58 protein-coding genes and 1 tRNA gene are annotated in these 57086 nt (G+C 53.7%); 41 read left to right on the plus strand and 18 right to left on the minus strand.

Features of this window, described 5'->3' with window-relative positions; all coding sequences use genetic code 11:
- The coding region (locus tag RHK62_RS08840) for a DUF2887 domain-containing protein (RefSeq protein WP_310438655.1) at positions 1-120 on the minus strand (120 nt) is incomplete at its 3' end.
- 36 nt (positions 121-156) lie between these two features.
- Positions 157-1458 (minus strand): valine--pyruvate transaminase, encoded by a 1302-nt coding sequence (locus RHK62_RS08845; protein ID WP_206200242.1) that lies wholly within the window; start codon positions 1456-1458, stop codon positions 157-159.
- A 145-nt stretch (positions 1459-1603) separates the two neighbouring features.
- Here RHK62_RS08845 and RHK62_RS08850 point away from each other — a divergent pair, with 145 nt between their 5' ends.
- The 11 genes from RHK62_RS08850 (at position 1604) to uvrC (ending at position 14131) form a co-directional block, all read left to right on the plus strand.
- A complete protein-coding gene (locus tag RHK62_RS08850; protein WP_310453598.1) occupies positions 1604-2890 on the plus strand; it encodes an efflux RND transporter periplasmic adaptor subunit in 1287 nt (428 codons plus the stop codon).
- Between the two features lie 9 nt (positions 2891-2899).
- A complete protein-coding gene (locus tag RHK62_RS08855) occupies positions 2900-3319 on the plus strand; it encodes a VOC family protein (RefSeq protein WP_399378083.1) in 420 nt (139 codons plus the stop codon).
- Positions 3320-3374: 55 nt separating this feature from the next.
- Positions 3375-4865, plus strand: coding sequence for a leucyl aminopeptidase (locus tag RHK62_RS08860; protein WP_302678337.1), 1491 nt, complete (start codon positions 3375-3377; stop codon positions 4863-4865).
- Between the two features lie 11 nt (positions 4866-4876).
- Positions 4877-5611, plus strand: coding sequence for a 16S rRNA (uracil(1498)-N(3))-methyltransferase (locus tag RHK62_RS08865; protein ID WP_310453600.1), 735 nt, complete (start codon positions 4877-4879; stop codon positions 5609-5611).
- 56 nt (positions 5612-5667) lie between these two features.
- Positions 5668-6072, plus strand: a complete 405-nt coding sequence (rpsL, locus tag RHK62_RS08870) for a 30S ribosomal protein S12 (protein WP_149819523.1) — start codon at positions 5668-5670, stop codon at positions 6070-6072.
- Positions 6073-6143: 71 nt separating this feature from the next.
- On the plus strand, positions 6144-6614 hold the full coding sequence (rpsG, locus tag RHK62_RS08875; protein ID WP_310453601.1) for a 30S ribosomal protein S7: 471 nt from the start codon (positions 6144-6146) through the stop codon (positions 6612-6614).
- A gap of 74 nt (positions 6615-6688) precedes the next feature.
- Positions 6689-8764, plus strand: coding sequence for an elongation factor G (gene fusA, locus RHK62_RS08880; protein WP_310453602.1), 2076 nt, complete (start codon positions 6689-6691; stop codon positions 8762-8764).
- A gap of 17 nt (positions 8765-8781) precedes the next feature.
- Complete coding sequence (gene tuf / locus RHK62_RS08885; RefSeq protein ID WP_149819529.1) at positions 8782-10011, plus strand: elongation factor Tu; 1230 nt, start codon at positions 8782-8784, stop codon at positions 10009-10011.
- 99 nt (positions 10012-10110) lie between these two features.
- A complete protein-coding gene (rpsJ, locus tag RHK62_RS08890; protein ID WP_149819531.1) occupies positions 10111-10425 on the plus strand; it encodes a 30S ribosomal protein S10 in 315 nt (104 codons plus the stop codon).
- A 30-nt stretch (positions 10426-10455) separates the two neighbouring features.
- The gene (locus RHK62_RS08895; protein ID WP_310453603.1) at positions 10456-12231 is read left to right on the plus strand and encodes a PDZ domain-containing protein; all 1776 of its coding nucleotides are present in this window, start codon (positions 10456-10458) and stop codon (positions 12229-12231) included.
- Positions 12232-12244: 13 nt separating this feature from the next.
- Complete coding sequence (uvrC, locus tag RHK62_RS08900; protein ID WP_310453604.1) at positions 12245-14131, plus strand: excinuclease ABC subunit UvrC; 1887 nt, start codon at positions 12245-12247, stop codon at positions 14129-14131.
- Between the two features lie 52 nt (positions 14132-14183).
- Here uvrC and RHK62_RS08905 read toward each other — a convergent pair.
- From RHK62_RS08905 to RHK62_RS08920, 5 genes are all read right to left on the minus strand, one after another.
- Positions 14184-14255: transfer RNA gene (locus RHK62_RS08905), tRNA-Gly, on the minus strand.
- A gap of 53 nt (positions 14256-14308) precedes the next feature.
- Entirely contained in the window at positions 14309-14641 is a 333-nt protein-coding gene (locus RHK62_RS08910) for a P-II family nitrogen regulator (RefSeq protein WP_206200250.1), read from the minus strand.
- A gap of 40 nt (positions 14642-14681) precedes the next feature.
- Positions 14682-15455: a sodium-dependent bicarbonate transport family permease gene (locus RHK62_RS08915; protein ID WP_399378070.1), complete on the minus strand. Its 774-nt coding sequence runs from the start codon at positions 15453-15455 to the stop codon at positions 14682-14684.
- 11 nt (positions 15456-15466) lie between these two features.
- Positions 15467-15820 (minus strand): sodium-dependent bicarbonate transport family permease, encoded by a 354-nt coding sequence (locus RHK62_RS13105; RefSeq protein ID WP_399364130.1) that lies wholly within the window; start codon positions 15818-15820, stop codon positions 15467-15469.
- Positions 15821-16081: 261 nt separating this feature from the next.
- Positions 16082-16414 carry a YnfA family protein gene (locus tag RHK62_RS08920; RefSeq protein ID WP_206201697.1) on the minus strand — a complete coding sequence of 111 codons (333 nt, stop codon included), beginning with the start codon at positions 16412-16414 and terminating at the stop codon, positions 16082-16084.
- A 54-nt stretch (positions 16415-16468) separates the two neighbouring features.
- On the opposite strand from RHK62_RS08920, the gene RHK62_RS08925 reads away from it, so the two are divergent.
- The 5 genes from RHK62_RS08925 (at position 16469) to RHK62_RS08945 (ending at position 21369) form a co-directional block, all read left to right on the plus strand.
- On the plus strand, positions 16469-17458 hold the full coding sequence (locus RHK62_RS08925; protein ID WP_310453605.1) for a succinate dehydrogenase/fumarate reductase iron-sulfur subunit: 990 nt from the start codon (positions 16469-16471) through the stop codon (positions 17456-17458).
- 57 nt (positions 17459-17515) lie between these two features.
- Positions 17516-17674 (plus strand): chlorophyll a/b-binding protein, encoded by a 159-nt coding sequence (locus RHK62_RS08930; RefSeq protein WP_206200252.1) that lies wholly within the window; start codon positions 17516-17518, stop codon positions 17672-17674.
- 3 nt (positions 17675-17677) lie between these two features.
- Complete coding sequence (locus RHK62_RS08935) at positions 17678-18751, plus strand: ABC transporter ATP-binding protein (RefSeq protein WP_206200253.1); 1074 nt, start codon at positions 17678-17680, stop codon at positions 18749-18751.
- A 94-nt stretch (positions 18752-18845) separates the two neighbouring features.
- Positions 18846-19817 carry a solanesyl diphosphate synthase gene (gene sds / locus RHK62_RS08940; protein ID WP_011057594.1) on the plus strand — a complete coding sequence of 324 codons (972 nt, stop codon included), beginning with the start codon at positions 18846-18848 and terminating at the stop codon, positions 19815-19817.
- A 190-nt stretch (positions 19818-20007) separates the two neighbouring features.
- Positions 20008-21369: an LCP family protein gene (locus tag RHK62_RS08945; RefSeq protein WP_206200255.1), complete on the plus strand. Its 1362-nt coding sequence runs from the start codon at positions 20008-20010 to the stop codon at positions 21367-21369.
- Here the strand turns inward: RHK62_RS08945 and RHK62_RS08950 are convergent.
- Positions 21366-22022, minus strand: coding sequence for an ATP-dependent Clp protease proteolytic subunit (locus tag RHK62_RS08950; protein ID WP_310438546.1), 657 nt, complete (start codon positions 22020-22022; stop codon positions 21366-21368). The genes RHK62_RS08945 and RHK62_RS08950 overlap by 4 nt on opposite strands.
- 106 nt (positions 22023-22128) lie before the next feature.
- Here RHK62_RS08950 and RHK62_RS08955 point away from each other — a divergent pair, with 106 nt between their 5' ends.
- The 7 genes from RHK62_RS08955 (at position 22129) to RHK62_RS08985 (ending at position 28878) form a co-directional block, all read left to right on the plus strand.
- Positions 22129-22968 (plus strand): prohibitin family protein, encoded by an 840-nt coding sequence (locus RHK62_RS08955; RefSeq protein ID WP_206200257.1) that lies wholly within the window; start codon positions 22129-22131, stop codon positions 22966-22968.
- 133 nt (positions 22969-23101) lie between these two features.
- Positions 23102-24454: a diaminopimelate decarboxylase gene (gene lysA, locus RHK62_RS08960; RefSeq protein WP_310453606.1), complete on the plus strand. Its 1353-nt coding sequence runs from the start codon at positions 23102-23104 to the stop codon at positions 24452-24454.
- Positions 24455-24474: 20 nt separating this feature from the next.
- The gene (gene cdaA / locus RHK62_RS08965; RefSeq protein ID WP_310453607.1) at positions 24475-25353 is read left to right on the plus strand and encodes a diadenylate cyclase CdaA; all 879 of its coding nucleotides are present in this window, start codon (positions 24475-24477) and stop codon (positions 25351-25353) included.
- 22 nt (positions 25354-25375) lie between these two features.
- Entirely contained in the window at positions 25376-26125 is a 750-nt protein-coding gene (gene uppS / locus RHK62_RS08970; protein ID WP_310453608.1) for a polyprenyl diphosphate synthase, read from the plus strand.
- Between the two features lie 58 nt (positions 26126-26183).
- A complete protein-coding gene (gene upp, locus RHK62_RS08975; protein WP_310438548.1) occupies positions 26184-26846 on the plus strand; it encodes a uracil phosphoribosyltransferase in 663 nt (220 codons plus the stop codon).
- A gap of 3 nt (positions 26847-26849) precedes the next feature.
- Positions 26850-27755, plus strand: coding sequence for a homoserine kinase (gene thrB / locus RHK62_RS08980; RefSeq protein WP_286625156.1), 906 nt, complete (start codon positions 26850-26852; stop codon positions 27753-27755).
- 52 nt (positions 27756-27807) lie between these two features.
- Positions 27808-28878, plus strand: a complete 1071-nt coding sequence (locus RHK62_RS08985; protein ID WP_310453609.1) for a RuBisCO accumulation factor 1 — start codon at positions 27808-27810, stop codon at positions 28876-28878.
- Positions 28879-28885: 7 nt separating this feature from the next.
- Here the strand turns inward: RHK62_RS08985 and RHK62_RS08990 are convergent, their stop codons facing one another.
- Both RHK62_RS08990 and RHK62_RS08995 read right to left on the minus strand, forming a co-directional pair.
- Positions 28886-31081: a polysaccharide biosynthesis tyrosine autokinase gene (locus tag RHK62_RS08990; protein ID WP_206200263.1), complete on the minus strand. Its 2196-nt coding sequence runs from the start codon at positions 31079-31081 to the stop codon at positions 28886-28888.
- Between the two features lie 14 nt (positions 31082-31095).
- Positions 31096-32217, minus strand: coding sequence for a polysaccharide biosynthesis/export family protein (locus tag RHK62_RS08995; RefSeq protein ID WP_310453610.1), 1122 nt, complete (start codon positions 32215-32217; stop codon positions 31096-31098).
- Between the two features lie 111 nt (positions 32218-32328).
- On the opposite strand from RHK62_RS08995, the gene RHK62_RS09000 reads away from it, so the two are divergent.
- Together RHK62_RS09000 and RHK62_RS09005 are read left to right on the plus strand one after the other, a co-directional pair.
- A complete protein-coding gene (locus RHK62_RS09000; protein WP_206200265.1) occupies positions 32329-33051 on the plus strand; it encodes an ABC transporter ATP-binding protein in 723 nt (240 codons plus the stop codon).
- Positions 33052-33078: 27 nt separating this feature from the next.
- The gene (locus RHK62_RS09005) at positions 33079-33363 is read left to right on the plus strand and encodes a DUF427 domain-containing protein (RefSeq protein WP_310438552.1); all 285 of its coding nucleotides are present in this window, start codon (positions 33079-33081) and stop codon (positions 33361-33363) included.
- On the opposite strand, the gene RHK62_RS09010 is transcribed toward RHK62_RS09005, so the two are convergent.
- Both RHK62_RS09010 and glmM read right to left on the minus strand, forming a co-directional pair.
- Positions 33317-34249 carry a methylenetetrahydrofolate reductase gene (locus RHK62_RS09010; RefSeq protein WP_302678348.1) on the minus strand — a complete coding sequence of 311 codons (933 nt, stop codon included), beginning with the start codon at positions 34247-34249 and terminating at the stop codon, positions 33317-33319. The two genes, RHK62_RS09005 and RHK62_RS09010, sit on opposite strands and share 47 nt — an antisense overlap.
- A 55-nt stretch (positions 34250-34304) precedes the next feature.
- Positions 34305-35675: a phosphoglucosamine mutase gene (gene glmM / locus RHK62_RS09015; protein WP_206200268.1), complete on the minus strand. Its 1371-nt coding sequence runs from the start codon at positions 35673-35675 to the stop codon at positions 34305-34307.
- Between the two features lie 183 nt (positions 35676-35858).
- Between glmM and rfaE1 the strand changes: the two genes are divergently transcribed.
- Positions 35859-36881 carry a D-glycero-beta-D-manno-heptose-7-phosphate kinase gene (gene rfaE1 / locus RHK62_RS09020; protein WP_302677510.1) on the plus strand — a complete coding sequence of 341 codons (1023 nt, stop codon included), beginning with the start codon at positions 35859-35861 and terminating at the stop codon, positions 36879-36881.
- Here the strand turns inward: rfaE1 and RHK62_RS09025 are convergent.
- Complete coding sequence (locus tag RHK62_RS09025; RefSeq protein ID WP_310453611.1) at positions 36878-38563, minus strand: N-acetylmuramoyl-L-alanine amidase; 1686 nt, start codon at positions 38561-38563, stop codon at positions 36878-36880. The genes rfaE1 and RHK62_RS09025 overlap by 4 nt on opposite strands.
- 553 nt (positions 38564-39116) lie before the next feature.
- Between RHK62_RS09025 and RHK62_RS09030 the strand changes: the two genes are divergently transcribed.
- Both RHK62_RS09030 and RHK62_RS09035 read left to right on the plus strand, forming a co-directional pair.
- Positions 39117-39341, plus strand: a complete 225-nt coding sequence (locus tag RHK62_RS09030; RefSeq protein WP_149819579.1) for a replication restart DNA helicase PriA — start codon at positions 39117-39119, stop codon at positions 39339-39341.
- Between the two features lie 68 nt (positions 39342-39409).
- Positions 39410-39688, plus strand: coding sequence for a hypothetical protein (locus RHK62_RS09035; RefSeq protein ID WP_206200271.1), 279 nt, complete (start codon positions 39410-39412; stop codon positions 39686-39688).
- Here RHK62_RS09035 and RHK62_RS09040 read toward each other — a convergent pair.
- Both RHK62_RS09040 and RHK62_RS09045 read right to left on the minus strand, forming a co-directional pair.
- Positions 39685-40887: an anion transporter gene (locus tag RHK62_RS09040; protein ID WP_206200272.1), complete on the minus strand. Its 1203-nt coding sequence runs from the start codon at positions 40885-40887 to the stop codon at positions 39685-39687. The two genes, RHK62_RS09035 and RHK62_RS09040, sit on opposite strands and share 4 nt — an antisense overlap.
- Positions 40888-41061, minus strand: a complete 174-nt coding sequence (locus tag RHK62_RS09045; protein WP_206200273.1) for a hypothetical protein — start codon at positions 41059-41061, stop codon at positions 40888-40890.
- A gap of 273 nt (positions 41062-41334) precedes the next feature.
- On the opposite strand from RHK62_RS09045, the gene RHK62_RS09050 reads away from it, so the two are divergent.
- Together RHK62_RS09050 and RHK62_RS09055 are read left to right on the plus strand one after the other, a co-directional pair.
- Positions 41335-41640: a DUF3155 domain-containing protein gene (locus RHK62_RS09050; RefSeq protein ID WP_149819587.1), complete on the plus strand. Its 306-nt coding sequence runs from the start codon at positions 41335-41337 to the stop codon at positions 41638-41640.
- Between the two features lie 245 nt (positions 41641-41885).
- Complete coding sequence (locus tag RHK62_RS09055) at positions 41886-42731, plus strand: transglutaminase family protein (RefSeq protein WP_206200274.1); 846 nt, start codon at positions 41886-41888, stop codon at positions 42729-42731.
- On the opposite strand, the gene cax is transcribed toward RHK62_RS09055, so the two are convergent.
- Together cax and RHK62_RS09065 are read right to left on the minus strand one after the other, a co-directional pair.
- Complete coding sequence (gene cax, locus RHK62_RS09060) at positions 42728-43795, minus strand: calcium/proton exchanger (RefSeq protein ID WP_206200275.1); 1068 nt, start codon at positions 43793-43795, stop codon at positions 42728-42730. The genes RHK62_RS09055 and cax overlap by 4 nt on opposite strands.
- A 97-nt stretch (positions 43796-43892) precedes the next feature.
- A complete protein-coding gene (locus RHK62_RS09065) occupies positions 43893-45332 on the minus strand; it encodes a DUF3084 domain-containing protein (protein ID WP_206200276.1) in 1440 nt (479 codons plus the stop codon).
- 102 nt (positions 45333-45434) lie between these two features.
- On the opposite strand from RHK62_RS09065, the gene xth reads away from it, so the two are divergent.
- Complete coding sequence (gene xth, locus RHK62_RS09070; RefSeq protein ID WP_310453612.1) at positions 45435-46220, plus strand: exodeoxyribonuclease III; 786 nt, start codon at positions 45435-45437, stop codon at positions 46218-46220.
- Here xth and surE read toward each other — a convergent pair.
- Positions 46206-47009, minus strand: coding sequence for a 5'/3'-nucleotidase SurE (gene surE / locus RHK62_RS09075; protein WP_310453613.1), 804 nt, complete (start codon positions 47007-47009; stop codon positions 46206-46208). The two genes, xth and surE, sit on opposite strands and share 15 nt — an antisense overlap.
- Before the next feature lie 173 nt (positions 47010-47182).
- Between surE and RHK62_RS09080 the strand changes: the two genes are divergently transcribed.
- The 10 genes from RHK62_RS09080 (at position 47183) to RHK62_RS09125 (ending at position 56996) form a co-directional block, all read left to right on the plus strand.
- Complete coding sequence (locus tag RHK62_RS09080; RefSeq protein WP_225901576.1) at positions 47183-47419, plus strand: hypothetical protein; 237 nt, start codon at positions 47183-47185, stop codon at positions 47417-47419.
- 182 nt (positions 47420-47601) lie between these two features.
- Positions 47602-48183 carry a thioredoxin family protein gene (locus RHK62_RS09085; RefSeq protein WP_206200279.1) on the plus strand — a complete coding sequence of 194 codons (582 nt, stop codon included), beginning with the start codon at positions 47602-47604 and terminating at the stop codon, positions 48181-48183.
- Positions 48184-48300: 117 nt separating this feature from the next.
- Complete coding sequence (locus RHK62_RS09090) at positions 48301-50334, plus strand: BamA/TamA family outer membrane protein (RefSeq protein WP_310453614.1); 2034 nt, start codon at positions 48301-48303, stop codon at positions 50332-50334.
- 11 nt (positions 50335-50345) lie between these two features.
- Entirely contained in the window at positions 50346-51203 is an 858-nt protein-coding gene (lpxC, locus tag RHK62_RS09095) for a UDP-3-O-acyl-N-acetylglucosamine deacetylase (RefSeq protein ID WP_206200281.1), read from the plus strand.
- A 62-nt stretch (positions 51204-51265) separates the two neighbouring features.
- A complete protein-coding gene (fabZ, locus tag RHK62_RS09100) occupies positions 51266-51727 on the plus strand; it encodes a 3-hydroxyacyl-ACP dehydratase FabZ (protein WP_206200282.1) in 462 nt (153 codons plus the stop codon).
- A 12-nt stretch (positions 51728-51739) separates the two neighbouring features.
- On the plus strand, positions 51740-52546 hold the full coding sequence (gene lpxA, locus RHK62_RS09105) for an acyl-ACP--UDP-N-acetylglucosamine O-acyltransferase (RefSeq protein ID WP_315862932.1): 807 nt from the start codon (positions 51740-51742) through the stop codon (positions 52544-52546).
- 27 nt (positions 52547-52573) lie between these two features.
- Positions 52574-53035 (plus strand): tRNA (cytidine(34)-2'-O)-methyltransferase, encoded by a 462-nt coding sequence (locus RHK62_RS09110; protein ID WP_149819613.1) that lies wholly within the window; start codon positions 52574-52576, stop codon positions 53033-53035.
- The gene (locus RHK62_RS09115; RefSeq protein WP_206200283.1) at positions 53035-53535 is read left to right on the plus strand and encodes a gamma-glutamylcyclotransferase family protein; all 501 of its coding nucleotides are present in this window, start codon (positions 53035-53037) and stop codon (positions 53533-53535) included. The genes RHK62_RS09110 and RHK62_RS09115 overlap by 1 nt, the downstream gene beginning before the upstream one ends.
- On the plus strand, positions 53532-54785 hold the full coding sequence (locus RHK62_RS09120) for an HlyD family efflux transporter periplasmic adaptor subunit (protein WP_310438555.1): 1254 nt from the start codon (positions 53532-53534) through the stop codon (positions 54783-54785). The genes RHK62_RS09115 and RHK62_RS09120 overlap by 4 nt, the downstream gene beginning before the upstream one ends.
- Before the next feature lie 3 nt (positions 54786-54788).
- Positions 54789-56996, plus strand: coding sequence for a glycosyltransferase (locus RHK62_RS09125; protein ID WP_310453615.1), 2208 nt, complete (start codon positions 54789-54791; stop codon positions 56994-56996).
- Positions 56997-57086 lie beyond the last annotated feature (90 nt).

Genomic DNA, 57086 nt, shown 5'->3' on the forward strand with positions numbered 1-57086 from the left:
CGTTTGCTTCAGCTCCACAGAGTCAAAGCGGTAGCCCTGGGGGGGATTGATTCCCAAAAGGTCAAACAGTGTCTGGGGCAGCTGGGCAAACAGTTGGTAAAAGAGGGAGTCACGGCGCATTGAGAAATGAGGAAGTACTCACCCATGAAGGAGGGCTTAAGCGAGGACATCAGAATAGGAGCGGCTAGGGAACTCTTGATACACCTGTGTAATGGTGGCGGCTAGTCGTTGCATGCCAAGGGCAATTTCCTCATCACTGGCAGTGAGACTAATACGCAGGCACTCCTGTTTGTGGCGCCACGGCTCGGTCAAGCCGGGGAAAAAGGAGCTGCCGGGAACCACAATCACCCCTGCTCGCTTCAGGTGTTGATATAATTCCCAATCTGTCATGGGTAAATCCCGTAGCCATAGCCACGCGAAAATCGCCCCCTCACCGCGATGCAAAAACCAAGGAAGGTCGTTGGGCAAAGCAGTTCGTAGGGTTTCTTCGAGAACTGTCAACTTGCGCTGATAAAAGGGACGAATGACATTGACGGATACTTCGGCTAGGGCACCATTGGCAATGGCTAAGGCCGCGATCGCCTGACCGTAACGCGAGGCATGAATACAGGCATTGGTTTGAAAGGCTTCGAGAACACTCAAAATCTCGCGATCGCCAATGGCAATCCCCACCCGCTCCCCCGGCAGTCCTGCTTTTGAGAGGCTGAGGCAGTGGACAATATTGCCGCCAAAAACGGGTGCTAGTTCCGTAAAGTTCAAGCTGGGATAGGGGGGGCCATAGGCAGCATCAATCAACACTGGAACGCCATAGGGGACAGCGAGATCAGCAATTTGCCGCACCTCGACATCCGTGAGCACATTTCCCGTCGGATTGCAAGGACGAGAGAAGATGACGCATCCAGTCGTCTCATCAATGTGGAGTTGTTGAAAGTCGGGACGATACTTAAAGGTGTGATCCGCTTCAAAAATCTCAAGGCGCGGACGATAGGCAACAACGGTATCAGGGGTAAAGCTGACGCCACCATAACCCGTATATTCTGGACTCAAGGGGAGAACGACTTTCTTTAATTCACCGTTGGCGCTAAAGCCCCCAAAAGCATTGGCAGCAAAGAAGTAGATGGCCTGACTGCCGGGGGTGACAAGGACATTGCGCTCCGTCAGGTTCAAACCATAGCGGCGATTAAAATCATCGACAACGGCAGCAATTAGCGGTTCATACCCTTGGCTTGTGCCGTAGCGGCAGACCACTTGGCCAAATTCTGGGCTGGCCATTAGCTCGTGGGTACAGTCGCGCCATAGTTGCTCCACCTCAGGGACAATGAGGGGATTACCTGCACTCAGGTTAATCAGGTCTTGACCGCGATTCAGGCGCAACGTCTCAATAATATCCTTCATGATTGCCCGAACTCCCGTCAGTTGGGACATTTGCTGGCCAATCTGGGAGAGTGCAGGATTCATAGGCAAAGGACATAGACAGTATTGGTTAGGATAGCATCTGCGCTTCTATTAAGGGACAGATGGAACCAATAGATACGGTCAATGCTGCTATTCGGTGGGTCACTGTAACATAACGTTAGAATAGGCCAAGAACTGTAAGGCATTCATGGCAGCGTTTATCCCCTTTGTTGGTAAACCTTCTTCCCCTTGGCGATCGCTCGTGATTGGGGTGATTGCTGCTGGTTTGATTGGCAGTGGTGGCCTACTGCTGTGGCGATCGCGCCAAACGCCCCTTGATTTAGATCGCTACACCATACCCGTTCAAGACAGTCGCGATTTAGTCGCTCGCATTGCTGCCACGGGCAAAGTGGTGCCTGTGCAAACCGTCAATATCAGTCCAAAACGGGCAGGTCTTCTCGCCGAACTCTACGTCGAGCAGGGCGATCGGGTCAAGGCGGGTCAAATCATTGCCCGTATGGATAACCGCGATGAACAGGCGCAACTGGCTCAAGCCCAAGCCAACCTCGCCGATGCCATTGCCCGTCGCGATCGCGTGGTTGCCGGTAACCGTGCCGAGGAAATTGCCCAAGCCGAAGCCCAAGTGCGAGCAGCCGCCACCCGTGCTCAATTGGCAGAAGAACGCCTGAAACGCAATGAATTGCTCGCGGCTGAGGGTGCGATTCCCCGCGATACCCTTGATGAACTAAAGGCAAACCGGGATAGCGCGATCGCCAACCTGAATGAAGCTCAAAAGCGCCTGCAACTATTACAGCGGGGTTCCCGCACTGAAGAGATCCGTCAAGCGGAAGCGGCCGTGGCTGCTGCCCAAGCCCAAGTCCAAGCCGCCCGTGCTGCCCTCGAAGATACAGTGATTCGCGCTCCTTTTACGGGGATTATTACCCAGAAGTACGCCAATCCGGGGGCATTTGTGACACCCACCACCACCGCCTCTGCCACGACCTCTGCCACTTCCACCTCAATTGTGGCCATTGCCCAAGGCCTAGAAATTCTTGCCGAAGTCCCAGAAGTGGACATTGGCCAAGTGCTTGTGGGGCAACCTGTTGAAATCCGTGCCGATGCCTATCCGGGGGAAACCTTTGAAGGACGAGTACGCTTAGTGGCACCCGAAGCGGTGGTGGAGCAAAATGTCACCTTCTTTCAAGTGCGGGTCTCCCTTGTTACTGGGTTGCAGAAGCTGCGTTCTGGGATGAATGTCGACTTAGATTTTCTGGGACAAAAAATTAACAACGCTCTCCTGGTGCCGACGGTGGCCATTGCCGTTGAGCGCGGTCAAACGGGTGTTTATGTTGTGGGTGAAGACAATCAGCCAAAATTCCGCCCCGTCACCATTGGCAGTAGCTGGCAAGATCAAACGCAAATTATCAGCGGCCTGAGGGCGGGTGAGCGGGTCTTTATTGATTTTCCGGAACGGCTGCGGCCAAAACAGGAGTAGTCTATGGGCTTGCACCACGTTTCCATCCGCACCGCCAATATTCAGCGGGCGATCGCCTTCTATGAATGCCTAGGCTTCACGATGAATGTCCGCTTTACCACGGGCTATACCCTTGCCTGTTGGCTCAAGGGCTGGCACACCCGCCTTGAACTTCTGCAAGTCCCTGAACCCCACCCTGCTGCTGACCCTTTTCACGATGAGCACTATGTTGGCTACTACCATCTTTCCTTTGATCTCAGTGACCATCCTGACCCCCTTGAAACATGGCTCAATCAGGTGGCGCAAACGTTGAAGGCACAGAATTTACCCTTTGAGCTACTGCTGAAGCCCACTCAGCAAGTGATTGGGTCGCACCTCTATCACGTCGCCTTTATGCGTGACTGCGATGGCTTGCCCCTTGAATTTTTGCAGTGTCTGGGTTCCTGCTGAGGCCTAAACGCCGATAAAATAAGGGGGTTGAGAGATTTTTGGGTCGTAGATAGGCATGCAACTGCAAACAATTACTACAGTCATTCCCGACTGGTCGGGGGACTTACTGGCGATCGCCGTCTTTCAAACGGAAGGCACCCTCACCCTCACCGACCCCTACACGACCCTTGATCAACGCCTCAACGGTCTATTGCAGGAACTGATCAACGAAGGGGAATTTCAAGGCAAGTCCGGTACCTCCCTTCTGATGCGCCTATTGCCCAACTTCCCCATTAAAAAGCTTCTCCTTGTGGGCTTGGGGAATCGCGATGACTTTAACCTAGAGACCCTGCGCCGCACTGCTGCGACCATTGCCCGTACGGCTCGCCGTGAACGTGCAAAAACATTAGGCATGGCACTGCCCCATGAGACTTTAGAGGCGGCGGATGCTGCCCAAGCCATTGCCGAAGGAGTTCTCCTTGCCCTCCACAGTGATGTGCGTTTTAAGTCGGATCCCGAAGCTCGTAAACTCCTGCCCTATCCAGAATCCGTCAGCCTGTTGGGTTTAGGGGAGCAAGCAGCGGCCTTGACCCGTGCCCAGCAGATTTGTGATGGGGTGATTTTGGCGCGCGAACTCGTGAATGCCCCGGCCAACGAAGTGACGCCTGTCACCCTTGCGGAAACGGCTCAGCAATTGGCGGCTACCTACGGCCTCACGGCAAAAATTTTGGAGCGCGATGAGTGTGCCGCCTTGGGTATGGGTGCCTTTTTGGGAGTGGCCCAGGCATCTGATCTACCGCCGAAATTTATTCACCTCACCTACACTCCCGCCGGAAATGTCCAGAAGAAAATTGCCCTCATTGGCAAGGGGTTAACCTTTGATTCCGGTGGCCTCAACCTCAAGACCCAAGGGGGCATTGAAACCATGAAAATGGACATGGGGGGAGCCGCAGCCGTTTTGGGAACCGCCAAGGTCATCGGTCAACTCAAACCCGCTGGCATTGAAGTTCACTTTATTATTGCTGCCACTGAAAACATGATTAGTGGCCGTGCCCTGCATCCGGGGGATATTCTCACCGCCTCCAACGGTAAGACCATCGAGGTCAACAACACCGATGCTGAAGGCCGCCTCACCCTTGCCGATGCCTTGGTCTATGCCGAAAAACTAGGCGTAGATGCCATTGTTGATTTGGCAACGCTGACCGGTGCCTGTATTGTTGCCTTAGGGGATAATATTGCCGGTCTTTGGAGCAACAATTCAGAATTGGCGCAAGCTCTGCAAAAGGCCAGCGATCGCTCCGGTGAAAAGTTCTGGCAAATGCCCCTTGAAAATAAATACTTTGAGGGTATGAAGTCCCAAGTGGCCGATATGAAAAACACCGGTCCGCGATCGGCCGGATCAATTACCGCCGCCCTATTCCTTCAGCAATTTGTTGATCACACCCCTTGGGCACACCTTGACATTGCCGGTCCTGTCTGGACAGAAAAAGAGGATGGCTACAATAATCCCTGTGGGACGGGCTACCCTGTGCGCACATTGGTGGAGTGGCTATGCAGTCTCAGTTAGATAGAAATTGAATGCGATCGCCCCAGCGGTTAGTCGTCTCACCCTCACAAATCCAAGACCGACAGGTGTGGCTCACTCCTGAGCAAGTCCACTATCTCCGCCATGTCCTGCGCTTAAAAGATAACGATGTCATCTCGATTTTGGATGGCCAAGGACAGCGATGGCGGGGCACGCTTGGTGTGAATGGGCAGACTGTCGAATTATTGGAAGCTGAAAAGCAAGAGACGGAGCTCAGTGTAGAAATTATTCTCTGTCTAGCTCTACTGAAGGTGGCAAACTTTGAGCAAGTGCTGCAACAGGCAACGGAATTGGGGGTCAAGCGTATTATTCCGATTCAAACAGCGCGATCGCTCCTGCAACCCAGTGCCAATAAATACCAGCGTTGGCAGCGCATTCTCCAAGAGGCCGCCGAGCAAAGTGAGCGTCTTTATGTCCCCACCCTCAGTGATCCCCTCTCCGTTGCCGAAATGATCAGCCTCACCCCCAAGGGCTACATTGCCAGTTTGAATGCCTCACAGCTCCTGTGGGACTGCTTGCCCCAAATGAATCTATCTCAGCCAATTTATCTGGCGATCGGACCCGAGGGGGGATGGACAGCCTCAGAAGTGGAGCAAGTTTTGGCCGCTGGTTGGCAAGCATTTTCCTTGGGGCGGCGTACCCTGAGAGCCGTCACCGCCGCGATCGCCAGCCTGACCTTAGTGAGCCATTACACTGAGAGGCACTGCGCAACGGCACAACAGCATTGACAACGCCACGGCTACCTCGATACACTAGAAGTTCGGTGAAATTAACGTAAGCAGCAATGCCCACCATCCAGCAACTGATCCGCCAAGAGCGGGAACTGTTGAAAAAGAAAACAAAATCTCCTGCCCTCAAAAGCTGCCCCCAACGGCGTGGGGTATGCACACGGGTTTATACCACAACCCCCAAAAAGCCCAATTCTGCCCTGCGCAAAGTGGCACGGGTACGTCTCACCTCTGGCTTTGAGGTCACCGCCTATATTCCGGGAATTGGCCACAACTTGCAGGAGCACTCTGTAGTCATGATTCGCGGCGGTCGGGTTAAAGATTTGCCCGGTGTGCGCTACCACATTATCCGTGGCACGTTGGATACCGCTGGCGTCAAAGACCGTAAACAAGGTCGCTCCAAGTATGGTGCCAAGCGTCCCAAACCCGGTGAGGCTGCTGCTACCGGCAAGAAGAAATAATTTCCGTTCTCCTATCTCCTTGAGTCCACCCTTGAAATCTTGAACTTCACTAGAGCAAACAGCAAACACCTATGTCTCGTCGCACTCGCGCTCAAAAACGGCCTACTGCCCCTGATCCCGTCTATAACAACGTGCTGGTGAATATGTTAATCCAGCGGATTATGCTCAATGGCAAAAAATCCCTTGCCAGCCGCATTGTCTATGACGCGATGAAAACCGTACAGGAGCGCACCGGCGAGGATGCTCTGCAAATTTTTGAGCGTGCAGTAAAAAATGCAACGCCCCTAGTGGAAGTGAAAGCCCGCCGTGTGGGGGGTGCCACCTACCAAGTGCCGATGGAAGTTCGTCCCGATCGCGGCATCGCCTTGGCTTTGCGCTGGTTAGTGCAATTTTCCCGCAAACGAGCCGGTCGTTCGATGTCCGCTAAGCTGGCCAATGAATTGATGGATGCCGCCAACGAAACCGGCAGCACCATTCGTAAACGGGAAGAAACCCACAAAATGGCAGAAGCCAACAAGGCCTTTGCCCACTATCGCTACTAAACCGTCACACGGTTCAAGAGTTGGATACAATTATTTAAGAATTCTAACGTAATGCAACAAACAAGGAGGTAGCTGTGGCACGGACGACCCCGCTAGAGCGAGTGCGAAACATCGGGATTGCCGCTCACATTGATGCGGGTAAAACAACCACAACTGAACGGATTCTTTTCTATTCCGGTGTGGTGCACAAAATTGGTGAAGTGCACGAGGGTACCACGGTTACCGACTGGATGGAACAGGAGCGGGAGCGGGGCATCACCATTACAGCCGCCGCCATTAGCACCTCTTGGAAAGACCACCAGATCAATATTATTGACACCCCCGGCCACGTGGACTTCACGATTGAGGTGGAGCGCTCCATGCGGGTTCTCGATGGGGTGATTGCAGTATTCTGCTCCGTTGGTGGTGTGCAGCCCCAGTCAGAAACTGTGTGGCGGCAAGCCGATCGCTACAGCGTCCCGCGCATCGTCTTTGTCAACAAGATGGATCGCACGGGGGCAAACTTCTACAAAGTCTATGACCAGATTCGCGATCGCCTGCGGGCAAATGCTGTGCCGATTCAGTTGCCCATTGGTGCTGAAGATCAGTTCAAAGGCATCGTTGATCTGGTGCGGATGCGCGCCAAAATCTACAAAGACGACCTTGGCAAGGAAATCGAAGACACTGAAATTCCTGCCGAGATGACTGAACTGGCGGAAGCGTATCGCACCAAGCTCATCGAGGCAGTTGCCGAAACCGATGATGCCCTCATGGAAAAATACTTTGAGGGGGAAGAACTCACAGAAGAGGAAATCCGCGCCGCCCTACGCAAAGGGGCGATCGCTGGCACCATTGTGCCGATGCTCTGTGGCTCCGCCTTCAAAAATAAAGGCGTGCAATTGCTCCTTGATGCCGTGGTGGACTATCTGCCAGCGCCCATTGACATTCCAGCGATTAAAGGTCATCTGCCCGATGGCACAGAGGTAGAGCGTGCTGCCGACGATGATCAACCCCTAGCGGCATTAGCCTTCAAAATCATGTCGGATCCCTATGGCCGCCTCACCTTCGTGCGCGTTTATTCTGGTGTTCTCAAAAAAGGCAGCTATGTCCTCAATGCCACTAAGGGCAAGAAAGAGCGCATTTCTCGTTTGATTGTGCTCAAAGCCGATGAGCGGATTGAAGTAGATGAACTGCGAGCCGGCGATTTAGGAGCTGCTTTGGGTCTGAAGGAAACCTTCACGGGGGATACCCTCTGCGATGAAAGCTCGCCCGTGATTCTTGAATCGCTGTACATTCCAGAGCCAGTGATTTCCGTGGCTGTGGAACCCAAAACCAAGCAGGACATGGAAAAACTCTCCAAAGCCCTGCAAGCCCTCTCTGAGGAAGACCCCACCTTCCGCGTCAGCGTTGATCCTGAAACCAACCAAACCGTGATTGCGGGGATGGGGGAACTGCACCTCGAGATCCTTGTGGATCGGATGCAGCGGGAGTTCAAAGTGGAAGCCAATATTGGCCAACCCCAAGTGGCCTACCGCGAAACGATTCGCAAACCCGTCCGTGCCGAAGGCAAGTTTATCCGTCAAAGTGGCGGTAAAGGCCAGTATGGTCACGTTGTGATTGAAGTAGAGCCTGCCGAACCCGGTACTGGGTTTGAATTTGTCTCCAAAATTGTTGGTGGTGTCGTTCCCAAAGAGTACATTCCACCTGCTGAGCAGGGGATGAAGGAAGCCTGTGAATCGGGGATTTTGGCAGGGTACCCAGTGATTGACCTCAAGGTCACATTAGTGGATGGCTCCTACCACGAGGTTGACTCCTCAGAGATGGCCTTCAAAATTGCTGGCTCCATGGCCATTAAAGAGGCAGTAATGAAAGCCAATCCGGTGCTGCTGGAGCCAATGATGAAGGTCGAGGTCGAGGTTCCAGAAGAATTCCTTGGGACAGTGATGGGAGACCTCATTTCCCGTCGCGGTCAAATTGAGGGACAAACCGTGGAAAATGGCATTGCCAAAGTGACGGCAAAAGTCCCTCTCGAACGGATGTTTGGTTATGCCACTGACATTCGCTCGAATACCCAAGGTCGGGGAATTTTCTCGATGGAATTTAGCCATTACGAGGAAGTCCCCCGTAATGTGGCTGAGGCGATCATTGCCAAAAATAAAGGGAACGCATAGTCTATACGAGGAACAACATGGCACGCGCTAAATTTGAACGAACCAAACCCCACGTTAACATCGGTACGATTGGTCACGTTGACCACGGTAAAACCACACTGACCGCAGCCATCACCATGACATTGGCTGCCCAAGGGAAAGCCCAAGCTCGCAAATACGATGAAATTGATGCTGCCCCTGAGGAAAAAGCCCGTGGGATTACCATCAACACGGCTCACGTGGAGTATGAGACTGAAAAACGTCACTATGCCCACGTGGATTGCCCCGGCCACGCTGACTATGTGAAAAACATGATCACGGGTGCCGCCCAAATGGACGGTGCTATTCTCGTGGTGGCCGCTACTGATGGTGCGATGCCCCAAACCAAAGAGCACATTCTCTTGGCTCGTCAGGTGGGGGTGCCCAGCATTGTTGTCTTCCTGAACAAAGTGGACATGGTGGACGACGAAGAACTGCTGGAGCTGGTGGAACTGGAACTGCGGGAACTCCTCAGCGAATATGAATTCCCCGGTGACGAAGTGCCCATCATCCGTGGTTCGGGTCTAAAAGCCCTTGAAGCCATGACCGCCAACCCGAAAACCCAACGCGGTGAAAATGAGTGGGTCGATAAAATCTACGAGCTAATGGATGCCGTGGATAACTACATTCCTACCCCTGAGCGGGATGTGGATAAGCCCTTCTTGATGGCTGTAGAAGACGTGTTCTCCATCACCGGTCGGGGTACCGTGGCCACGGGTCGGATTGAGCGGGGTCGCATTAAGCTCAACGAAACGGTTGAACTCGTGGGTCTGCGGGAAACTCGCACAACGACGGTCACCGGTATTGAAATGTTCAAGAAGAGCCTCGAAGAGGGGATTGCCGGTGACAACGCTGGTTTGCTCCTGCGCGGTCTGAAAAAAGAGGATGTGGAACGGGGAATGGTGATTGCCAAACCCGGCTCCATTACGCCCCACACCCAATTTGAGGGTGAAGTGTACGTGCTTACTGAAAAAGAGGGTGGCCGTAAAACCCCCTTCTTTGCTGGTTACCGTCCGCAGTTCTATGTGCGTACCACCGATGTGACCGGTACGATTACCTCCTTCACCGCTGATGATGGTAGCGCCGCTGAAATGGTGATGCCTGGTGACCGCATCAAAATGACCGTGGAACTGATCCAGCCCATTGCCATTGAGCAGGGGATGCGCTTTGCCATCCGTGAAGGTGGCCGGACGATTGGTGCGGGTGTTGTCTCCAAAATCCTGAAGTAGTTGATCTTATGGCCGCTAGCCTTTCTGTGGTGTTGGCGGCCTTTTTTGTCTGAATTTTGTCGGATTGTCTCTGAACCTTGACAAGTAAGGAAGATTCCTATGGCTGCTCTACAACAGAAAATTCGTATTCGCCTTAAGGCCTTTGATCATCGCTTGCTCGATACTTCCTGCGATCGCATTGTCGATACTGCAAAAAGAACCGGCGCTTCCCCCGTTGGCCCAATTCCCCTACCCACTCGCCGTCGAATTTACTGCGTTCTGCGATCGCCCCACGTGGACAAGGACTCACGGGAGCATTTTGAAACCCGTACCCACCGTCGCATACTCGACATTTACCAACCTTCACCGAAAACGATTGATGCCCTGATGAAGTTGGACTTGCCGGCGGGCGTAGATATTGAAGTGAAATTGTAAGCGTCGCCAAAGTTCACTACACTGAGGGGTATGACGCATACGATCATTCATCCTTCCCCCTCTGAGTCTTCTCTTCAGCCCCCTGCCATGGCCTACAGAATCAACTGCCAGCAGGGGCATACGCATCTTTTATGGGTAACGCTGCGGCTAACGGCACCGCAAACCGATGTTCTTGATCTGCACTTACCGGTGTGGACGCCGGGTTCCTACCTTGTGCGCGAATATGCGCGGCATCTTCAGGACTTTACGGTAACGGCCGCTGACGACACTCCTCTTGAGTGGTGGAAGTGTTGTAAAAATCAGTGGCAGGTGGCTTGCACCCCCGGTCAAGAACTGGAAGTGCGCTATGCCATCTATGCCCATGAACTCTCGGTACGCACAAACCACTTTGATAGCAGCCATGCCTACTTCAATCCGGCAGCGGTCTGCCTCTATGTGCCAGAATATCGCGATCAGCCCCTAACAGTAACGATTGTGGCACCGCCGGACTGGCGGGTGACGACTCCGCTTGAACCCTTTGGCGAGGATGGCTTCACCTTTTGGGCAGCAAATTACGATCTGCTGGTGGATAGCCCCTTTGAGGTGGGTACCCACCCTGTTTATGCCTTTGAGGTGGACGGTAAACCCCATGAATTGGCGGTGTGGGGCAAGGGCAATTTTGAGCCGCAGCGGGCGATCGCCGATATGCAGCGGATCATTGCCACCGAGGCAAGTCTCTTTGGCGGCCTGCCCTACGATCGCTATGTCTTTATTTTGCACCTTACCCACAAGGGCTACGGCGGTCTGGAGCATCTCAATAGCTGCTCGTTGATCTTCCATCGCTTTGGCTTTCAGCAAGCGGAGCAGTATCGCCGCTTCCTCTGTTTAGTGGCCCATGAGTTTTTCCACCTCTGGAATGTCAAGCGGATTCGACCCCAAGCCTTCGAGGTCTTTGACTACGACAGTGAGAATTACACCACCAGCCTTTGGTTTGCAGAGGGAGTGACCAGTTATTTCGATCAACTGATTCCCCTATGGGCAGAATGCTTTGATGCAGAGGCCTATCTTAAACTACTGAGCGAAAGCCTCAATCGCTACCTACATACCCCCGGTCGTTGGGTGCAATCCCTGAGTGCTGCTAGTTTTGATGCTTGGATTAAGCTCTATCGCCCCGACGAAAATGGCATCAATTCGCAGATGTCCTACTACCTCAAAGGGGAGTTGGTGGCACTGTTGCTGGATTTGCGGATTCGCCTTAATTTTAATCACCAGCGATCGCTCCTCGATGTCCTGCGGCGGTTGTGGCAGCAGTATTGCGAGACAGGTCAGGGCTATACCCCCGATGAGCTGTGGGAAACGATTGAAACCGTTGCCGATGAAAACTTGGCGGCATGGCGCGAGCAGTTCATTGAGGGAACCGTAGAACTCCCCCTTCAGGAGTGGTTGGGCAAAGTCGGGCTGGAACTAGTTCCCCAAGACGCGCTTCCCTATACGGGACTTCAGTTCAAGCAGGAACACGGCGCTCTGCAAATCAAGGCAGTGCTGCGGAACTCCCCGGCTGAACAGGCAGGCTTGGTGGCTGGGGATGAAATCATTGCCCTCAATGGGTGGCGCGTCAAGGCGGAGGACTGGTCAGAGCGATTGCGGGAATACCCAGTGGGAGAGACGATTCACTTGACATGGTTCCATGATCAGCAATTGTACTCAGGAACATTGATGTTGGGAGACCCTCAGCCCCGCTATCAGGTGCAGTGCCGTGCCGATGCCACGCCGAGTCAGCGGGCACATTTGGAGGCTTGGTTAGGAGCCACAGCGGCAAAGCTCTAGGGGAGGTGGCAGCATGCTTCAGCCCTTGATTCAGGATCGCGATCGCTTGGAACAGATCTTGCGGCAACTGCCCTTGACTCCCGGCGTTTATTTTTTCAAGGACAAGACGGATCAAATTCTCTACATTGGCAAGTCCAAACGCCTGCGATCGCGGGTGCGCTCCTATTTTCGTGAGCCAGCCCAACTGGGGCCGCGCCTTGAATTAATGGTCTATCAGGTGGCGGACATTGAATTCATCGTCACCGATACGGAAGCCGAGGCCCTTGCCCTCGAAGCCAATTTAATCAAGCAGCATCAGCCCCACTTCAACGTTCTCCTCAAGGATGACAAGAAATATCCCTACGTCTGTATTACGTGGTCAGAACCCTACCCCCGCATTTTCATTACCCGCAAACGCCAATTGGGTAATTTCGGCGATACTCGCAGTGATTCCCCCAAGGATCGCTACTATGGCCCCTATGTCGATAGCTTTCGCCTGCGCCAAACCCTTGCCCTTGTGAAGCGGCTTTTTCCGCTGCGGCAACGTCCCCGCCCCCTCTTTAAGGATCGCCCCTGTCTGAACTATGACATTGGCCGCTGTCCGGGGGTCTGCCAAGGGCTGATTTCACCGCAGGAGTATCGGCAAACGCTGCACAAGGTGGCCATGATCTTTCAGGGACGCACAGGGGAACTCGTGGCACAGCTCCAAGCACAAATGGCGCAAGCGGCGGCGGATCTGAATTTTGAACTGGCGGCACGACTACGGGATCAAATTCGTGGCCTTGAGCATTTAGGAGTGGATCAAAAGGTGTCCTTGCCGGACGATACGGTGTCACGGGATGCCATTGCCCTTGCCCTCGGCGATCGCCATGCTGCCATTCAACTCTTTCAAATTCGTGCGGGTCGCTTGGTGGGACGCTTGGCCTTCGTTGCCGATGCTCAAAGTGGCAGTGTGGGCACGATTTTGCAACGGGTGCTTGAAGAACACTATGCCCAAGTGGATGATGTAGAAATTCCCAGTGAAATTTTGCTGCAACATCCCCTACCTGAGGCGGATCTGCTGCGTACCTACTTGAGCGAAAAGAAAGGCCGCGCCGTCACCCTCACCGTCCCCCAGCGGCAGGCAAAAGCAGAACTCATTGCCATGGTGCAACGCAATGCAGAATTAGAATTGGCACGCATTCAACAGGCCAGCGATCGCACCCAAATGGCTCTTGAAGATTTAGCCCAACTCCTTGGCCTTGACACCCTGCCCCACCGCATTGAGGGCTACGACATTTCCCACATTCAAGGGTCTGACGCTGTGGCCTCACGGGTTGTCTTTATTGATGGCTTGCCCGCCAAGCAGCACTATCGCCACTACAACATCCGCAACCCTGAAGTAAAACTTGGCCACTCCGACGACTTTGCCAGTCTTGCCGAGATTCTCCGCCGCCGCTTTGCCCCCTACCTTGAGGGCAAGGGTGACCCTCCAGAGGCTGATGACTGGCCAGATATTGTCCTCATTGATGGCGGTAAGGGGCAACTCTCCGCCGTAGTTCAGGTGTTGGAGCCGCTCCTAGGGGATCTCACCCTCCTCAGCTTGGCCAAACAGCGGGAGGAGATTTTCCTACCCCACCACCGCCAGCCTCTGCCGACCGATCCAGAGCAACCGGGGGTGCAATTGCTACGCCGCGTCCGCGATGAGGCTCACCGCTTTGCCCTGAACTTCCACCGTCAAAAACGCGCCCAACGCCAACGGCGATTGCACCTCGACCAAATTCCCGGCTTGGGCTATCAACGCCAAAAGGAACTCTTCGCCACCTTTCGTTCCATTGACTACATCCGCATGGCCACGCCCGAACAGTTGGCGCAGGTACATGGGGTCGGCCCCCGTCTAGCGGAAAAAATTTACCGCTATTTTCATGCTGATACCGATTAGCAAAGAGCTAAGTGCTTTTCAAAAGAAGAGGGCGATCGTTTGCTATTTCAAAAGCGGGTAACGCGATTCGAACGCGCGACATCAACCTTGGCAAGGTTGCGCTCTACCACTGAGCTATACCCGCAACAGATTCTTAGCTTAAAAAATTAGGGGGCGTCTTGTCAAGCCCCAGAAATTTCAGCAACCCTCAGGACCACAAAAGCTGTGGGCGTACAACACTTCGGCATCGTAGATGTAAGCAATGCCTGCATAGTCGTTGAAAAACTCGACTGCCACCCGATCCACAATTTTTTCGGCCATTTCCCGTGTCTGGGTGAGTACCTCGAACTTGATATTGGCTTGGGTATCGGAAACGCTGGGTTGATCAGAGGAGCGCACATTGCGACTCCCTTTGCCGCCGGTTTCCATCACGGTGTAGCCAGTCGCCCCGGCCTCATCAATGATTTGGGCAATTTTTTTCAAGAGAATCTTCTCGGTCACAATCACGAGCTGCTTTGCTGGCTTGGCCATTCTGAGTACCTCCTTGAGTGAAATTGGCGCGTTTGGGTCACTAGCTGCCGCCCATGATTGCTTGGGCAAGGCCAAGGTAAAGCGGAATTCCTAGGCCAATGGCAATGGGAGTCCCGATCGCGGTGGAAGCACCAATATAGGCGGAAGGGTTAGCGGAGGGAATCCCTGCCCGTAATGTTGACGGCCCAGAAATATCGGAACTAGAGCAGGCAATCACGGCTAGAATCACTACACCTCCAAGGCTAAAGCCAGTGACATAGTGGGCAATCATTCCCAAACCAAAGGCAATCAGGCCATGAACGAGGGGTGCCACCACGGCATAGACCACATACCATTGAGCAACTTTACGCAACTCACCCAAGCGTGACCAAGCCTCCATCCCCATAACGAGCATCAACACCGAGAGTAAACCGCGAAACAGAGGGTTGTAAAAACTCTCATAGACACTGTCGGGACGGGTAAAGATGCCCAAGGCAACGCCCAGCAGCAGTGCCGAAAGGGCTGCCCCTTGCAGACTTTCTTTGACAATCGGCCAGATTCTGGCTCGTTTGCTTTGTTGACTGCGGTACTCACTGGCAGTGGTGGGATACTCACTGGTGCTCCCGGCATAACCTGTGGCGCTCCTTGCACCCGCATCGGCACCAACGGCACTGAGGGAAGCCGGCGCCTTTTTCTCCTGTTTTTTCTTGAGGTAAATGCTGGCAACGACAATGGCTGTCACCAGAGCCGGAATATCCATGAACGGATACAGTGCGGCTGCCCAAGGTTCATAGCTAATTTTCTGCGCCTCCAGAGCCGTTAGTGCTGCTGCCATGGTCGAACCACTCACATCGAACCACTTACAGCCCCAAATAAACCTGCGGTAGCGATCGCGTCCACGGTTTTGACCTTCGGAAGCTTTGCTAAGGTATAACGGCCAATAAATACAATGAGAATCCCCATCGCCACAACAAAGAGTGCTGGCAAGAGCATCTCCTGTAGGTTGGAACTGCGAATCGCAATCCCATCGCTGAGGCCGACTTTCATTAGCAACATAAAAATAATGAACTTATAGATGGCATCGGGAATCTGAAGTTGACTGCCCAGCGCTGCAATGACCATGCCCCCCAGCAAGAAGCCAAGGGTAGGCGACTGTAATTGCTTGACAAAATCTTGCAAAAACTGACCGAGAAAATCCACAGTACTATTCCTCCTTAATTATCAGGGGCTATCCATGGGGCTGTAGATGTTGAAGTTGATAGAAGACTATTTGGGCGATCGCCCTCCCTGCATCCGTTGGTCAACGGCGCAAACATAGTCTTTTATCTATTCAAGCTTTTTGATTTGCTTGCCTTACTCTATAGTAAATTCTTCAGCAACACACACATTTAATAAACATTACTTTCAAATAGATTAAATAAGCCCAGCTTATAGAGTGACCTTGGGGCGATCGCGACGCTGTCAATGGCTTCTTGGCGCGTACATGATAATCAGCGTTCCTAGGAGGGCAACCCCAGCACCGAGCAAATCAAACTTATCGGGGCGCACCTTATCAATTCCCCAACCCCAAAACAGAACCACCAGCAGGAAAATGCCACTATAGGCAGCCTGAACACGACCGAAATGCGCAGGTTGCAGCGTCGGTACCATGCCATACATAAAAAGGACGATCGCCCCCGCTAAGGCATACCCAATGCTTTTATGCTCCCGTAGCCACAGCCAGACAAGATAGGCTCCCCCCAGCTCTAGGAGGCCTGTGATCAGAAAGTAAAGTAGGGATTTTGCAACTTTCATCATCGCCGCAGTGCTTGCTATACACTGGAAACTACACTGGGCCGACGCCAGCATATGACAATTCAGTTGACGATTCGCCGCCAAGCACCCAACAAGAGCGCCTATTGGCAAACCTTTGAACTAGAGATTGATCCTTCCCTCACCATTCTTGATGCCCTCATTCAAATCAAGGGATACCACGACGGTAGCCTCAGCTTTCGCAAGAATTGTCGAAACACCATCTGCGGCAGTTGCGCGATGACCATTAATGGTCGTTCTGCCCTTGCCTGTCAACAAAGTATTCGCGCCGAGTTGGCCAATAGTCCTGTGCCCAACCAAATTGCGATCGCTCCCTTGGGGAATTTGCCTGTCCTCAAAGACCTTGTCGTGGACATGAGCGATTTTTGGCAAAAACTTTCAGCCGTTAATCCTTACGTGAGTACAGCGGCACGGCAAGTGCCTGAGCGGGAGTTTCTGCAATCCCCCAGCGATCGCGCCAAACTCAATGCCTCTGGCAACTGTATTCTCTGTGGTGCCTGCTACGGTGCCTGTAATGCGGTGGAAGTGAATCCCGACTTTGTTGGCCCCCATGCCCTTGCCAAAGCAGCTCGCCTTGTGGCTGATACCCGCGATAGCGAAACTGACCAACGCCTAGACCAATACAACACTGCCACCAGTGGCGTGTGGGGCTGTACCCGTTGTTTTAATTGCAACACCGTGTGTCCCGTGGGCGTACAACCCCTCGATCGCATTAGTGAGATCAAGCAGGCCATTTTAGCCCGCTCAACAGGGGCAAGCCGCAATGAAGAGCGACCCCTCCGCCATCGGCAAGTGCTCTTGGAACTGGTGAAAGAAGGCGGCTGGGTGGATGAGCGACAATTTGGCCTCCAAGTAGTGGGCAATCGTTTTCGAGATCTCAAGGGTGTGGCAAGCCTTGCCCCCTTGGGCTGGCGGTTATTGCGACGGGGTAAGTTTCCGCTGCGATTTGCAAAGTCTGCTGGTCAAGCCCAAATTAAGGCAGTGATCACCGCCCTACAGCAGAAACAGCCGTCTTCTAAAATGTGAGTACAAAGTGAAGGCTCTATGCCAAGCTAAAGAAGTTGTTTTGCATACCTAAACACCATGAGTGAACCAACACCTGATGATTTGACCCCGCAATTTGGTTGGTCGCGCTATGCGGAGCTGATCAATGGCCGCTTTGCCATGGTTGGCTTTATTGCCCTGCTGGTGCTGGAGTGGGTCACTGGCCAAGATTTCTTTACGTGGGTGGGCTGGCGATAGGTTGTGGCGGCAACACTGCGCTTAGAGGGAGTCACGCGGCGATTTGCTCCAGGAGTGGGAATTGGTCCACTCTCTCTAACTGTGCCCGCAGGGGCGCTTTGGGTGATTGTCGGGCCTTCGGGTTGTGGTAAATCTACCCTGTTGCGGCTTATTGCTGGTCTAGAGCAGCCCACCAGTGGGGAGATCTCCATTGGCGATACCTGTGTCAATGGCCTGAGTGGGCGCGATCGCGATGTGGCAATGGTCTTTCAGAACTATGCCCTCTATCCCCACATGACCGTGGCCGAAAACCTTGGCTTTGGTCTGAAAATGCGCGGTGTTGATCCGGCCACACGGCAGCAACGGATTCTTCAAGTGGCTAAGCTACTGGGGATTGAGTCCCTGCTGCAGCGCAAACCGCGTCAACTCTCCGGTGGTCAGCAACAGCGGGTGGCCTTGGGAAGGGCCTTGGCGCGATCGCCCCAAGTGTTTCTCCTCGATGAACCCCTCTCCAACCTTGATGCCCAATTGCGGGAACAAACCCGTGCTGAACTGAAACAATTACATCAACAACTGGGCATTACCACCCTCTATGTCACCCATGATCAAGTGGAGGCCATGACCCTTGGCGATCGCATTGTGGTGCTGGATCGCGGTCAAATCCAGCAAATTGGCACCCCTGCTGATCTCTACGACAAACCCGCCAATACCATGGTGGCGCGATTTTTGGGCACCCCGCCGATGAATTTACTGCCCGCTCGCTGGGATGGCAGCCGCCTGTGGCTAGCGCAGCAGCCCTTGCCCTGTCCAGACACCCCCCATTGGCCGCTAAAAAGTGAACAACCCCTCACCGTGGGCATTCGCCCAGAGCATTTGTCTATCAGTGAGAAGGGCTTGGGGGCGATCGCCACCCTCGTTGAACCCCTAGGCCGCGAAGCCATTGTCCGCTGTCGCCTCATGGATAGTTCCCAAGAACTGCTGTGGTTAGCCCCTAATCACCAAATCCCTCAAATGGGTGACCCTCTCCAGTTGCAGGCTCGCCATCTTTATCTGTTTGACCCTACGAGCGGGGTGGCTCTCAATTTTGAGCCTAGCTGAAAATTCATCGGAACCCTTACCCAAGATTGGAGGGTTCGCTTAGAATACAACTAGGATTCTGTAAAATTTCGTAACTTCTGCGGCCAGCCCGTCCATGACTTCGGTAACCTCTCTTTTTTCACCTGTCGAAGCGGATCTCTGTGTACTAACGGAGAACCTGAAGGCACTGATTGGAGCACAACACGCCGTACTCTCTGCTGCCGCCGAACATCTTTTTGCTGCCAGTGGAAAGCGCATTCGACCCGCCATTGTCTTTTTGGTGTCGCGAGCCACGCTGCCCGATCAGGGGATTACCCCGCGGCACTGCCGCTTAGCAGAAATTACGGAAATGATTCATACCGCCAGTCTCTTTCATGATGATGTGGTGGATCAAGCGCAACTACGGCGCGGTGTGCCCACGGTTAACAGTGTTTTTGGCAATCGGGTGGCCATTCAAGCAGGAGACTTTCTCTTTGCCCAAGCCTCTTGGTACTTAGCGGATTTGGATAACCTGCAAGTGGTGAAGCTCCTCTCCCAAGTGATCAAAGACTTTGCTGAAGGGGAAATTCGCCAAGGCTTTAACCGCTTTGACACCAGCATTACCCTAGACGACTATCTACTGAAAACCTACTACAAGACGGCTTCCCTCATTGCCAACAGTGCCAAGGCGGCAGCGGTTCTCAGTGAAGCGCCGCCAGAAACCATCGAGGCCATGTACACCTACGGCAAAAATTTGGGTCTAGCCTTTCAAATCGTCGATGACATCCTTGACTTCACCCGCTCCACCGCAGAACTAGGGAAACCCGCTGGCTCAGATCTGCGGGATGGCAACCTAACTGCACCGGTTCTCTTTGCCCTACCCAAAGCGCCCTACTTGCATACCCTCATTGAGCGAGAGTTTAGTGAAGAAGGGGATTTGGAAACCGCCCTCAACCTAGTGCGCCAAAGTGGTGCCATTGAAGACGCCCGCAATTTAGCCAAGGAATATGCCCAAGCGGCTCTACCGGCGCTTGAAGTGCTGCCTCCGTCGGAACCGCGTCAGGCCCTCAGCCAGTTAACAGATTATGTCCTTGAGCGGCTCTACTAAGCTGCCAGCGGCAAAATTTCCAATGCCCAGCGCATAAATCTCAGGAATGGGCCGAAAAATAGAAACAAGCCTTGCTTGGGGCAGTTCAATAGGTATAAGTGCGGGATCAGTAATCAATCCCCTACACTAAAGACAGGGATTGCGTCCACCCGACTAGCCCACGATTGGTTTTTATTTCGGGAGTGAGTTTGTGGCAAGAGGCGTTCAACAGCGTAAATCGGTGAGTTCTACTGTGGGTGGTCGGGGAAGGCAAAAAGTATCTCAAAAAAGCAAGGGTCAGCGATCGCGCCCTTCGCCATGGCGTACCCTAGGCTGGATTGCTGCCTTTAGTGGTGTGTCCTTGGTTTCTGCCTTTGCGGGCATGACATTTGTTTTGATGTCACCCTTTCAGGGCACGAACCATCGTGGCCAACGGGATCCCTCTTGGCTGGAAATGATGACACGGGGGTTCCAGTATGGCATGAGTCGGCCAGTGAACCTCTTGGTACTGGGGGTGGATAATGTCTTGGATGCCCCTGAAGGTTCTCCGAAACGGTTCCGTGGTCGCACGGATACGATGCTGCTGGCGCGGTTTAACCCTGAAAATGGCACGATTACGGTCTTGAGTATTCCCCGTGATACCCGTGTGGAAATTCCCGGACATGGCATCGACAAAATTAATGCGGCCAATGTTTATGGAGAGGTCGATCTAACGGTGCGGGTGGTCAGCGAAATCCTCAACTATACCCCCATTGATCGCTACATTCGCATTGATACAGATGCATTTCGAGAATTGGTGGATCTGGTGGGCGGTGTCGAGGTCAACGTGCCCAAGCGGATGGTTTATACCGATCACACCCAAAAACTTTACATTGATCTTCAACCGGGGCTGCAAACCCTGAACGGGGAGCAAGCAGAGGGCTTTGTTCGCTTTCGTTACGATGAACTGGGGGATATTGGTCGTGCCCAGCGGCAGCAAATGCTGATCAAGGCGCTGCAAAAGAAACTGGCCAATCCCGTCATGCTGACCCAGGTGCCGAAAATCTACAGCGTCCTGCAAAAATATGTGGATACGGATTTAACCTTTGCCGAACTGATGGCGATCGCCCAATTTAGTTTGCGCATTGAGCCAGACAACCTGCGTTTGATTCTGCTGCCGGGACGCTTTAGTGGTGATAGCTATGAGGTCAGCTACTGGCTTCCTGACTATGACCGCATTGATCGGGTGGTTGCTGAGCACTTTAGCGATCGCCCCTCAAAGCTGGTTGACCATACGTGGCGTGAAACAGGGACGCTACGCATTGCGCTGCAAAATGCCTCCGGTAGCAGTGACGCTGCCCAAGACATGGCGGATTTCCTCGCCCACCACGGCTATACCAATGTGATCATCAGTGAAGAGTGGTATCAGCAAACCCCCGAAACAGAGATTGTGGCACAGCAAGGGGATATTGGGGCTGCGCAAATGATTCGTTCTGTCCTTGGCATGGGGCGAGTATCCGCCAACTCCACGGGGGTGCTGTCTTCGGATATTACGATTCGCATTGGCCGCGACTGGGCAGCCGTCTTGCACTAGGTGAGAGTGGCGGGCAGTTTCTTGGTCACCGCTTCGGGTTCGAGGATGCGGTCAATAATGCCGTATTCCTTGGCCATTTGCGGCGTCATATAAAGCAGCCGATCCATATCGCGGGTAATGCGTTCGGGGGGTTGACCGGTATTTTGCGCCAAAATCTCCACCATCATTGCCTTATTGGCCAGAACCTCCTTGGCACGAATTTGAATATCGGTGGCCTGTCCTTGGGCATAGCTCTTGGTTTGGTGCAGAACAATCGTGGCGTGGGGTAAACTGGCTCGATACCCCTTTGTCCCCGCTGAGAGCAACATGGCGGCCATCCCCATCGCTTGACCAATGCAGATCGTATGCACAGGGGGCTTAATGTAGCGCATGGTGTCGCAGATGGCAAAGGCTTCTGTTTCAAAGCCAATGGGTTCGCCATCGTAGCGGGAGGTTCCCGTCGAGTTAATGTAAATGCGGATGGGTTTTTCGGGATCGTCGTATTGCAGATAGAGCAGTTCCGCAATGATCAGTTCCGTAACCGCTGGCACCAAAGGCATGCCGAGATAGACGATCCGCTCCTTCAACAGCAGTGAAGGGAGATCGGGGGGTGGGGTGCGATAGTAGGCATCACCATAGTAGGCCGCTTGGGCAGCAGTAAGGGGCAACCGCATAGGACGCTCAGCAAATGACAGACTATCTGTACTCTAGCAAGGAATTGCCTTCCGGATCGGCGGGAAGCACCGCCTATAATCAAAGCAGAAATTCAATTCTTGGGTCATGAATCAACTCCTCAGTTCGCGGCTCACCTCCTCAGTGGTGGCGATCGCCATTGTCTTGCTGGTTGTCCTTTTGAATGCCGTGGTGATTATTAATCCTGGCCAAGCAGGGGTGCTGAGTATTTTGGGTAAAGCTCAGGATACTCCCCTCCTCGAGGGCATCCACTGGAAACCGCCGTTTATTGCCAGTGTGGATGTCTATGACGTAACTGTACAGAAGTTTGAAGTGCCAGCGGAAAGTGCCACCAAAGATTTGCAGGACATTACCGCCAGTTTTGCCATCAACTTTCGCCTAGACCCCATGGCCATCGTGGATGTGCGCCGCACCCAAGGGACCCTAGAAAATATCGTCGCCAAAATCATTGCTCCCCAGACCCAAGAGGCCTTCAAAATTGCTGCTGCCCGTCGCACGGCGGAGGAGGCTATTACCAAGCGGGATGAACTTAAGGAGGATTTTGATCATGCCCTTGGCGATCGCCTAGCCAAGTACCACATTCTCGTACTGGATACCAGTGTCGTTAACCTTGACTTTTCGGAGGAATTTTCCAAGGCCGTCGAGGATAAGCAAATTGCTGAGCAGCGGGCACAACGGGCGGTCTATATCGCCCAAGAGGCGGCTCAACAGGCGCAAGCGGAAATTAACCGTGCCCAAGGGAAAGCGGAAGCCCAACGCCTCCTTGCCGAAACCCTCAAAGCTCCGGGTGGCCAGTTAGTGCTGCAAAAGGAAGCGATCGAAGCATGGCGTGAAGGCGGTGCCCAAGTGCCCCAAGTGATTGTGATCAACGGCCAAGAAGGGCTACCCCCCTTTTTCCTCAATTGGACAGGGACAGCAGCAAAATAGCTGAGGGACGGTTCGATGAACTACAGGTTCAGCAGAGACTCAACAGATGAAGGGAGCGATCGCCCAAATCCCCCTAGAATTAAGAATAGCGATTTGTTCTTTATATTCCCCTAATTTCTGCCGATACTGACCCATGATCTCCACCCCGCTTGCTGCCAATCAACAAATTTTACCCCTGACTGCGCAAACCAATGCCCGAGGCCATCTCACCATTGGTGGGTGTGATGTGGTGGAGTTAGTGGCTCAGTTTGGCTCTCCCCTCTACATCCTTGATGAGTTCACCTTTCGCACCGCCTGCCGTCAATACCAAGACACCCTCCAGCAGACCTACGGTGGTGAATTTTTGGTGCTCTACGCTTCAAAGGCTTGGAACTGCTTGGCCACCTGTGCCCTTGCCCACAGTGAAGGCTTGGGGATTGATGTGGCCTCCGGGGGTGAACTCTACACTGCCTTGAGTGCCGGCGTCCCCGCCAGCCACATTTACTTCCACGGTAATAACAAGTCCCCCCAAGAACTCCTCTATGCCCTTGAGGTCAATTGCACGATTGTTGCCGATAACTGGCTAGAACTAGAGCGCCTTGCTGTCTACGTTGAGGAGCATGATCTCTCGACCCCACCGCGCGTCATGTTGCGGTTGACACCGGGGATTGAATGCCACACCCACGAATATATCCGCACTGGACATCTAGACAGCAAATTTGGCTTTGACCCGCAACAGTTTCCAGAGTTGCTTCAGTTTGCTAAGGCGCATCCCGAACTGGACTGGGTCGGACTCCACGCCCACATTGGCTCACAGATTTTTGAGGAACAACCCCATTTAGACCTCTGTGATGTCCTTGTGGATTGGCTGGCTCAAGCCCGTGAAGCGATGCTACCCATGCGCGAACTGAATGTGGGGGGTGGTCTTGGCATTCGCTACATCGAGTCCGATAACCCGCCGGCGATCGCCCACTGGACAAAGGCCATTAGTCATCAACTGAGCCAAGCCTGTCAGCAACGCCATCTTCCCTTACCCAAACTCATCTGTGAGCCGGGTCGCTCCATCGTTGGACCTGCGGCAGTGACGGCCTACACGGTGGGCAGCCGTAAGGTGATTCCTGAGCTACGCACCTATATCGCTGTCGATGGGGGGATGTCCGATAATCCACGACCGATTACCTATCAGGCGCAATATACAGCCCTGTGTGCCAATCGCATGACCACTGCCGCCACAGAAACCGTGCGTGTTGCCGGTAAGCACTGCGAATCGGGCGATATTCTGCTGCCCCAAGTCACCCTACCCCCCCTGCAAGCCAATGATATTTTAGTGGTGGCCAGTACGGGTGCCTACAACTACAGCATGGCCTCCAACTACAATCGTGTGCCCCGGCCGGCGGCGGTGGTGGTCTGTGAGGGGGAAGCCAACCTGATCCTGCAACGGGAAACCTACGCTGATTTGGTGGCCCATGATGTCTTGCCCCTGCGATTGAGCACCCCCGCCCCCTAGGAGGTGACGAGCACGATGGGATGATAAGCCTCCTAGGTAACTTGTCGTGGCTGCTGCTGTCCTCGCAGACACTGGCCAAGGTGCGAACAGTCGTGGATGTGGTTTTGGTCTTGACCCTAACCTACGCTATTTTGCGGGTTGTGGCCGAGCGGCGAACCCTCTGGATGATACGGGGCTTTATCTTCCTCCTTTTGGCAACCTCCCTCAGTCGTGCCATTGAGCTACAGTTTTTGAGCTTTGTGCTGCACAACTTAGTGATTGGCTCTGCGGTGGCCTTAGCCGTTATTCTGCAATCGGAAATTCGCATTTTTCTGGAACAGTTGGGACGAGGACAGTTTTTCGGCTTTATGCAGCCCGTGGCCGAGTCGAGCCTGACCAATGATGCCGTTGATTTGATTGTGACGGCCGTGAAGGGATTATCTCAAGATCGTACGGGGGCACTCATTCTGCTGGAAACCCATACAAAGCTCAGCCCCCAAGATTTTACCCATGCAGGGATCGCCCTCAATGCCCGCCTTTCACCGGAACTCATTACCTCAATTTTTCAGGTGAGTTCCCCCCTGCACGATGGCGCAATTTGGGTGCGGGGGGCTGAAGTGATTGCGGCAAAGTTGATCCTGCCCCTCTCGGATCGCACGGGGCCTTGGCAGTTGGGCACTCGCCATCGCGCCGCCCTAGGGATTACCGAACGCATTAGCCACTGTGTCTGTGTAGTGGTCTCTGAGGAAACGGGGTCAATTTCCCTTGCCTTTAAGGGGGAGCTTCAACGTCCCCTCACCAGCAGTAAACTAGGGGAATTGTTGCGGCAATATGTGCAGGATCAAGGGACGGGAACTTCACAACCCCGTCAACGTCGGCACAGCTTAAAATTTTGGAAGACTGTATGGCCACTGCGCTAATTTCCGCCAATAGGATGTGTCCATGATGCTACAGCCCCATTCACTCATTGAGTTACCCGAAGATCTAGATCGCGATCGCCTACCTCGCCATGTGGCGGTGATTATGGATGGCAATGGCCGCTGGGCAAAGCAGCGCAATTTACCGCGAATTATGGGACACCAACGCGGGGTGGACACCCTCAAGGATCTGCTGCGCTGTTGCAAAGATTGGGGCATTGAAGCCCTGACCGCCTACGCCTTCTCCACAGAAAACTGGGGGCGCCCCCTGCCGGAGGTGGATTTTCTGATGACCCTCTTTGAGCGAGTGTTGCGGCGGGAGCTGGCGGAAATGGTTGCCGAGGGCGTGCAAATTCACTTTGTGGGTGACTTGGCGTGTTTGCCGAACTCCCTACAAGCGGAAATTGAGCGAGCGATGACCGCTACGGCCAATAACCAAAAAATTAAATTTGTGGTGGCAACCAACTATGGTGGGCGACGGGAAATTATCCACGCTTGCCGTTCGATTGCAGCCCAAGTGAAAGCGGGACGCCTTGACCCCGCCGATATTGATGAGGTACTCTTTGAACGCCATTTGTACACGGGCGGCCTACCGGATCCCGATTTGTTGATTCGCACCAGTGGCGAGATGCGCGTCAGTAACTTTTTGCTGTGGCAGGTGGCCTATTCAGAAATTTACGTCACCAAGACCCTCTGGCCGGATTTTGACCGCGCTGCTTTCCATGAGGCGCTCCGGGATTACCAACAGCGACAGCGGCGATTTGGCCGTGTCTAAAGGGGACGATTTCAGTGGAGAATAGGAAAGCTCGCCGGGTACGTATTGGAGCGATACTGTGACCCCCCAATTGCGCATTTATGTCCCCCCTCATCCCCTCATTCAACATTGGCTAACGGTGGCTCGCGATCGCAACACGCCCACCCCTCTGTTTCGCGTAGCCATGACGGAGCTAGGTCGCTGGTTGGCCTATGAGGCGGTACGGGAATGGTTGCCAACGGTGGAAACAGTGGTTGAAACGCCCCTTGCCCCCTGTGCAGCGCTGGTGGTGAATCCGCAAGTACCCGTCGTGGTGGTACCCATTCTGCGGGCGGGTTTGGCCTTGCTCGACGGTGCCCAAGGGGTCTTACCGACAGCAAAGACGTACCACTTAGGGATTGTGCGGGATGAGGCCACCCTTGAACCCAGTTGCTATCTCAATAAGTTGCCCCCGCAGTTTGACCCGCAAACCCGTGTCCTGATTAGTGAGCCGATGCTGGCAACGGGAGGTTCAATCATGACAGCAATGCAGGAACTGGTGCAGCGGGGGATTGACCCAGCCTTGGTGCGAATCATTTCCGTGGTCACTGCGCCGCCAGCTTTGCAGAAACTCGGTGCCCATTTTCCCGCAGTGCAAGTCTATGCAGCCACGATTGATGAGACAGTGAATGAGCAGGGCTTTATTGTGCCTGGCTTAGGGGATGCGGGGGATCGCGCCTTTGGTACCGGGGAGGAAGTGTAACCGATGATGACAGTGGTGACTGTGCCAGCAACAACGGCTAATTTGGGTCCGGGGTTTGATTGCTTAGGAGCCGCTCTGACCCTCACCAATACGTTCACCTTTTCCTTGAGCGATCGCCCCCATGTCAACGTGCGGGGCACTGAGGCAGCCGGTGTCAGCAGTAGCTCCGACAATTTGGCCTATCGTGCCTACCACCGTCTCTATCAATATCTAGGGCGTGAAGCCCCACCTGTGTATTTAGAGATTGATCTGGGGGTTCCCCTCGCACGGGGCCTCGGCAGTTCAGCAACCGCAATTATTGGCGGCTTAGTAGGGGCCAATCGGCTGGCGGGCTTTCCCCTCAGTCATACCGAGGTTCTGGAATTGGCCATTGAAATGGAAGGCCACCCCGATAATGTGGTGCCGGCCTTGCTAGGGGGCTGTCGTCTTGCTGTCCAAGGGAGTGCAGGGGGATGGCATTGGCTAGAGATTCCTTGGGATCAGGATGTGGTGCCGATTGTGGCGATTCCAGACTTTGAGCTAGCCACGGAAACAGCGCGGCAAGTGCTGCCCCCCCACTGTACCTACGGTGATGCAGTTTTTAATATCAGTCACCTTGGTGCTCTGCTGCGGGGTTTGGAAACGGGTCAACGGGAGTGGCTGCAACTGGCCTTGGGCGATCGCCTGCATCAACCCTACCGCCAAAGTCTGATCAAAGGCTATACCGACCTCCACAGGGCGGCTCTTGAGGCGGGTGCCCACGGTTTGGTCATTAGTGGCGCAGGACCCACGCTTTTAGCCCTCGGGGATCCCGTTACCGCTTCCGCCATTGCCACTGCCCTCAAGGAGACTTGGGCAAAGTTTGATGTGCAGGCACGGGTGGAGGTGCTGGCCATTCAACGCCAAGGGACAACGGTGCGCGATCGCTAGGCAATCTTAGGCAATTGTATAGCATGCTTCCCTGTCAATAGGAGGTGATTAAATGAGTCAAGAACAGGATGCCCTGACAACGGAAGTGCTGCAACGCCTACGCCGCAAGGAGGGCACTTGGCAGGATTGGGGAGCCGGATGCCAGCAACTGCAAAAACAAGGGCTATCTCCCCAAGCGATTTTTGAGGCCACGGGCATTGAACCCATCCACCAAAATCAACTGATCATTGCCCTGCAAGTGAGTCAGAGCCTGCGCGAGGCGCCGGAAGCGGTGCGTGCCTATTTTCAAACGCGGGGCAGCGATCTGCTCTATGAACTGCGGGTGTTGTCAGGGAGCGATCGCCTTGCAGCAGCCACACTCATTGTTGAGAAACAACTGGATGTCACTGCGGTTCATGAGGTCTGCCGTGCCCTCAAGGCCGTGAGCTATCAAAAGGATGAGAGTGCAGGTTTTGGTGAGAGTGTGGGCGATCGCATTGGTCGCTACTATTGGCAACTGGCGCGGCAGCAACGCGATTTAGCCCAGCGATCGCGTCTCATTGCCCAAGGCTTTCGCTTTGTTGAATCCGCCACAGGTCGCCAAGCGCTTGAAAAACTGCTGACGGACTTTACCGTGGTTCCCGCTGCTAGCCAACCCCGACTCCCCCTTTACCGCTTGGATTCCGCTGAAGACCTGCCCTACCTCGTTCCGGTCGCAGGAACAGCCCCGCTCGCTGCTGCAGCCTTTAATCAAGTGCCCCAGTTAACTTCTACAGGCGCCTTGCAATTAGTCGCTGTTCCTCAACCCATGACCCTCGTGGCTCTCCCCAGTTGGCAGGTTCTCCTAAATGCTGTTGACCCAGTCGCGGTGCTTTGGCCAGTGGCAGACCTACCCGCAGAATTACCGCCCACGCCTGAGGGACTCCCCATTGAACAAGTGCTCCTGATAGTGGATCGTGGTCTTCCAGAATGGGATCGCGATCGCTATCTGTTGATTGCACCTGCGGCCAGCGATCCTGTCCAACTGGCTTGGTTTCCTGAACCCCCTACAGCGCCAATTCTTGGCCAACTCCTGCTCGTCTTACGCCCCCCCCAAGTGCTGGATGAGAGTATCAACAAGGAACTTTGGTTCTTTGAGGAATAGCTTAACTTTAGGCGAGATTCACCACAACGCCCAGAGCGCTACCACGCCCCAAACTGTAATCTGCCAAGGCTAGTCGCACAGGCTGCTGGGGTGCCTTCAGATTCACTACCACAAGGGTCTGATCCACCAGTCCCGACCAGAGTTTGGCATCAGCAAAGTTGGCCAAGGGGGGTGTATCCACAATCACCAGATCAAAATAGTTTTTCAGGTGAGCCATGAACTGTTTGAGCGTGTCTTGGCTGAGGAGCCGCATCGGCTGTTGCCGCAACTCACCAGCGGTTAAAATTGCCAGACCGCGCCGCGCCTGAGCAACGCTATACCAGTGCCGCCGATGAATTAACCAATCCGCCAAGCCCTGTTCATTCGTCAGGCCGAGATAGCGGTGAATCTGGGGTCGCCGTAAATCCCCATCAATCAGCAGAACCCGCTGCCCCGTGCCTGCGGCAGCAAGGGCAAGATGCAGAGCAACGGTGGTGCGCCCATCAGTGGGTAGGGCTGAAATCACGGCTAACGAATGCCCCAAACCCACGGCTTGAAGGTTGGCAAACACATGGTGAAAGGTTTCCTGAAACTTCACCCATTCCCCGACAAAGGGTAGGACTTGAGTCACCTGCCACAGCCCTGAATTGCCCTTCACCGCGCGCTCTAAGCGGAGATTGGTTTGGGGGGTTGCCTTGGGAATTTTGCCAAGGAGGGGCAAGCCGAGGGCATCTTCCACTTGGGCTGGACTGACAAACGTATTGGCGGCTGCATCTGCAACATAAGTAGCCAGAACCCCCAACACAAGGCTGGCGATCGCCCCTAGCACCAACAGCAGTAAGCGCGGGAAGGTGGGTTGGACAGCGGGATTCTCTAAATCCGTCAACACCTGCCACGCAAAGTAATTCTGCGCCAGTTGTAGTTGCACTGCCTGTCGGGCTTGATTGAGCATCTCAAGGGAGAGGTTGGCCGTCCGAATCCGATGTTCAAGGCGATCAATGGCGGGGAGTTGGCTACTCAGTTGTTGTAATTGTTGGGCAACCGCCGCTTGGGGAGCCGCAAGCTCAGCATCATAGCGCCGCTGGTTTTCGTATTCAATCCACGCCGTAATGTAGTTGGTAATCAGCGTTTGTGACACTGTTCCCTGAAAGCCTAGGGCCGTGGGGTTGTCCACTTGATATTGCTCACCAATCACTTGGCGGGCGATCGCCTGCAATTGCTCCACCAAAACTCGCCGCTGTTCCTCAAGAGCTTGGATAACGGGTGTCCCTTCCCGAAAAATGGCTAGATTCTTGGCAATTTCTTGATCCAGTTCTTGAATGCGTGCCAGTTGTTGCTGATAAGCAGGGGAGGTACTTAAGTTCGCTGCTGCTAGGGCTTCTGCGGGCGTCATCTTGAGTTGTTCTTGAAACCCTTGAAAACGACCGTAGGCTTCCACGGCCTTCAGGCGAGCCGCTTGGCGCAGGCTATGGATTTGGCGATACTGTTCTGTTAAAAAGCGCAGTTGTTCTGAGGGTTGCAGGCTCGTGCCTTGGGGTTGGCTGGCTTGGAGTTGCTGCTGGAGTTGCTCTAATTCTGTAAGGTGCTGATTGATGTCTTTGTCCAGTTGCTCTAGGGTGCGATTGAGTTGTTCTTGGCGATCGCGCTGACTGTAGTCAACAAAGGCCTCTGCCACGGCCTTTAATACTGCGGTCACGATTTCTGGCTGGCGATCGCGATAGACCACTTCTAGTACTTTTGTTTGGGTCGGCAGTTGCTCTGTGGCGGAACTAACCACTGGTCGAATTTCCAGATGCTCAGCTAAGACCCGCGTGGTCAAATGAGGATACTGCTGTTGTAGTTTCTGGGCAATGGGAGCTAGTACTTTGTCACTTTCTAGAACGAGAATCTGTGACCCCACATCCACTGGAGGGGGTGTGGTTGGCGGCGGGGAGGGGAGGGTACTGGCAATGCCATCACGGGGGGTCAGGGTTGGCGCAGGCTGTGGTTCCTTCACTGGTTCCATCAGAAGGCGAAAATAGGCCTCGTACATTTCGGGTTGCCAGAAAACATACCCCCCCATGACCAAGAATGAGAGTAAAACCGTTCCTGACAGTAGTCGCCACCGTCGCCGACAGCGATCGCCAAAAGTGTGTAGTCCAGATTCTTTTTTCGGTCGCAGCGGTGATGAACGGGGCGAGCGATCGACCACCCGTAAATTGGGTACCCTGTGCGGCAGCGACATGGGCAGTCCCCTAGTTAATTAAAGAGATTAATAAAGAAGCCCAAGGTTCCCAAGGCTCCCAAGGGACGCAGTGCGTTTCCAATTGTATCCCCCACCTGCGTCAGCGCTGACCGTTCCACCACAATCACATCCCCCTGTTGCAACACCGGATTGCTATTGGCATCGGGTTGAGCTGCCAAGCTAAAGGGAATCCGCCGCCGACTGACCGTCCCGTCCCGATTCAGCCGCACTAGCGTCACCCTTGATGTGTTAGCACGCTGCACATTAAATCCACCTGCTGCCCCAATTCCTTGGGTAAGGGTGGCATTGGCAGGCACTTCAACAAAACCGGGTCGTGCCACCTCACCCAGAACCTGTACCCGAATTACCTGTGGTGAAAACGTTGCCGAGGCCACCCGTACCGCTTCAGCCGCATTCACTTCCTTCGCCTTGGGCACCACAATCACATCATCACTGCGCAGCGTGATATCTTGGTTCGCATCCCCCGACTGAATCATCTCCCAAAGATTAATTCTGGTTACGGCTGTTTGGCCATTCCCCAGTTGGCGGCGTATCTCAATGTTGCGAATATCGGCCTCTTGGGTAATTCCACCGCTTTGAGCAAGGACTTGGCTCAGGCGAGGCCATGTTAAGCCACCGGAAAGGCCGATACCGGGGGCAGAAGCTGATACAGAAGTAAAAGGAACAACATAGGAGCCTGGACGGCTCACCTCACCTGCCACTAAAATCTTCATGGGGCGCGGCGTCTGCAATGTAACCGTTACCGCTGGAAAGCGGAGGACTTTACTATAGGCGTTCAGAATCACCTGCTCCGCTTGGGGGAGAGTTAAGCCACCCACCATGACGCGCCCTGCCAAAGGTAGGGTGACTGAGCCATCGAGATTAACAGTGAATTGTCGTTGATTAGTAACTGTTGGTGGCAGGTTGACCACTTCAATGAAAAGCACATCCCCTGCACCCAGGAGATAGTCCTGAAGGGGGTTAATGCTGGTAAAACTATAGGAGCTTGGGCTGACGGGCATGGGTTGAGCAGTGGCCGAGCGGGGTACCATCAGTGTTGCCCCAAGGGTGAATCCACTGGCGATCGCCAGGGTGATGACGGTGTTGTGTAGCCTTGGTAATGATTTGCACCCCATGGTTCATTCTCCTCACTCACTTGTTTGTTCTACCATACGCCATCTATTCGCCACCAAGGTTATGAAAAAAGGCTTTAGAATGAGTGCAAATGGCCTTGTCACCTCATTGTAATGCTGGACCCGCCGCTCATTTGCCTAGAACAGATTTCTAAAGTGTATGGCCAAGGGGAAACGGAAGTTCACGCCCTTAGGGAGGTGAATCTCAACATTCAGCGGGGAGAGTACTGTGCAATTATGGGGGCTTCGGGGTCAGGGAAGTCCACAATGATGAATATTATTGGCTGTTTAGATCGCCCGACCTCTGGCCGCTACTTTCTCGATGGCCAAGATGTGGCACACCTCAGTGATGATGAACTCGCCCATATTCGCAATGCCAAGATTGGTTTTGTCTTTCAACAGTTTTACTTGCTGGGGCAACTCACGGCACTGGAAAATGTGATGCTACCCATGGTCTATGCCCAAGTTCCCCCCAAGGAACGGCGCGATCGCGCGATCGCTGCATTGGAACAGGTGGGGTTGGGTCACCGCCTTGAGAATCGTCCCAATCAACTCTCGGGAGGACAGCAACAACGGGTGGCGATCGCCCGCGCCATTGTCAATCAGCCGCTACTCCTGCTCGCCGATGAACCCACCGGTGCCCTCGATAGCCACACCACGGCGGAAATTCTTGCTATCTTTGGGCAACTCAATGCGGCCGGCATGACGGTAATTATGGTGACCCATGAACCCGATGTGGCGGCTGTCACGCACCGCATTATTCAGTTTCGTGACGGTCAAATTCGTTCCGATCGCCCCAATGTGCCTAGCCCGCTGACGGCACCTGCTTTATCTTAAGAAGGGGAACGACTGAGAAAAAAAGCAATGGCAAAAGCAGTTTGGAAAGGCGCAACCTTGGCCGAGAGCGATCGCTATGAAGTGGTCGAAGGCAATGTTTATTTTCCGCCAGAGGCACTCAATCCGGCCTATTTTCAGCCCAGCGATACCCACACCGTTTGTGGTTGGAAAGGCACAGCCAGCTACTACCACGTTGTTGTCAATGGTGAGGTGAACCGTGATGCGGCATGGTACTACCCCGATCCCAAGCCGGCGGCAGCCAATATCAAGGGCTATGTGGCGTTTTGGCGCGGGGTGCAGGTGACGCGCTAAGGGGAGCAATTCCCGCTCGGTTGAGAATTTCGGGAATCAAATCCTCACGGCGCACCGCCATTAAGTGCACCCCCTGGCAGAGTTCCCGCGCCTGTTGTACTTGCTCGGCAGCAATAGTTATCCCTTCATCGAGGGGATCAGCGGCAGCGGCAAGGCGATCAATAAGGTGCTGGGGAATCAGTGCACCGGGCACAGCGCGATTGATAAACAGAGCATTTTTGGCCGACTTGAGGAGAAAAATTCCAGCAAGAATGGGTCGCCCACAGCCCGCCGCAATCTGATCCATAAACTTGGCTAGCCGCTCAAAGTCAGTAATTAACTGCGTCTGGAAAAATTGAGCACCCGCTGCCAATTTGCGTTCAAACCGTTGTTGCAGGCCTGACCAACTGGCAGACTGAGGATCAACCGCTGCCCCGGCAAAAAATTGCGTCGCTCCATCGGCTAGGGGGCGATCCTCGCTATCCACCCCTTGATTCAGTTGGCCAATGACGCGCAATAGCCGCACAGACTCCAAATCAAAGACGGGTTTGGCTTGGGGATGATCGCCTGCTTTGACGGGGTCGCCCGTGAGTGCCAAAATGTTGTGCAAACCTAAAGCAGCAATGCCCATGAGATCCGCTTGCAGGGCAATGCGGTTGCGATCGCGACAGGCGATCTGGCAAATGGGTTCAAACCCCTGCTGTTGCAACAAATAGGCGGCTGCCCAAGAACTCATGCGCAACACAGCGCGACTGCCATCGGTGACATTGACCGCATGAACCCGCCCCTTGAGATGGGCTGCTTGGCGCAACATCGTACTGGCATCCCTACCCTTAGGGGGGCAAACCTCTGCGGTGATGAGAAACTCACCCTGCTCACAGGCAGCTTGAAAACGCGAGACTGACAAGGAAATGGCTAGAGCGCGACTAGGCAATTATCATACAAGCTAGTGACGCCTGTTCCTAGGCCGCTAAATAAGCAGTCACCGTCTGCACCAAGGTCTCTGTCCAATAATCAGCAACACTTTGCTGCTCGGCTTCCACCATGACGCGGATAACGGGTTCTGTCCCAGAGGCACGTACTAAGACTCGCCCGCGATCGCCCATATCCAGTTGCGCTTTGGTAATCATCTGTTGCAAAGGCTCACATTCTTGCCAGTGGAGTCGTCGCTGTCGATCGTCAACACGGACATTGCGAAGAATTTGCGGGTAGGCGGTAAAACTTTGGTCTCGCAGTTGTGCCAAGGATAGACGGGAATCCTGAACTAGGGTCGCTAAATGAACCGCTGTGAGCAAGCCATCCCCCCCCACACCATAGTGACGGCAGAGGATGTGTCCCGACTGTTCTCCCCCCAGCATGGCACCGTGGCGCAGCATCTCTGCATGGACGTATTGATCGCCCACAGCAGCCCGCACCAGTTGTCCACCCCGCGCTTGCCAAGCTCGCTCAAAGCCGAGATTTGACATCACAGTGGCGACAATCAAATCCTTGGGGAGTTGTGCCTGCGACTGAAGCCGTTGTCCCCAGAAGTAGAGAATGTGATCGCCATCAACCACCCGCCCTTGGCTATCCACCGCCAGCACGCGATCGGCATCGCCATCAAAGGCAAACCCCATAGCGGCACGGGTTTCACGGACAGCCTGTTGTAATGGTTCTAAATGGGTGGAACCGCAGTTGACATTAATGCGATCGCCATCGGCGCGATCGTGGAGAGCAATCACCTCAGCCCCTAGGGCATGGAACACCGTCGGTGCCACCGCCACCGCAGATCCCCAAGCCAAATCCAACACCACCCGCAGTCTCCGCAGCGGTTGACGATCCTCAAGGGGCGCTTGCACCGCATGGCGATAGCGCTGAAGCAATTCGGGACGATGATGCAAATGCCCCCAGTGCTCCGTATGGGGCAAGGATAGGCCAGCATTTAGGTGGGCTTCAATTTCTTTTTGCAGATCAGGGCTGAGCTTGCTGCCATCGCTGCCAAAAATTTTAATGCCGTTATCGGCGGGGGGATTGTGACTGGCGGAAATCATGGCGCCACCGATGGCTTCTGTGGTGGCCGTTAGGTAGGCAATACAGGGGGTCGGGCACAGACCCACATTCCACACTTCAAAACCAGCGGCGGTTAAGCCGGCGGCCAAGGCTGTGGCCAACATATCACTGGAGTTGCGGGAATCTTGACCAATGATAAAGGGGCGCTGGGGTGCATCCGTCCTTTGTCGCAGCACTTCTCCCACCCAATATCCCAAGCTCAAGGCCAAGTTGGGGGTTAGCAACTCCCCCGCCCGTCCACGAATGCCATCGGTTCCGAACCGAATCGGCTGCTGCCCAGTCATGGTTGATTCCTCACGCCACACCAATACTCACTATTTTCTAGTCGATCCCCTTGGCTATGCAGGAGACGATTCTTAACATTTATTTACCCTTTTTGGACTATATCATCTCTGTGAACCTTGCCCTGCGCATGGGTGTCCCCCCACAGGAGTATTCTGGATCAGCGGGAATTGAGGCAAAGCCAAATGTTACCACCCGACCTGCGCCAGCAATTGCAATCGTCCCAAGGGCGACTCCTACACCTTTTGGAGTCCTTTTCCTCAGCACGGGTACTGGTGGTGGGGGATCTCACCCTCGATGAATTTCTCACGGGTCAGGTGGAGCGTCTCTCGCGGGAAGCCCCTGTTCTGATTTTGCGCCATGAGTTTACCCGCCAAGTGCCCGGCGGCGGTGCCAATGCCATCTACAATTTGGCCAAGTTGGGTGCTCAGGTGCAGGCGGTTGGTCTGGTGGGTGTAGATCCGCAGGGGGAGGCGCTTTGTAGCATTTTTCAAGGGGCAGGGATTGATACGCGGGGCATCTTTAAGGATGGCGATCGCCCCACCGTGACGAAAACCCGTATTTCTGGCCATGCTCGCCAGTCGGTGACGCAGCAAATTGTGCGCGTGGATCGCAAGTCCGATGATCTGCCTGCCCCAGCCCTTCAGGAGGCGCTAGCGGCCTTTATTCGTCAGCAGGTGGGGACTGCCGATGCCGTGGTTTGCTCCGACTATGGCGATGGTGTCTTTACACCCCCTGTGATTGCGGCTGCCCTAGAGCATGAGCGCACGATTGTTGATACCCAACGGGATTTAGCTCGCTATCGCGGTGCTTTCCTATTTACGCCAAACCTGCCAGAAGCAGAGGCAGCGGTGGGCTACCCAATTCGCACAGAGGCGGAGGTACTGCGAGCTGGGGAAGACCTGCTGGAGTTGACGGCGGCTAAATATATGCTGATTACGCGGGGGGATGCTGGTATGAGCCTCTTTAGTCGCGAGGCGGCGCCCTACCATTTACCCGCCTTTAACCGTACGGATGTCTTTGATGTCACTGGCGCAGGCGATACCGTTGTTGCTGCTTTAACCCTTGCCCTTGTGGCGGGTGCCAGTCTTTGGGAGGCGGCAGTTTTAGGCAATTTGGCCGCCAGTATTGTCGTACGTCAGTTTGGCACAGCCACCACATCCACTGCCGAGATGGCGGCAGCCCTTCACCATTTGCTGGAAGATTAATCCCGCGTCGCCTGCTGTAACCACTCCAGAATCCCTTGAGCCAAGGTATGGGCAAGCTCAGCTTGGGCTTGGGGGTTAACAATCCACTCAAACTCCTCCGGGTGAATCATGAAGCCCAGTTCCAGCAGCACCGCAGGGGCAATTGTCGGACGAGTCAGGGCAAGGTTATTCCAAAACACACCGTACTGCTGCCGCCGCAGCCGCTGACTGAGATACCCCTCTAGGAAAACGGCAAGGTCATGGCTTTGGGGATGATACCAAAAGGCGCCAATCCCTTGGGTATTACGGGCATCGCCAGCATCGGGGAGAGCATTGTAGTGCAAGCTGAGGGCAAGGGTGGGTTGGGCTGATTCAATGGCGAGAAGGCGATCGGGCAAGTCCAGATCAATATCCTCTGTGCGCGTCAAAATGACTGTTGCCCCAAGGCGTTCTAGCTCGGGTGCCAGTTTTTGGGCCAGTGCCAATGTGACGACCTTCTCTGGCGTACCATCTGGGCCGCGTGCTCCCAAGTCCTCAGGCCCGCCATGGCCGGGATCAAGGAGAATTTTAATCCCCCGCAGGGGTTGTGTCCCCCGTTGGAGTTGGGGTGGATGACGCAGTTGCAGCACCAGCCGATTGCCTTCATAGGCCACACGATAGCCCCACTGTTGGCGATGATGCAGCGTCAAACGATACTCCACCCGCTCTTGATCAAGGGGGTACCAGTCAAGGCGCTGGATGACGGGATCGGCATCGAGGCGAATGATGTCGGTTTGGGGAATCGTGTTGTGGAGCGTTAGGGTGAACTGGCGATCGCCCTGCTGAATCGAAATCGGTACGGGCACATCCAAAGGAAAGCTGATTTCTGTCCAACCCGCAAGCTGACGGCTGGTCATACTGCGGATGGTGGCTGTTGTCGGCAGAGCACTGGAGAGGAACCGCACTTCATTGGTGCGGATCCAACCCCCATAGTCCAAATGCAGCCAATCCCCCGTTTGTCCGCGTACCCGTGCGCGTGTTCCCACTGGCAAGGGCGTCAGCCGGGAATAATCAGTGCTAGGGCCAGTGCGGGCTACCCCCCCAAGGGAGCGGGTGACTTCCACAACTGGTAATTGCGTTGGCTCAGCTACACGAATGCGGGCACCCAGTTGGCGTTGGTTTCCTAATTGCCATTGAATCGGGTCATAGTCGCCCACTTCGGTGAGCTGGAGGCAATTGCGATAGAGAGAAGGGCGAGCAGTGACCACCTCCGCTTGATGAATCAGCGCAGCCAGATTAGAGGGCAGTTGCACTTGGGGCGGTAGGGGTTCTAGGGGCAGAATGCGCTGACCCACTTGGACTTGCACGGCGCGATCGCTGGGGGCAGCAGCGGTAAAGCAAACAATTTCATTGGCTAGGCGCACTAAATCGGCTGTTGGCTCTAGGGGTTGTAGGGTGGTCGGTACTTGGGGCACCGTGCGAGTGATGGCAAAGTCAAGGCGTTGATCCCCTGCTTGCAGGGTGATGTGATTCAATCCGGGTTGCAGGGGAAGACTGGGGGCAAAGTGTCCCGCTGGCGAGCGATCGCCAACGACCTGCCCATTGAGGGTAACGACAACTTGCGGCGGTGCTGTACCAATAAAGAAAATCCGGGGTGCGCTTGTAGTGTGCTCTCGCGGCGGATAAACCACCTGCAGAGAACCCTGTGCTACTGCTGAGGTCATTGAGCCAACGAAACATCCACTTAATAGACCAAGGCTGAACCACTTCACTGGCTACCCCCATGCACTCAACTTCTTAATATTTTCTTCAGATTATTACTATTGAGTTGTCAATGATCAGAGTTACAAACCATTACATTAAGTAAACATCGCTGAATAGAAATGCAAGTAAGGTAGATGCCTTTCTTTTCCAAAGCAGGGAGGACGTAAAGAGAATGTAATACTTTTCGAGGGCAGTTTTGCCTAGCTTGATCTTCTTCAATCTTTGTGAAAAGGGCTGTAATAAAGGTCAATCACCTCTCAGAAAAGCGAAGCAAGTTTCTCTAAGGCCATTTGTAGAATTCCTTGATCCCCGTCGAATTAGCATATTTTTTAACATTGGGATCATTGCCATCGCTAGAAAATCCATCCATAATAAAAAGTGTCCTCTCTCATAAACTCCCTTAATGTTGCGCAATACTATTTGTTGAGTTTTGTTGTTTTGAAACGCAGATTTGCGCAACGCCTTTTATCACAAGTTCCTACACACCAAAAAGAACTTAAGGATTATTTAACTATGGTTACCATGCAAACGATTCACTGTCCTCACTGTGGTAAATTAGCCCTACGTCAACGCTATGGCTCCGTGAGTCACACCCAGTGTCCCCACTGTGATTACGTCCTAACGATGTGCGATCGCACAGGACGGGTGCTAGAGGCCTACACGCCTGAAATTACCCATGTGGGTCAGTATGGCGCCAATCTCACCTGCACCATAGAGCGAACACGGGCACTGTGCTAGCAAGAATTCATTAGAAGAATCTAAAGATTGATGAGGAAAATCCTGAGAGTTGTTAAGATAGTTTACATATGGCTATCTTACTTCTACTGGTACTGGCATTGGTGCTGTGGTCGGTGCGACTCCTCCACGGTGCCTACCGCCTCCGGGATTTTTCCTTACTGCTGGCCAGTGGCCTCGTGGCCATCTCAGCGGGAGGCGTGATTTTTGTCTATAGCCTGATGAATGGCTGTGTCGGCTATCTCAGTCAAGGGCAGCCCATTCCTGAATCCGATGCGCCTGTCATTCTGTCTGACGTGGCCTACTTTGAGAGTGCCTCTGGAGCAACGACCCCAACCTTTAGCCCCTAGGTCTGACTCACGATCCAAACGTAGGCGATCGCCAGCGTCAACACTGTGAGCGGTGCACCAAAGCGCAAGTGCTGCCAAAAGGAAAACCGCTGTCCTGAGCTAGCAGCGGCCTCAACTGTAATTAAATTAGCCACAGCACCAAAAAGCGTAAGATTGCCCGCGAGGGTACTTGTGGCTGCCAGTAGGTACCAGAGTTGATCGGCACCTTTGGGGATAAACTGTGCGAGCAGCAGCACCGTGGGCACGTTAGAAATTAAATTTGACAGCAGTGCTGTAATCACCACGAGGGGCAAGGGCTGATTCACCCAAGGGCGCAAAACGGCTAATAAATCAAAGTTTTGAATACAGCGGGTAAGAATAAACAGACCCGCAAACAGAACCAATAGTGACCAATCCACCTGAGCAAGGATGCGCTCTGGCTTCACCCGACGGGTGACCAGTAAAGCTGCTGCCGCCAAAAGAGAGGATTCTGCCAAGGGAAAGCCGAGCAGAAAGGCCAAAAACATCAGCCCAGAGACAATCAGTGTCTTGTGGAGTAACCCTTTTTGCACCTGCACCGGTTGGAGCGTAGCCAATGTACAGGGTTGGCGCGATCGCACCTCCGGATAGAGCCACCCCAACCAAGCCACTTGCAGCCCTAACCCCAGCACTGCGACGGGAACCATCACTTGGGCAAACGGCAGATATCCTAACTCGGAAAACGATCCCACGAGGATATTTTGGGGGTTGCCGCTGAGGGTGGCCACAGAACCGATATTCGTTGCCGCGGCGATCGCCAGCAGATAGGGCACTGGATTTAAGCCCAAGACATGGGTAATGCGCAGGGTTAAAGGCGTCGTCACAAGGGCAAGGGTGTCGTTGAGAAAGACCGCCGACAACATTCCTGTAGCTACAGTGAGAAACACCAGTAGCCCCAAGGGACTGCCACTAAAGCGCACCACCGTCACCATCGCTATTTGAAAAAAGCCGCTCAAGCCCAGATAAGCATTGACAATCATCATGCTCAACAGAAACACAATGGTCTGGGGATCAATGGCTTGCCATGCAGTGGGTAGATCAATCGCCCCTAAGGCAATCAAAAGAGCCGCACTCACAAGGGCGATCGTTGCGCGATTCATACATAGCCCCGGCACCCCCCCAAGGGCTAAGGCACTGTAGCTGAGGGCAAGGATCAGAAGTTGCAGGAGAGACCGCAGCACCTACTGTTGGGTTTGAATTTTCTTGGCCTCTAGGGCATCGAGCAATTCCCCAAGCGCTGCCATGTCATCACCGTCATATTCCCGCTTCCACAACAGTTGGGAAATTTGGTTTTCAATGGCTGAGGTTAACACTTGGGTTTCGAGCACCCGTTGCACTAAGCGTTGGCTCATCATAGGGGTTCAGCAGCTTAGACAGTCGTTCTCTAGGGTAGCCCATTGGCTGTGGGGCAAATGGAAGGAACCACTTTCTCAAGTGGCACAATTTGCTATAGTGGGGTCACTGGGATCAGCAAAGCGTTGATCCTAAGCTGGGGATCGTTGTCCCGTCAATAAATCGTGTTTCGATAAATTAAGGAAAGTTGAAATTCTAGGATACACCAGATATACTAAAGGGCGACTTTTGTAAACTCAATAACAGTTCTTTGAAGGCAAAGGAGGTAAGGCAACTTGGCCAGAAGACGGAAGCGGAAGAGCCGGCGGCGTCTCGAAGGACGCAAAATCCTTGAGTGCGTACCTCAATATAGCATCGAAAGTGGCGAAGATAAACCTGTGACAGCGGCACGAAAATTTATTCAAGCCAAGGGGATCACCCCACCCGCTTTACTTCTTGTTAAGCGGAATGAGCACACCACCGATCGCTACTTCTGGGCAGAAAAGGGCTTGTTTGGTGCGCAGTACGTTGAAGAAAACCACTTTTTATTCCCTAGCCTAAGGGAACTGGCAGAAGAGAAAATGGCAGCCACGACTCGTTAGGCTGTTTTTTTTACAAACATCTGTTTTATTGAGGAGTCAGGATCTGTTCTTGACTCTTTTTGCTTTGGTAGTGAGAGGATCTAGGGTGTGGTCTAAAGATTTGATCTTTTTACGCCATTTACTTATGGCAATTTGGAAACTGTCCCCTACAATAGAAATAGCGGAGACGCACGTTTCCGTTCACTCCTCACACCACACCCCGCCTGGACAGTTATTGGTTCGGGCGGCTTCCTTTTAGATATGAAATGGAATACCGCATTTATCATCAAACTAGCTACACCTACAGCGCCCCTGTTGCCCTTGCCCCCCATGATTTACGCTTGATCCCGCGTAGTGATGGCCACCAACGCCTGCGATCGCTCTCCCTCCAAATTTTACCAACTCCCCAAGGCCAAAGTACTGTCCTCGATGTCCATGGCAATCACATTCAACGCTACTGGTGGTCACCACAGCCCACCACCTCCCTGATGATTCAGGTCACCTCTGAAGTAGAAACCTATTGCGACAACCCCTTTAACTATCTGCTTGACTCGTGGGCAGTCACCCTCCCTTTTAACTATCCGCAGCGACTGGCAACTAGCTTGCATCCCTATCTATCACCGTCAGTGGATCCTGTTGCCTATGAATTGGCTTGGCAAATTTTAGCCAGTGGCGATGGCAGTGTCCTCACATTTCTCAGTGACCTCAATAACAAAATTTACCGTACCTGTCAGCACCAAATTCGTGAAACCGGTGCCCCTTGGCCCCCCTGTGTGACTTGGGCAAAACAAATGGGTTCCTGTCGCGATACAGCCGTCTTGTTTATCCATGCCTGTCGGGCTGTGGGCTTAGCGGCGCGGTTTGTCAGTGGCTATCAGGAAGGAGACTTGGATAATCCTGAACGGCACCTCCATGCCTGGGTAGAAGTGTATTTGCCGGGGGCAGGCTGGCGCGGCTATGATCCCACCCACGGCCTAGCGGTGAGCGATCGCCACATTGCCCTTGTGGCTGCCGCTGATCCGACGGATGCTGCCCCCATTCAAGGTACCCTGCGGGGACAAGGGGTGACCTCAACCATGACCTATCAACTACAGATTCAGCGCCTCTCCTAGGTATGGAAGAAAAAGGCGGTGCCGAGAATCCCATAGGTGGCCAACAGCAGCGCCCCCTCCAGCCAGTTGGAGCGGCCATCTAGGCTAATCACATTAGCAATCACGACCGCAATAATCACCGTCACCACTTCAAAAAGACTAAAGTTTAAATCCATCGGCTGACCAATAAACTGGCCAATCAGCACCAGCACAGGTGCCACCAAGAGCGCCACCAAGAGGGATGAACCCAAGGCGATGGACACGGACAAATCCATATTGTTTTTCAGGGCAACCCCCACCGCAGTCACATATTCCGCTGCACCGCCCACCAACGGCAAGAGGATGACCCCAGTAAATAGGGGCGTTAGACCCAAGCCCTCCGTTGCTGCTTCAACTGCGCCGACAAAAATTTCTGACTCAAAGGCTACGCCAATCGTGGCAATCATTAGAACCGTGATCCACAGGGGCAGGTTCGGCTTTTCATGGTGCCCCGCTTCGTCCCCCAGTTCCACCTGACTGACATCGTAAAGATAGCTGTGGGTTTTCAAAGAAAAGAGTAACGTTAGTCCATAGACCAGAATCAGAATGATGGCGGCCACCACTGACATTTTGGAAATTGCGGTTGGCGGCACACTGCTGGAGGTGTAAATGACCATTGCCGGTAGGAGAATCGCGGCGATCGCCACCGTCATCGAGGAAGCATTCACCCGTGCCACCACTGGGGCAAAGGATTGCTCCTTGTAGCGAATGCCCCCCAGCAGCATGGATAACCCCATCACCAGCAAAAGGTTCGCCATCAGGGTGCCCGTAATACTGGCTTTGACAATATCTACTAAACCCGCTCGCAGCGCCACAATAGCAATAATCAGTTCCGTTGCATTGCCAAAGAGGGCATTCAAGAGGCCACCGATCGTCGGCCCCGTGGCAAGTGCCACCTCCTCTGTTGCGGTGCTCAACCAAATCGCCAAGGGCACGATCGCCAGTGCTGCCAAAATAAAGACCGTGAGGGCACCCCATGCCAGTTTTTCAGCGGCAATAGAGAGGGGAATAAACACCAAAAAACCAATCGAAACCAGTCGCTTCATGGGGGCACCCCTTACATGGTGAACGGAGAAAAATCTCCTCTATCCTAGCCTGCGGTTTGATGAATCCAGCCCAATTCGCGGGAAATGATGCTGATGCCTAACCACTGCGCAGGATCACCCGCTGATTTTGGCGGGCGACAAGGGAAAGGGTGAGAGGGCCAGCGGTATAAACAGAGGTGGGGGTAACTGCACTAATATCAATCGTCCCTTGGTGATCTTTGAGGTCGAGGACAAATTTCACCAGTTCAATTTGGCGAAAGGAGCCAACACTGCCAGTCACAGGATCGGGGAGGACACCCGAGGCGATCGCCCGCTGATTACTGACCGTAAACAACTGATCCAAGCGTTGCAAAATTTGCTCATCGGTCATCTGGCTCGGATCCAAGGAAATGGTAGCTAGATTCTCACCCTCGCGGAAAACCTCCTGATTGCGCGCCACTTGGGGCACCACAAGAATGTTACTTTCCCCCTGTAGATAATTGGCCGCAGCTAAAATGCGCACCACATAGGGCTGGCCATCACTAATTTGGCTGCGCAGGCGGTTCACGTCTTCGGTGGTAATTTGAATCACCTGATCCGTCGGTTTGAGGTTCTGGGGACGATTCAGGACAATGGCATTGCGCCGCGCCTCCCGCAGGAGTTCTTCAATAACTTGGGTGGCCTGAGCCGGATCCTTGACATGTTGAATCACCGCAGAGGCCAAGACTTGCCCCGTGCGAATGGCGATCGTCCCCCGCCGTAATCCTAGCAAAAGGATGCTCACGTTTTCCTCAAGGCGTTGGCGACTGGCCTCAAGGGCAGCAATTTCCTGCTGAAGCGTGCGCTGTTGATTGCGTAACACCTGCTGCTGCTGATTGGCAACGGCCAGTTGATCCTGAATGCGATCAATCTCTGCTTGGAGACGATCCTTTTGACCTTCCACCTCGGCAAGGCGCTGTTGAGCTGTGCGAATGGCAGTTTCTAGGGCTGCTTTTTGGCTAGCCACATCCTCGAGGCGGCCTTGGATGGCTTGTCGCTCCCGTTGCAAACGCTGAATTTCTTGCCGCAGGCGTGCCCCTTGGGCTTCAAAGTTTTCGAGGTCTTTTTGGGCTTGGGTGTAGCGGTCTTGAAGTTGCTTGAGTTCTGCTTCTGTGAGGGTTTGACGATTGACGGCCTGCTCTAGGACTTGGTTGGTTTGACTAAGGCGTTGGCGAATGTTGGCCAGTTCAATTTGGGATTGTGCCAGTTCCGCCTCAATTTCATCCTTTTGGGCACGGGTTTCGGCGAGTTCTTGTTCAGCAGCCGCTTGTTGGCGGCGAATCGTATCAATGCGCAGCACGCCATCGCGCAATTCACGGCTGAGGGCAAAGAGGATGGCAAGGGTGGAGGCAGAAATTAAACTGCCTGTGAGAATGGTAATCAGGACAGCTGTCTGTCGAGGCCGCAAATTAAACCAGCTCAATCGGGCTTTGCCCACTTTTGAGCCGAGGCGATCGCCCACCGTCGCGATCGCGCCCCCAAGAATAATCACAGCCAACACCAAAACATACCCAGCCATATTTCGGGTACTGCTGCCACTCCCCAACTATACTTTCTACAGTATGTGCCGATGCTGCCCCCTATAACGGTTTGGGCAAATCACTTTGACTGAAATCAACCGATGCCAAAAATTGCTACTTGGAACGTCAACTCAATTCGCACTCGCCTTGACCATGTGTGCCAATGGTTAGACACCACTGGAGTGGACTATCTCTGTCTTCAGGAGACCAAAGTCACAGATGCTGAGTTCCCGCGTCAGCCCTTTCTGGATCGTGGGTATCAAGTTTATTGTAGTGGCCAAAAGGCCTACAACGGGGTGGCCATTCTCAGTCGTCAGCCTCTTGCGGGCGTAGAAGCAGGCTTTGCCCCCCAATTACCCAGTCACAGTGAGTTGGATACGCAAAAACGACTGATTCGCGCCCAATTAGCTCCTGATGTCACCTTGGTAAATGTCTATATTCCCAACGGTGGAGAGTACGACAGTGAGAAATACCACTATAAGCTGCACTGGTTAAAAACCCTCCATGTCTATCTCGAGCAGCTCACTGCCCAAGGGGAGGTGATTCTCTGTGGTGATTTTAATATTGCCCCAGAAGATAAAGACCTTTTTGATGCTAGCGATCGCGCCACAAAAGTGGGAGCCACCGATGCCGAACGCAACCTTTTAGCGGCCATTCGCGACCTTGGCTTCCACGATGCCTTTCGCCACTTTACCGAGGAGCCTGGGCACTACTCTTGGTGGGATTATCGGGCGGGTGCCTTTCGCCGCAATCATGGCTGGCGTATTGATCACCTCTACCTTACCCCCGCTGTCAAAGCCCGGGCCTGCAACTGTCACATTGATATTGCCCCGCGGCGCTTACCCAAGCCCAGTGATCATGCACCCGTGATCCTAGAGATTGAATAGAGGCTGTACAGTGGGTTGGCGCAGCCACTCGGTTAAACTCTGCACCCCTTGACCGTAGGTGAGATCAAAGGTCAACGGCGTAATACTAATCAGATTTTGGGCAATGGCTTCCACATCCGTGGGGGCTTGATTGGGGTCTTGGGGATATTCTTCAACCACTTCACCAGCGAGCCAGTAGTAGGTTTTGCCGCGAGGGTCAATGCGCTTCTGGAACAGGTCATGGTAGCGCCGAATCCCCTGTCGTGTAATGACAACGCCAGCAATTTCACTGGCAGGCAGCGCCGGTACATTCACATTGAGGAGCATCTTTGGGGGCAGGGGGGCGGTTTCCAGCGCCTTGAGGAGACGACTGGCAAAGTCAGCGGCTGGCTGAAAGTCATGAACTGTGAAACTGGTGAGGCTAATGGCAATACTGGGAATTCCCTCAATCACCCCCTCCATGGCAGCAGACACTGTGCCGGAGTAAAGAATATCCGTGCCGAGGTTGGAGCCTTGGTTAATCCCAGAAACGACAAAATCTGGGGGTTCCTCTAGGAGGGCACCAAGGGCGAGTTTGACACAGTCAGAGGGGGTACCGGAGCAGGCCCACGCCTTAATACTGGGGTGAAAGCGATCGCTGACGATTTCAGCGCGAATCGGATCAAAGACCGTGAGGCTATGCCCTGTAGCAGAGCGTTCGCGATCCGGACACACAACCACGACTTCATGGCCACCGATCGCCAGCGTATCTGCTAACGCCCGAATACCGGGGGCAAAGACCCCATCATCATTAGCAATGAGTAACCGCATTTCCTGCCCCCTGAATCGTGAAGTATTGGCAAAACATTACAGTTGATTGCAAATCGCAACACCCTCCCTGAGAAATGTTAACCTCTAAAAGGGTTAAGTGACGCACCCCACCCTGCCGAACAGTTTGAACGCACCATTCCTGACATGACCGCTTTTGGGGATTGACAGGATCTATGGAACGCCTACTGAACTATCAGTTGAAGGAGAACACTGTGTCTGTGCATCAAAGTCATCCGCTACTCCGCGAAGACCTCAGCGAATACGTTGCCCATTTGCAACTGCACATGGCACTCCAAGCGCGCAATTTGGTGCCTGCCCTGAAACACACCAGCGACAGCCGCGAGCAACTTCTCCATCAAACCCAAGCCACCTTTGAGAAGCACGTCTCCCGTCAAAGCTATATTGGCTAAAGCAATTTTTCTCTGTGCTCAAAAATTAAAACCGATGATATCTAAGCAGGAGTGATCTTGCTGCTTTTTGCGTTCGTTGGGGGAGTTGCTCCTCTCACCACTTTGAGGAACGATCGCAACAGAGTACACTAGGGACGATATTGCTATTTGTAACACTCTTGCCAGCGTTCTCAGGAGGTTTTATGGCGCGGACAGAGTCCACGATGCTTGCCCTTGGTACTGTTGCTCCCGATTTTCAGCTGCCCGATGTGGTGAGTGGGCAAACGATTTCCCTCAGTAGCTTTGCCGATAAGAAAGCCCTACTGGTGATGTTTATTTGTCGCCACTGCCCCTACGTAAAACACGTCCAAGAGGAACTGGCGAAGCTGGGGCGCGACTACAAAGACACAGACTTAGGGATTGTTGCCATTAGTGCCAATGACGCTGCCAACTATCCCGATGATGCCCCAGAGTCCCTGAAGGCGATGGCCACTGAACTAGGGTTTACATTTCCGCTTTGCTACGACGAGAGCCAAGAAACGGCCAAGGCTTACACGGCAGCCTGTACACCGGACTTTTTCCTGTTTGATGGCGATCGCAAGCTTGTGTATCGTGGACAGCTCGATGATAGCCGCCCCCAGAATGGCTTACCGGTGACTGGGAAAGACTTGCGTGCAGCCATTGATGCCGTGTTAGCTGGTCAAACCCCCAGCGAAGATCAAAAACCGAGTCTCGGCTGTAATATCAAGTGGAAAGCGGGGAATGAGCCCGCCTATTATGGCTAAGGGTCAAGGGCAAACAGGGGGGCACTTTTGTTGCCACTTCTGAGTCATTAACCTACTGTTATAGGAATGCCAATGGGTTTGGCTGTGTTGACGCGATTTGTTTTTTAGGTGTGAGCAGTGAATAACCAACTTTTTTCGCCAGTGCGAATGCAGCCAATGGGGGCTGCCCTGAAAACGGTAGCAGCGGCAATGGCAACCGTGGCGATCGCCCTCGGTTCTTTGCATCCCAGTCGTGGCCAAGAAGCCCCGCCGCCTGAAAACCAACCTGCGGAAACTCCAGCATCCCCAACGCCACCAGCGGCAGAGCCTGTGCCTGAAAGCCCTCCCGCAGCAACCCCAGCACCGCCCACCCCGCCACCTGTGAGCCAGCCCCCCGCTGATGAACCCCAAGTTCTCATTGCCGAAGTGGTGGTTGAAGGCGCCACACCCGAACTTGAGCAATTGGTGTATCAAGTCATTCGCACTCGCCCTGGCAGTACCACCACCCGCACGCAACTACAAGAGGATACCAACGCCATCTTTGCCACGGGCTTTTTTGCTGATGTCAATGCTGTCCCCAGCGATACTCCCCTCGGTGTGCGGATTACCTTTGTCGTGCGCCCCTATCCAGTACTGCGAGCCGTTCAAGTAGCGGGCAACCAAGTGCTCACCCCAGAAAAAGTCAACGAGATTTTTGCACCGCAAATTGGTCGCACGCTCAATCTAAGAGAGCTACAGTCTGGCATTGAGCAAATCAACCGGTTCTATAGGGACAATGGCTATATCTTGGGGCAGGTGGTTGGTACACCCCAAGTCGATCCCGATGGGGTTGTGACATTGCAGGTGGCTGAGGGCGTGGTTGAACAGGTCACCTATCGCTTCCTGAATAAAGAAGGAGAGCCGACAAAACAGCGTACCCGTGACTTTGTGATCAGCCGTGAAATGGACACCCAGCCCGGCGTGGTTCTCAACCAAAATACCGTGCAAGCAGATTTGCGACGCCTCTTTGAATTGGGACTCTTTGAGGATGTGCAAGTTGCCCTTGAACCCGGTCAAGATCCCCGCAAGGTTAACTTGATTTTGAATATCAAAGAGCGCAATACGGGCAGTATTTCTGCTGGGGCGGGCTATAGTTCCGCTGCGGGGCTATTTGGCACAGTGGCATTCCAACAAAACAACCTCTTTGGTCGCAACTGGAAATTTGGTGTTGAAGCCCAAGGGGGGACGGAAGGGGAGTTTCTCTTTGACATTAACTTTACCGATCCTTGGATTAAGGGGGATCCCTATCGCACCTCCTACACCGTGAGTGCCTTTAACCGCCTGACAGTGCCCACCACCTTCACCAATGGCCCAATTGATGTTCGCTTGCCCAATGGTGACTTTCCGCGGATTAACCGCTTGGGGAGTGCCGTTTTCTTTACGCGACCCTTTACGAAGGATCGGGATCAGATACGCACCGCTTGGACCGGTTCCTTGGGGCTGCAATATCAGCGGGTTACCTCCCTAGACAGTGGTTTTAGCCGCTTTAATACGGATGCTTCAGGCAACTGCTTAACCTTTCCAGACAATGGTGTTTGCCGTGGTTTTAATGACCTGTTTACGGTGCAGGCGGCAATTCTGCGAGACCTGCGCAATGATCCGCTGCGGCCAACGAGTGGTCAGGTGATTCGCTTAGGGGTGGATCAGTCAATCCCTGTGGGGGCAGGCAACATCTTAATGAACCGGGTGCGCGGCAGTTATAGCTTTTATATCCCCGTGAAGTTTCTGCGCATTGAGGGGCCACAAACCCTTGCCTTCAATATCCAAGCGGGCAACATTTTTGGCGATTTGCCTCCCTATGAATCCTTTACAATTGGCGGCGCTAATTCGGTGCGCGGTTGGGAAGAGGGGGCAATCGGCTCCGGGCGCGCCTTTGTGCAAGGAACAATAGAGTATCGGTTCCCCATTTTTAATATTGTTGGTGGCGCCCTCTTTGTGGATGGGGCCAGTTTGCTCGGTACCCAACGCAGCGTACCCGGTCAGCCGGGGATTGTGCGCGGTAAACCCGGAGAGGGGCTAGGCTATGGCGGCGGCCTGCGGGTGAATACCCCCCTAGGCAATATCCGCATTGACTTTGGCTGGAATAATGAAGGGGGCAGTGCCTTCAGCTTTGGCATTGGCGAGCGCTTCTAGGAGAAATACCCATGGTAACGACCTCTGTACCAACGGCACCGACTGCAACTGCACAGCAAACTCTTGGAAAGGCTGCCCAATGGTCAGGGGTAGGTTTGCATTCTGGTCAATCAGTTGAAGTGACCTTGAAACCCTCACCCGCCAACACGGGGCGACAGTTTGTGCGCCTTGATCTGGAGAGACAGCCCGTGATTCCTGCTCAGATTGATGCGGTTCAATCCACTCAGTTGGCAACGGAGTTGGTCGCCAATGGCGCCAGTGTGCGCACGGTTGAACATCTCTTGGCAGCGCTGGCGATCGCTGGTATTGATAATGTCACGATTGAGATCACAGGCTCTGAGGTGCCGGTGCTCGATGGCTCGGCGCAACCTTGGTTAGAAGGCATTCAAAGGGTCGGTGTTGTCCCTCAGGAGATTCCTCGGCCAGCAGTCATCTTGAAGGAACCTGTCACCATTTACGAAGGAGCAGCCTTTGTCAGTGCCATTCCTGCTCCTGAGCTACGCCTCACCTATGGCATTGACTTCCCCTATGCGGCGATTGGTCGCCAGTGGTGTAGCTTTACCCCTTCAGAACTAGCGGTGGCCGTTGCCCCTGCCCGTACCTTTGGTTTTGCCGAACAAGTGGAGTATCTGCGCAGCCAAGGCCTGATTCAGGGGGGCAGTTTAGAGAATGCTCTGGTGTGCAGTGCCAGTGGTTGGGTCAACCCGCCGTTACGCTTTGCCGATGAACCCGTTCGCCACAAATTACTCGATCTTTGGGGAGATTTAGCCCTCCTAGGGACACCCCCCATCGCGCATTATGTCGCCTATCGGGCGAGTCATCATCTGCATACCCAATTGGCACGGGCGATCGCCCAACAGATGGTTTAGTCGGCAACCATTCTCCCCTATGATTTGTGTATATCTTTGATGTGAAGCTGACCCCTATCCCTATGCCAACGTTGACTGACTCCCCACCCACCACTGTGCTGACGGTAACGGATCTCCAGCAATTGCTCCCCCATCGCTATCCCTTTCTGCTGGTGGATCGCATCATTGACTATGTTCCAGAAAAGTATGCCGTGGGGCTGAAAAACGTCACGATCAACGAACCCTTTTTCCAAGGGCACTTTCCCGGTCGCCCAATTATGCCGGGGGTGCTCATTGTGGAAGCCCTTGCCCAAGTGGGAGGGGTTGTCCTGATGCAGATGAATTGGGCAAAGGATAAGCTCTCTGTGTTTGCGGGCATTGATAAGGTGCGCTTTCGCCGTCCCGTCCTCCCCGGCGATCAGTTAATCCTGCGGGCCGAGCTTCTTGTTGTCAAGCAGCAGCGCATCGGCAAAATGCAAGGACGGGCTGAGGTGAATGGTCAATTGGTCTGTGAGGGCGAGATGATGTTCTCGCTGGTGGACTAGTCACAATCAATGATGCAAACACTGATCCATCCTACTGCTGTCATTCATCCCAGTGCCGAGCTACATCCCACAGTTCGGGTCGGCCCCTATGCCGTGATTGGCGAACAGGTGCGCGTTGGTGCCCATACCGAAATTGGTGCCCACGTGATTATTGAAGGGCCAACGGAGGTGGGGGTAGGTAATCGTATCTTTCCGGGAGCGATCATCGGCACGGCTTCTCAGGATCAAAAATATACGGGTGCCAATAGTGCCCTACGTATTGGGGATTACAACACCATTCGCGAGTTCGTGACGATCAACCGTGCCAACGGCGAAGGGGATGCCACAATTATTGGTAACCACAATCTGTTGCTGGCCTATGTCCATGTGGCCCATGATTGTGTGATTGAGGATCAGGTGGTGATTACAAATGCGGCCTCGATCGCGGGCCATGTTTGCATTGAATCAAAGGCTCGCATTGGCGGTATGGTGGGCATTCATCAGTTTGTCCATATTGGCCGCTTGGCAATGGTGGGAGCCATGGCACGGGTAGATCGGGATGTGCCCCCCTATATGCTGGTGGAAGGTCATCCCGCACGGGTTCGTGCCCTCAATCAAGTGGGGCTGCAAAGAGCGGGGGTGACGGAGGCAGAAATGCGCAACCTCAAGGAAGCCTTTCGGATTCTCTATCGGCGGGACTTGCCCCTTGCCCAAGCGATCGCCCAATTAGCAACCCTACCCCCTTCTGAGTATTTAGAGCATCTACAGCGCTTTTTAACCTATGCCCGCGAAGAGGGACGGCGCGGCTTAACCCCCAGTGGCCGGGCGACAACGGATTAAGTCTCTAGTTGCCACTGACTCAACGCCATGCCTGCTGTGGTGCTTGTCCATCCCCAAATTCCCCCGAATACAGGCAATATTGCCCGCACCTGTGCTGCCACCCACACACCGCTGCATCTGATTGAACCCTTGGGCTTTGAACTCAGCGATCGCTACCTCAAGCGAGCTGGTCTTGATTACTGGCCCTATGTCACCTTGCACTGCCACCCCGACTGGCCGACGTTCCTCAAAACTACCCATAGCGGGGGTCGTCTGATTGCCTTTGAGCCTTCAGCCCAACAGATTTACTGGGACTTTAGCTTTGCTGAGAGTGATTGGCTGATCTTTGGCAGCGAACCCGATGGCATCCCCGCCGAAGTCTTAGCGACCTGTGACGCCTTTTTGAAAATTCCCATGTGGCAGCCGGCGGTGCGCAGTTTGAATCTCTCGGCTTCGGTGGCGATCGCCCTCATGGAAGTTTACCGCCAACTCTATTCCTCAACTGCTTGATGACCGAATCACTCCCCCTTGATGATTCCCATATTTTAGACAACGGCTGTATCTGGTACTTTGCCTACGGCAGCAACCTCTGTACCGCCCAAAAAAAACGTCGCATCGGTACCGTCCCCACTGCTGAAGTTGCTGAACTGCGGGGCTATCGCCTTGTGTTCAATAAACGCAGTAATGATGGCACTGGCAAAGCAAATGTTGTCCCTGATCCTCACCGTTCTGTTTGGGGTGTGATTTATCGCTGCACAGAAGCAGACATTGAACGCTTAGATTTTTACGAAGGTGTTAAGTGGGGACATTACCGCCATGAATTTGTTAGAGTCATAACGTCCACGGGTCAGGCGATAACAGCTCTGACTTATGTGGCAGGGGAGGATTTTATTGATGAAACCCTGTGGCCTTCAGCCGACTATTTAGAGACAATTCTCCAAGGGGCAAAGGAGCATGGGTTTCCTGTTGAGTATGTTGCTGAGCTGTGGCAGTGGAAAAACCGAATATGAATACCTCATCATCTTCCAGTGCAGTTGCCACCAAACCCCCACAAACTGAGAAACGGCGCCGCATTTTTCGGATAGTGCGGATTGGCTTGGGGGTGACGCTCATTGGCTTAGCGGTCTATCTCCTCTGGTGGCGACAGCGCAATGTGGTCAGTCGTGTCGGCTACCTCAATGGCACAGTGATTACCCTCTATGCCACGATCCCCGGCACCCTAACCCTAAAAGACTTGCGCCCTGGCGAACGCCTGAATGCCGGTACGGAAATTGGTACCATCCGCAACGATCGCAATCCCCAACTGGAAACCGATCGCCAAAATCTAGAAACTCGACTCAATGTCGCCCTTTCCCAGCAGCAGGGACTGCAACAGAAACGCAACAGCCGTATGGCTCTGATTTCTCAACTCGATCGCTATCAGCAGAGTCAGCAAACCCTTGAAGTTCGCTTTGCCCAAGAGGCAGTGCAGCGTACCCTAGGGGAACTGCGCCAAGCCCAAGAAGCTCTGGCCATTGCCCGCATTGAAGCCGATCGCTATACCAGCTTAGTGGAAACAGGGGCTGTGGCGCGCCAACTCGCCGATGAAGCCGTTTCCCGTGCCAAGCAAGCAGCGAAATTTGTTGAGAGTAAACAGGCCGAACTGCGCCGCCAACAAACAGCCCTACAAGCGGCTCGCCAAGGACTGCAACTCGATGCATCACGCACCTTTAGTTTTCCCCAGATCCGTTTGATTGATTTGCAAGTTGAACTGGTCGATATTGAGGTTGAACGCTTGGCAGTGGCCACAACGATTGCCGAGCTACGCCGTGAAATTGCCAATATCAAACAGCAACTCTCCCTGCAACGCCTTGCCCCCGTGACAGTACCGACGACCGCAGTGGTTTGGTCAGTGATCCACAAAACAGGGGATTTGGGTATTCCCCTGACCGCAGGGGATCCGATCGTTAAAATTCTCGACTGTAGCGATGTTTGGGCAACGGGCTTGGTGGCGGAGCGGGATAATCCTCGCCTGCAGGTGGGTCAGGAAGCAACAGTGCGCTTATTGGATGGGAGCGATCGCCGGCTAACGGGGATTGTCCGTGCCATTCGCGGCGGGCCAGGTAAAGTCGAAGTGGGTGAAAATGTGGCTGTGCCCCCCCCCGATCTAGTGCGCAATGAACTGGCGGTTGATGTTCAACTCTACAACCTACCAGAGGACTTAACCGCTGAGCGTTTCTGTGGTGTGGGCCAAAGTGTCGAAGTGGTGTTTAGAAGCTAAATCATGCGCCTCAAGTCGTTGCAAGCCGATGGCTGGCTCTTGCTCTTAGGCATTCTCGCCCTCCTAGGGGTACTGCTGTGGCAAGTGAACTGGCGAGATTTACTACCGAATCTTGTCGGTTTTTGGCATGGGGGACAAGCCATCATGCGCCCCCAAGGAACCACACTTGAGGCTTTACTGCTGCCGGCGTTTGTCTGGTTGGCAATCACGTTTCTCCTAAAGGAACTCTCCCCTAAACCGACCTTCTGGTCACGGCTGATTGTCAGTGTGGGTCTTGCCCTATTGGGGATTCGCTATGAACTCTGGCGCCTGTTGAATAGCCTCAACTTGGATGATCCCCTCAATGGCACGATCTCCGTCGTTCTCTTTTTGGCAGAATTGCTGACAGTTCTCAATAGTGTAGCCTTTTTCTTTCACTGTATTTTCTCCATTGACCGCACACCCGCAGCCGATCGCCTCAGTCAAGCAGTGATTCGCGGTGAGTATTTGCCTTGGGTGGATGTGATCTTACCGACCTACAACGAAGGGGTGGATATTTTGCGGCGTTCAGTCATTGCCTGCCAAGCCATGGACTACCCCCACAAGCGCATCTACTTGCTGGACGATACCCGACGGCCGGCGGTACGTGCCCTAGCTGCAGAACTGGGCTGTGAATATCGCGATCGCCCCGACAACCGCCATGCCAAAGCTGGCAACATTAACCATGCACTGCCCACACTCACGGGGGAGTTGATTGCCGTCTTTGATGCCGACTTTGTGCCGAGTCGCAACTTTCTCACCCGCACGGTGGGTTTTTTCCAGGATGCGAAAACGGCAATGGTACAGACCCCCCAACACTTTTTCAATGAGGATCCAGTGACTGTGAATCTAGGGCTAGAGGGGATTCTCAACAACGAGCAGACGCTGTTTTTCCGCTTTATTCAGCCCAGCCGCGATTACTGGGACTCTGTGGTGTGCTGTGGCACCTGTTTTGTGATTCGCCGCCGTGCCCTCGATGAAATTGGTGGCATTCCCACAGACAGTATCACCGAAGACTACATGACAACCATTAAGCTGCAAAGCCTTGGCTATCGCGTCAAATACCTCAATGAAGCCTTGGCGGCGGGTATGTCGCCGGAGACGATTAGTGCCTACATTAACCAACGCTTGCGCTGGGGGCAGGGCACACTGCAAATGCTCTTTTTGGGGGGCAACTTTTTCACTGCCCCTAATCTGCGGTTAACGCAGCGCCTCTCCCATTCCTTGAGTATCATCTACTGGTTTCTTTCCATTCCGCGGGTGATCTTTCTTTTGGCACCGTTGGCCTTTTTGCTCTTTGGTATTGCTCCCTTGCGAGCAACGGTGAACGAGATTCTTTACTTTTACTTTCCCTACTATCTGGGGAATATCATGGCGTTTTCTTGGCTGACTGAGGGTCGCCGCTCCGCTTTTTGGTCGGATGTCTATGAAACAATTATTGCCTTTCCCATGGCCATCACGGTGATTCGCACCCTCATCAATCCGCGGGGCAAAACGTTTAAGGTAACGCCCAAGGGGATTGTGGATCCCCACCGCATCAATGTTAATTGGCCACTCATTCGCCCCCTGCTGGTGATTGCCCTTTTGACGATTGGGGGCTTGATTTGGCGCAGCTCTTCCCTTCAAGAGACGAATGTCAATCCCGATAGTTTGGCGGTGAACATGGTCTGGTCAATCTATAATTTGTCACTTTTGTTGGTGTGTATGCTGGTGGCCATTGATGTACCGCAGCGCCGTTTTACCCGCTTCCTGCGGACTGAACCCTGCGAACTCATTGTTGGGGGCGATCGCTATGTCGGGCAAACTGTGGATATTTCTGAAGAGGGCGCCCGCTTACAAATCCGCCACTGTGACACTTGTCAGGAAAACCATGCTTCACCGCAGGGATTACGAACCTACAGTGCCCAATTTCGCCTCTTGCCTCCTAGCGAACTCGCAGATCTATGGCTCTCGGCAGAGCTGCGCTGGCACGATCAGGAGCGCCTGATTCAACTTCAGCAGGGGGCGAGCAGCAACCCTGTCGAAATGCGCATTCGCTTTCTGGATCTATCCTTGGCAGAGCACCGTCGTCTCATCCCCTACCTCTACTGCCAACCGGGACAATGGGATGAAATTCGTGTGCCTGAAATTAAGACCGCTTGGGCAATGATTCAAAGCGTCTTTCGCCTGCATCCCCTTGCGGAAAGTCGCTAGCCCATTGTTGAATTTTTGCTTTAATTTTTCGGTATAGGCTTACTTTTGCTAAAGCATTGGATACACTAGAGGTAAGTTCCCTAAATGGAT

Origin of the sequence: Thermosynechococcus sp. HY213 (assembly GCF_031460975.1) — a bacterium.
Lineage (GTDB): Bacteria > Cyanobacteriota > Cyanobacteriia > Thermosynechococcales > Thermosynechococcaceae > Thermosynechococcus.

Excerpts from the sequence above, each read along its gene's own strand:
- RHK62_RS08845 (WP_206200242.1), bottom strand. The coding sequence starts at position 1,458 with ATGAATCCTGCACTCTCCCAGATTGGCCAGCAAATGTCCCAACTGACG.
- RHK62_RS08910 (WP_206200250.1), bottom strand. The coding sequence starts at position 14,641 with ATGGCCAAGCCAGCAAAGCAGCTCGTGATTGTGACCGAGAAGATTCTC.
- xth (WP_310453612.1), top strand. The coding sequence starts at position 45,435 with ATGCCAAAAATTGCTACTTGGAACGTCAACTCAATTCGCACTCGCCTT.
- sds (WP_011057594.1), top strand. The coding sequence starts at position 18,846 with ATGACTTCGGTAACCTCTCTTTTTTCACCTGTCGAAGCGGATCTCTGT.
- tuf (WP_149819529.1), top strand. The coding sequence starts at position 8,782 with ATGGCACGCGCTAAATTTGAACGAACCAAACCCCACGTTAACATCGGT.
- RHK62_RS08915 (WP_399378070.1), bottom strand. The coding sequence starts at position 15,455 with ATGGCAGCAGCACTAACGGCTCTGGAGGCGCAGAAAATTAGCTATGAA.
- lpxC (WP_206200281.1), top strand. The coding sequence starts at position 50,346 with ATGGTAACGACCTCTGTACCAACGGCACCGACTGCAACTGCACAGCAA.
- RHK62_RS09030 (WP_149819579.1), top strand. The coding sequence starts at position 39,117 with ATGGTTACCATGCAAACGATTCACTGTCCTCACTGTGGTAAATTAGCC.
- cdaA (WP_310453607.1), top strand. The coding sequence starts at position 24,475 with ATGATAAGCCTCCTAGGTAACTTGTCGTGGCTGCTGCTGTCCTCGCAG.
- fabZ (WP_206200282.1), top strand. The coding sequence starts at position 51,266 with ATGCCAACGTTGACTGACTCCCCACCCACCACTGTGCTGACGGTAACG.
- RHK62_RS08930 (WP_206200252.1), top strand. The coding sequence starts at position 17,516 with ATGAGTGAACCAACACCTGATGATTTGACCCCGCAATTTGGTTGGTCG.
- RHK62_RS08895 (WP_310453603.1), top strand. The coding sequence starts at position 10,456 with ATGACGCATACGATCATTCATCCTTCCCCCTCTGAGTCTTCTCTTCAG.
- RHK62_RS09125 (WP_310453615.1), top strand. The coding sequence starts at position 54,789 with ATGCGCCTCAAGTCGTTGCAAGCCGATGGCTGGCTCTTGCTCTTAGGC.
- rpsG (WP_310453601.1), top strand. The coding sequence starts at position 6,144 with ATGTCTCGTCGCACTCGCGCTCAAAAACGGCCTACTGCCCCTGATCCC.
- RHK62_RS09080 (WP_225901576.1), top strand. The coding sequence starts at position 47,183 with ATGGAACGCCTACTGAACTATCAGTTGAAGGAGAACACTGTGTCTGTG.
- surE (WP_310453613.1), bottom strand. The coding sequence starts at position 47,009 with ATGCGGTTACTCATTGCTAATGATGATGGGGTCTTTGCCCCCGGTATT.
- lysA (WP_310453606.1), top strand. The coding sequence starts at position 23,102 with ATGATCTCCACCCCGCTTGCTGCCAATCAACAAATTTTACCCCTGACT.
- RHK62_RS09115 (WP_206200283.1), top strand. The coding sequence starts at position 53,035 with ATGACCGAATCACTCCCCCTTGATGATTCCCATATTTTAGACAACGGC.
- RHK62_RS09000 (WP_206200265.1), top strand. The coding sequence starts at position 32,329 with ATGCTGGACCCGCCGCTCATTTGCCTAGAACAGATTTCTAAAGTGTAT.
- cax (WP_206200275.1), bottom strand. The coding sequence starts at position 43,795 with ATGAAGCGACTGGTTTCGATTGGTTTTTTGGTGTTTATTCCCCTCTCT.
- RHK62_RS08950 (WP_310438546.1), bottom strand. The coding sequence starts at position 22,022 with ATGCGGTTGCCCCTTACTGCTGCCCAAGCGGCCTACTATGGTGATGCC.
- RHK62_RS09005 (WP_310438552.1), top strand. The coding sequence starts at position 33,079 with ATGGCAAAAGCAGTTTGGAAAGGCGCAACCTTGGCCGAGAGCGATCGC.
- RHK62_RS09055 (WP_206200274.1), top strand. The coding sequence starts at position 41,886 with ATGGAATACCGCATTTATCATCAAACTAGCTACACCTACAGCGCCCCT.
- rfaE1 (WP_302677510.1), top strand. The coding sequence starts at position 35,859 with ATGTTACCACCCGACCTGCGCCAGCAATTGCAATCGTCCCAAGGGCGA.
- thrB (WP_286625156.1), top strand. The coding sequence starts at position 26,850 with ATGATGACAGTGGTGACTGTGCCAGCAACAACGGCTAATTTGGGTCCG.
- RHK62_RS09110 (WP_149819613.1), top strand. The coding sequence starts at position 52,574 with ATGCCTGCTGTGGTGCTTGTCCATCCCCAAATTCCCCCGAATACAGGC.
- rpsL (WP_149819523.1), top strand. The coding sequence starts at position 5,668 with ATGCCCACCATCCAGCAACTGATCCGCCAAGAGCGGGAACTGTTGAAA.
- RHK62_RS08955 (WP_206200257.1), top strand. The coding sequence starts at position 22,129 with ATGAATCAACTCCTCAGTTCGCGGCTCACCTCCTCAGTGGTGGCGATC.
- uppS (WP_310453608.1), top strand. The coding sequence starts at position 25,376 with ATGATGCTACAGCCCCATTCACTCATTGAGTTACCCGAAGATCTAGAT.
- RHK62_RS08860 (WP_302678337.1), top strand. The coding sequence starts at position 3,375 with ATGCAACTGCAAACAATTACTACAGTCATTCCCGACTGGTCGGGGGAC.
- RHK62_RS08850 (WP_310453598.1), top strand. The coding sequence starts at position 1,604 with ATGGCAGCGTTTATCCCCTTTGTTGGTAAACCTTCTTCCCCTTGGCGA.
- rpsJ (WP_149819531.1), top strand. The coding sequence starts at position 10,111 with ATGGCTGCTCTACAACAGAAAATTCGTATTCGCCTTAAGGCCTTTGAT.
- RHK62_RS09025 (WP_310453611.1), bottom strand. The coding sequence starts at position 38,563 with ATGACCTCAGCAGTAGCACAGGGTTCTCTGCAGGTGGTTTATCCGCCG.
- RHK62_RS08925 (WP_310453605.1), top strand. The coding sequence starts at position 16,469 with ATGACAATTCAGTTGACGATTCGCCGCCAAGCACCCAACAAGAGCGCC.
- RHK62_RS09045 (WP_206200273.1), bottom strand. The coding sequence starts at position 41,061 with ATGATGAGCCAACGCTTAGTGCAACGGGTGCTCGAAACCCAAGTGTTA.
- RHK62_RS09065 (WP_206200276.1), bottom strand. The coding sequence starts at position 45,332 with ATGGCTGGGTATGTTTTGGTGTTGGCTGTGATTATTCTTGGGGGCGCG.
- RHK62_RS08990 (WP_206200263.1), bottom strand. The coding sequence starts at position 31,081 with ATGTCGCTGCCGCACAGGGTACCCAATTTACGGGTGGTCGATCGCTCG.
- RHK62_RS09035 (WP_206200271.1), top strand. The coding sequence starts at position 39,410 with ATGGCTATCTTACTTCTACTGGTACTGGCATTGGTGCTGTGGTCGGTG.
- glmM (WP_206200268.1), bottom strand. The coding sequence starts at position 35,675 with ATGACTGGGCAGCAGCCGATTCGGTTCGGAACCGATGGCATTCGTGGA.
- RHK62_RS08920 (WP_206201697.1), bottom strand. The coding sequence starts at position 16,414 with ATGAAAGTTGCAAAATCCCTACTTTACTTTCTGATCACAGGCCTCCTA.
- RHK62_RS08995 (WP_310453610.1), bottom strand. The coding sequence starts at position 32,217 with ATGGGGTGCAAATCATTACCAAGGCTACACAACACCGTCATCACCCTG.
- RHK62_RS08985 (WP_310453609.1), top strand. The coding sequence starts at position 27,808 with ATGAGTCAAGAACAGGATGCCCTGACAACGGAAGTGCTGCAACGCCTA.
- lpxA (WP_315862932.1), top strand. The coding sequence starts at position 51,740 with ATGCAAACACTGATCCATCCTACTGCTGTCATTCATCCCAGTGCCGAG.
- RHK62_RS09085 (WP_206200279.1), top strand. The coding sequence starts at position 47,602 with ATGGCGCGGACAGAGTCCACGATGCTTGCCCTTGGTACTGTTGCTCCC.
- uvrC (WP_310453604.1), top strand. The coding sequence starts at position 12,245 with ATGCTTCAGCCCTTGATTCAGGATCGCGATCGCTTGGAACAGATCTTG.
- RHK62_RS08865 (WP_310453600.1), top strand. The coding sequence starts at position 4,877 with ATGCGATCGCCCCAGCGGTTAGTCGTCTCACCCTCACAAATCCAAGAC.
- RHK62_RS09120 (WP_310438555.1), top strand. The coding sequence starts at position 53,532 with ATGAATACCTCATCATCTTCCAGTGCAGTTGCCACCAAACCCCCACAA.